Genomic DNA, 57,671 nt, shown 5'->3' on the forward strand with positions numbered 1-57,671 from the left:
GGCAGGTCGGGGTGGCCGCCGTCGTTCCGTGTCCGCCGCGGGGGTCAGTCCGTGGCGGACGTCGTCCGGCGGACGACGATGTCGCGGACCCGGCCCTTCAGCAGCTTGCCGCCCGCGTTGCGGGGGAGTTCGGGGGCGACCACCAGGCGGGTGGGCAGCTTGTACCGGGCGAGCTGACGGCTCGCGAAGTCGCGCACCTCCTCCAGCGACGGCTCGACGCCCGCCTCGCAGACCAGGACCGCGACGACGGTCTCTCCCCACTTGGGGTCGGGGACCCCCACGACGGCGACTTCGAGCGCTCCGGGGAAGGAGCTCAGCACCCGCTCGACCTCGGCGGGATAGATGTTCTCCCCGCCGCTGATGATCATGTCCTTGAGGCGGTCGACGATGAAGTAGTGGCCGTCCTCGTCCCGGTAGCCGATGTCGCCGCTGTGGAACCAGCCCGCGTCGTCGAACGCCTCCCGGGTGGCGTCCTGGTTGTTCCAGTAGCCGCTGACGACGTTGGGGCCGCGCACGCAGATCTCGCCGCGCACCTCGGGTTCCTCGATGACGCCGCCCCGCCCCGGGGCCATCAGGCACACCTCCGTGTACGGCATGGGGAGCCCGGCCGAACCGGTCTTCGTCAGCGTGAGCGCCGCCGGGAGATAGGTGGCGAACGGGGCGGTCTCGGTGAGGCCCCACGCCTGCTGGAGGAGGACCCCGTGGGTGTGCGCGTAGTCCTCGATGAGCCGCGGCGGGACGGCCGCGCCCGCCACGATGACCGCCCGCAGCGCGGAGAGCTCCGCCTCGGCGAACCCCGGCACCCGGGCGAGCGCCGCGAACATGGCCGGCACGGCGAAGATGCTGGTCACCCGGTGCTCCACCAGGTCGGTCAGACACTGCTCGGGGTCGAAGGAGCGGCGCACGACGACCGTGCCGCCCCGGGTGAGGGTGCGCAACGTGAGGGCGTTCAGCCCGCCGATGTGGAACAGCGGGGCGACGGCCAGGTTCACGTCGTCGGGGCGGGTGTCGACCATGGAGTCCACGTTGACCGCGTTCCACCACAGATTGCCGTGCGTGAGCATGACGCCCTTGGGGCGGCCGGTCGTTCCCGACGTGTACATCAGGGCGGCCAGGTCGTCGTCGCACACCGGCACGGCGGCCGCCCGTCCCGCGTCGGACGACAGCAGTTCGGACAGCAGCGTCCACACGGCGGGCGGGGCGGGGGCGGCCGGGCACGAGGGGTCCGTGTCGACGAGTACCGGCCGGCGGACCGGGATCTCGGCGAGGATCGACTCGGCCAGCGCGCGGTGGTTCTCCTCGACGATCAGCGTATGGGCGCCGGAGTCGGCGAGGATGTGCCGCACCTCGTCGGCCGCCAGGCGGTGGTTGACCGGCACGAACACCGCGCCGAGGTGGGTGGCCGCCAGCAGCGCCTCGAACAGGGTGGCGCTGTTCAGCCCCAGATACGCCACCCGGTCGCCGCGGCGCAGCCCCCGCGCAGCGAGGCCCGCGGCCAGTCGGCTGACGGTGGTGGCGAGGGTGCCCGCGGTGATGGTCCGGCCCTCGTAGACGAGGGCGGTGGCGGCTGCGTCGTACCGGGCTCTACGCTGCACGGCGGCGGCGGGGCTGATGTCGACCATGACCCGAACGGCTCCTTCGGTGGCTGTCGGCAGGTGGGCGTGAAAGGGGGCGTTGAAGAGGGCGGGGGGCGAGCGAGGAGGGGGTGGCTCCCGGGGGTGTGCGGGGTCGGTTCGGCCGTTGCCGGCTCAGAGGTCGCCGCCGCCTGCCGCGCTGCGGAATCCGCGTACGGCGATGCCGCCGTCGACGGGGACCACGGCGCCGGTGATGTTGCCGCTGTCGCGGCGGGAGGCCAGCAGGACGTACGTCCCGGTGAAGTCCTCCGGCTCCACGCTCGCCTCGTACAGCGGCACGTGGGGGCGGGCGCCGGCGGCCTCGGCGCGGGCGAACGAGTCCTCGATCCTGCGCTCCGAGAGCCCGAGGCTCTCCGGGCCGCGCAACTGGGTGCGCATGCCGCCGCAGGCGACGCCGTTGACCCGGACCTTGGGGGCGAGTTCGTAGGCGAACTCGCGCACCAGGCCGAGGCAGGCGTGCTTGCTCGCGGTGTAGACCGGGCCGCCGCCGTTGGTGTGGAAGGAGGAGTTGGAGAGCGTCATGATGATGCTGCCTCGGGTCTCGACCAGCTCTCGCCAGGCCGCCTCCACGGCGAGAAGATAGCCCTTGACGTTGACGGCGAAGATCTCGTCGAACGCCTCGGCCAGCTCCGCGCCCGAGAGCCGGGTGAGGCTGCGGTGGTAGTCCCAGATCCCGGCGTTGGGCACCAGGACGTCCAGTCTGCCGAACCGTTCGACGGTCCCCGCGACCGCTTCGTGCAGATCCTGCGTCGAGCGTACGTCACCGCGGACCGGCAGCACCCGGTCCCCGTGCTCGCCCGCGGCCTCGACCAGCGCCGCGAGCTGGGCGGCGTCCCGGTCCAGGACGGCGACCGACGCGCCCTCGGCGAGGTAGCGCAGCGTGATCGCCCGGCCCAGGCCGCTCGCGCCGCCCGTGATCAGGGCGACGTCACCGGCGAGCCAGCCCGCCGCCGGGGCGGCCGGGGTGTTCGGTACGGGCTCGGCCATGGCTCAGCGCTCCTGGAGGAAGTCGGTGACGAGACGCTCGAACTCGGCCTGCCGTTCCAGCTGCACCCAGTGGCCGCAGCCGCCGAAGACGTGCAGTTGGACGTCCCGGATCTGCTTGAGCATGAGCTGGGCGCCGTCCAGGGTGATGGTCCGGTCGTCGCGGCCCCACAGCAGCAGCGTCGGGGCCTTGATCCGGTGCACGTCGCGCCAGAGCGGGTCCATGCCGTGCCGCTTGGCGAACGCCGCGTTGTACCGGTGGTAGAACTCGATGTGGCCGGGGTCCAGGGAGGCCTCGTAACGGGCCTGGACGGTGTCCTCCCAGCGCTTGGGCTCGGCCGTCATGACGCGGACGAAGTCCCGCATCTTCTTCACCGTCGGGCCTTCGCCGTTGTAGTACCGGAACATCGCCTTCTGCCCCTCGGTGGGGGTGGGACCGAAGGGCAGCCAGCCGCCGCCGGGGGCCATCAGCACCAGCTTCTCGACGCGCTCGGGGGCGGCGAGGGCGATGGCGAGGGCGGCCGCGCCGCCGAGGCTGTTGCCCAGCAGGTGGAAGCGCTCGACGCCGAGTCCGTCCAGCGCCTGCAGCACGGCGTCGACGGTGATCTCGGTGATGGAACGGGCGTCGAGGTCCTCCTCGGTCGGGCGGTAGCTGCCGCCGAAGCCCGGCTGGTCGGGCAGGACGACCCGGAAGCGCGGGGCGAGCGCGGCGAGGTTGTGCCGGTAGTTGGCCAGGCCGTCGGCGCCGGGTCCGCCGCCGTGCAGCATCACGAGCACCGGGCCTTCGCCCGCCTCGCTGACCGAGACCGGTCCCAGCGAGGTGTGAACGGTGTGGGTGACGATCTCCGGCTGTGCGGCGGCGTCGTCGCGGGCAGAGGCCACGGGTAACTCCAGGTGGTGCGGGGGACGTCGGGGATGCGGGGCGGGCCGGCGGGCCCGCCGGGGCGGGCGCCGGGGGTCAGAGGAAGGTGCTGATGTTCTTGGCGAGCAGCACGTTCTGGTCGAGCAGGATGTGCCGGCGGGCCACCCGCAGGGAGCCGTCGGCGGCCCGGCGCAGCAGGTCGGTGCGCCCGCCCGCGTACAGGTCGACCTCGCGCTCCAGGCGGTTGCGGTAGACCAGGAAGGCGGACTCGGCGACGTAGGCGCCGTCCTCGTCGGCGGGACGCACGGCCACGTTGGTGATCAGGTGCCGGGTGCGCGACGGCGGGTCCTCGGACCAGGCCATGCCGGAGTCGAACCGCCGGATGCGCCAGGCGAGGCTGTCCTTCGTCTCGTCGAAGATCGCCACCTCGCCGGGGGAGCCGTCGGCGAGCGACTGCTGGCGGCGCAGCCGGTTGGTGCGTACGGGCGCCCAGTAGTGCAGGTCGTCCGCGAGCAGCTCCAGCCAGTCGGCGTACCGGTGCTGGTCGAGGAGTTGGGCTTCGAGGGTGTAGAAGCGCTGGACCTCGAAGTGGAGCAGCAGATCGTCCGGGGCCGGCCCGCCCGCGGGGGCGGCGGACTCCGTGGTGTGGATGCTCATGGATCCTCCTTGCGTGCCGCGCTGTGTCGGCCATTCCATTGCACGGCGGCGGGTGCGGGGAGCGGGTGTGCCGCTGGGCGGCACACGCCATGAGGAGGCCGGGGGAGAGGGGCGGAGGGGCGTGGGCGGGGCCGGTTCAGCCGCGCAGCAGGGCACGCGGCTCGGTGGCCGGGTCGGCGAGCCGTTCCGCGGATACGGGCACGGCGCGGTCGATCAGCCGCTGGGCGGCCTTGATGTCCTTGGGCCGGTCGATCGCGGCGGCGGCGACCAGCACCGGGCCGCGCAGCCCGAACACCGTGAAGGCGCCGGAGGCGACATCGCCCCGGACGACGGTCTCCTCGGCGTCGGCCATCGAACCGACGCCCTCCAGCCGGCTGCCGTACCGGTCGGACCAGAACCACGAGGCGCCCCGGGCGGGCGGGGCCGCGCCGAGCAGTCCGGCGGCGGCGGCCGGGCCGTCGTTCCGGGCGGCGTCCCAGTGCTCGTGCCGCACCGGGTCGTCGCCGCGGCGGGCGACGTCCCCGACCGCGTACACCCGCGGGTGCGAGGTGCGCTGCGTCGCGTCGACGACGACGCCGTTGTCGACGGCGAGCCCCGCCGCCTCGGCCAGCGCGGTCGCCGGGCGGATGCCGATGCCGACGACCACGGTGTCCGCGGTGACCGGCTCGGGGCGTCCGGTCACGGTGACGGTGACCTCGTCGGCGCCGGGCGCGCGGTCGACGCGCGCCACGCCGCCGGTGACGACGTCGACGCCCTCGGCGCGGTGCCGGGCGTGCAGCGCCCCGGCGATCTCCGGGCCGACGACGGAGGCCAGGGGCACCGGCACCGGGTCGATCAGGGTGACCGCGCAGCCCAGCGCGGTGGCGACCGCCGCGGTCTCGGCGCCGATGAGCCCGGCCCCGACGACGGCGATCCGGGCGCCGGGGACGAGCCGGGCCCGCAGCCGCTCCGCGTCGGCCCAGGTGCGCAGGGTGTGCACGGCCGGGTCGTCGGCGCCGGGCACCGGGAGGGTGCGGACGGTGCCGCCGGTGGCCAGCACGATGCGGTCGGCGGTCAGTTCGGCGCCGTCGGCCAGCTCCAGCACGCCCTCGTCGGGGCGCAGGGCGGCGACGGCGGCGCCGGACCGGAGGACGACGCGCCGCTTCTCGTACCACTCGGCGGGCCGCAGGGCGATGTGCTCCCGCGCGGTGGCGGCGCCGTTCAGGACGTCCTTGCTCAGCGGCGGGCGGTCGTAGGGCAGCCCCTCCTCGTCGCTCAGCAGGACGATCTCGCCGTCGAAGCCGCCGTCGCGCAGGGCGTCGCAGGTCGAGAGGGCGGAGATCCCGGCGCCGACGATGGCGATCCTGGTCATGACGTCGGCTCCTGCCCGGGGTGCAGCCAGATCTCGCCGTCGACGACCTCGACCCGGTGGGTCCGGGCGGCGAGGGTGGCGGGCATGCACTGCGGCTCGCCGGACCTGAGGCAGAAGCGGGCGCTGTGCAGGGGGCACTCGACCTCGCCGTTCTCGATCCAGCCGTCGGCGAGGGACGCCTGGCCGTGGGAACAGGTGTCGTCGAGGGCGTAGTACGCCCCGTCGTCGTGGAAGACGGAGATGGCGTCGTGGTGCCCGGTCTGCTCGGCGGGCACCCGGAGGGCCTCGCCCTCCTCGATGCCGCCGGCGGCGGCGACGCGCACGGAGGTGAGCGCGGTGTCGGTGGATTCGGCGGAGGTCATCGTTCGTCAGCTGCCTTCTCGTGCCAGGCCGGGGTGTTCATCAGGTCGCGCCAGCGGGTGTAGAAGCCGCGCGCGGCCCCGTCGGAGTACAGGTGTCCCGTGGTGCCGGGGTGGACGCCGTCCTCGGCGCCCATGCCGATGCCCATCTGGTAGTTGAGGGTCATGCCGCCGGCCATGAAGCCGTGCGCGGTGGCCTGGCACTCGCTCCAGTTCTCGCCGTCGTCCTGCTCGAAGATGCCGGTCGGCCCGAAGGTGCGCAGGTTGTACAGGCGCTGGGCGTCCTTGACCTCGTCGGGCATCGACTTGTCGACGAGGGTCCAGGCCCAGACCTCCATCTTGTCCGGCCCCTTCGGGTGCCAGACCCGGATGCTGCCGTTGACCGGCAGATACGAGAAGTTGGGGAAGACGTTGGCGTGCCCGGTCGTCATCGGACCCTCGACCCGGCCGTCGCCCAGCCGTTCGCGCAGCCGGTCGTAGTCGTAGTACTGGTGCACCACCCGGTCGTCGAAACGGCTCTTGGGGTGCGTCGGGAAGCCGGCGCCGTGCCCGTTCGGGTCGGTGTACTGGCGTCCCGGGGTCTGCGCGATCCCGGCCTTGGGGCCCTTGCCGCTGGGCGACATGACCATCAGCGCGGAGGCGTGCGAGATGTTCACGTGGTACCAGTCGGAGGAGAACTGCTCGGCGGCGAGCTTCCAGTTGCCCTCCAGCACCCACTTGTGGACGCCGCCGATGACCTCCGTGCCCTCCGGGTCGCGGTCCAGCATGGCGTCCATGTACCAGGTCATCCCGCCCAGCGCCTCGGTCAGCGCGGGGGCGTCCGGGTTCCAGGTCGCGAAGATCAGCCCCCGGTACGTGTCCAGTTGGGCCACCTCGGTCAGGCCCCAGCGGCTCTGGTCGAAGCCCTCCGGATAGCCCTCGCGGTTGGGGACGTTGATCAGTGCGCCGGAGGTGTCGTACGCCCAGCCGTGGTAGCTGCACGTGAACGCCTTCGTCGCGCCCGCGTCCGCCCGGCAGACCCGCATGCCGCGGTGGCGGCAGGCGTTGAGGAAGGCGCGGATCCGCCGCTCCTTGTCCATGGTCACGATGACCGGGTCCTCACCCATGTACGTGGTGAAGAAGTCGCCCGGCCTGCGGAACTGCGAGGTGTGGGCGAGGAAGAGCCAGCTCGGCGCGAAGACGCGGCGCAGTTCCTGCTGGTAGAGGGCGGTGTCGCCGAAGATGGTGCGGTCGACGAGACCGTTGTCGAGGTCGAAGTACCCGGAGACGTCGACCGCGGGGGCGGGGGTGCGGCGGAGGTCGCTCATGCCTTCGCTCCTTCCTGTCCGGCGGGGGCGGCGGGGCGCGCCGTGCGGTGGTGCCCCCACAGGCTGGTGCCGTCGACCCGGGTCGCGGTCCACGGGTCGTCGACGGTGATGGCGCCGTACCCGTACTCGACCTCGAAGCCGGACGGGGTGACGGCGTAGAAGGACAGCATCCGGTCGTTGCTGTGCCGCCCGATCGTCAGGGCCAGCGGCGCCGCGCCGGCCAGGCAGCGGTCGTAGGCGTACCCGACGGTGTCGAGCGTGTCGGTCTCCAGCATGAAGTGGAACAGCTCGCCCGGCTCCACGTCCTTGCGCGGCTTGCGCTCCGGCTCGACGACGAGCCCGGCGAACGCCAGCGAGTGGTGGCGGGGGTTGGTGTGCAGGAACGCGATCCGCTTGCGGCCGAGGTCGCAGAAGTCGGAGAGCCGGAAGCCGAGAAGCTCGGTGTAGAACCGCAGCGTCGCCGCGTAGTCCTCGACGGAGAACACCACGTGCCCCAGGCCCTGTTCGCCCGTGACGAAGCGGGCGCCGGTCGGCGAGACGAACGGGGTGGTCGCGGTGCGGGCGCCGTAGAAGATCTCCACGCGCACGCCGTTGGGGTCATCGAGGTGGAAGAGCCCCAGGACGTCCCGCTCGCGGAGCAGCTCCTCGTCCGCGTGACGGACCTCGACGCCGGCCTCGGCCAGCTCGGCGGCCGCCGCGGCGAGTTCGGCGGGCCCCGGAACCTCCCAGCCGACGTAGCCGAACTCCTCGGCGTCGGCCTCGTGCAGGGCGATCCGCCAGGCGCGGTCGTCGGCGCGCAGCCGCAGCCCGTCCTCGGTGGTCCGCGCCGACAGTCCGAGCACGTCCTCGGCGAAGGCGCGCCACTCGTCGAGGCGCCGGGTCCGGAGTCCGAAGTATCCCAGTCCGCTGAGTTGCATGACGGGCCGTCCCTTCAGGTCTGTTCAAGGAGTACGGGCGAGGGGAGAGGGGGCCGGACGGCTCGGCGGTCCGTTCGGGCATGCCACAGCAGACCTCCTCGGGACCGGTCGTGCCACGGGCTGTGCCGCCCTGTGGAACACCCGCCCCGCGTTCCGCCGCACGCCCCTGGCCTGCGCGATCGCGGGCACGGGGGTCGGCCCCGGTGTGCCGCGTCATGGAACGGCCGCTTGTCCCGGAGGGCCGCGGCCACGGACCGTGGCCGCCGTGCGCCGTCGCACACGCCCGTGACCCCCTCACGCCCGGAGGACCGATGCTCGCCGCCGTCGCCGTACGCCAGGACCCCGCCGACCCGCTGAGCGGGCTCGAACTGCGCGAGGTGCCCGCGCCGACGGCCCCGCCCGGCTGGACCGTGGTCAAGGTCGTCGCCGCGGCGCTGAACCACCACGACATCTGGACGCTGCGCGGCGTCGGCCACCCCGCCGACCGGCTGCCGATGGTGCTGGGCTGCGACGCCGCCGGGTACGACGAGGACGGCAACGAGGTCGTGATCCACCCGGTGATCGGCGATCCGCAGGCGGGCGGCGGCGACGAGACCCTCGACCCCGGACGGGCGCTGCTGTCCGAGCGGCACGACGGGGCGTTCGCCGAGCTGCTGTGCGTGCCGCGCCGCAACCTCGTCCCCAAGCCGGCGTCGCTGTCCTTCGCCGAGGCCGCGTGCCTGCCGGTCGCCTGGCTGACGGCGTACCGGATGCTGTTCACTCAGGCCCGGATCCGGCCGGGCGACCGCGTGCTGGTCCAGGGCGCGGGCGGCGGGGTGGCCTCGGCGGCCATCGCCCTGGCCCGCGCCGCCGGGGCCCGGGTGTACGCGACCAGCCGGTCGGCGGACAAGCGCGCGGCGGCCCTGGAGATGGGGGCGCACGTGGTCGTGGCGACGGGGGAACGGCTCCCGGAGAAGGCGGACGTGGTCGTGGAGACCGTTGGGGAGGCGACCTGGGCGCATTCGCTGCGGTCGCTGCGCCCGGGCGGCACGGTGGTGGTCGCCGGGGCGACCAGCGGGGCCAACCCGCCGGCCGACCTGAACCGGATCTTCTACCTCCAGCAGCGGGTGCTGGGCTCCACGGGAGGCACGCGGCAGGAGTTCGTCGCGCTGCTGCGGTTCATGGAGAGCGCCGGGATACGGCCCCGGATCGACCGGGAGATCCCGCTGTCCGGCATCCACGACGGTTTCCGGGCCATGATCGACGGCGAGGTCACCGGGAAGGTGATCGTCAGGCCGTGACGCCCGTGTCCCGGGCCCGGCGCCCGGGACACGTCGGCGGACCGTGACGCACGCGTCCGGGCCCGGCGCGGCCGCCCGGAGCCCGGGACCGCTGAGCGCGGTGCCCCGTACGGAACGACCGGGCCGTATGCCCGACTGTGACGTACAGGGCACCGCGATTTCGTTTTTGCCCGCGCTTGACTGTTCACACACGCCGAACTGTTCTCTACAGTGGACGCATGTCCACTGAAGTGGTCGCCCAGGAATGCGCGGAGGCGAACATGCTCGACCGTACCCCGACCACCGATGTCGCCGGCGCCGCCGACCCGACGGGTCCGGACACCTCTCGTGAGCAGCAGACCGCCGTGGACAAGGCACTCACCCTGCTGATGTCGCTGGCGGAGGAGGACCGCGAGGTCGGCGTCAGCGAGCTGGCCCGCCGGACCCGGCTGACCAAGTCGACCGCGTTCCGGCTGCTCGGCATCCTCCAGCGCAACGACGTGGTCGAGCGGGTGGGCAGCAGCTACCGGCTGGGACCCCAGCTCTTCGACATCGGCCGCCGGGTCTACGGCCCGACCCCGCTGATGCTCCAGGAGCGGCTGCTGCCCTTCCTCACCGAGCTGTACGTCCTCACCCACGAGACCGTGCATCTGGCCGTGCTGCACCGCACCGACGTCATGTACGTCAACAAGCTGCACGGCCACCGCCGCGCCCGTACGCCCACCCGGATCGGCTCGCGGCTGCCCGCTTCCTGCACCGCCGTCGGCAAGGCGCTGCTCGCCTTCGACCACGACGCGGCCGAGCAGGCGATCGCCGACGGGCTGCCCGCGCCGATGGAGAACTCGGTGACCGACCCCGAGGACTTCCGGGCCGAACTGGCCCGGATCCGCCGCGAGGGGATCGCCTACGACCGGGAGGAGATCCTGCCCGGCGTCTCCTGTGTGGCCGTCCCCGTCATGGGGGCCGGCGGACGCCCCGTCGCCGCCGTCTCCGTCTCCGGCGTGGCGGGACGCTTCGAACCCGCACGCGTCGCGCCCGAACTGCGCCGGGTCGCGTTCGAGGCCGCCCGGGAACTCGGAGCCGCGGCCCGCCCGCGGGCCCGCAGGCACGCCGGGACGACGAGCCGGGAGACGGCCGCCGCCTGAGCCCGGTCCGGGGCGGGCCGCGCCCGTCCGAGGCGGCGGCTCAGGAGGAGGGCGGGCCGTTCCTCACGGCCCCGTGCCCGGTGCCCCGGCCGCCGGTGCCCGGCTGGACGCGCGGCACACTGACCACGATGTGCACCACGCTCTCGCCCCCGAGCGCGGCGTACAGATGCGGACGGTCGCCGGGGAACCGGACGAAGTCGCCCGCGCCCAGCTCCACCGGCCCGTCCTCGGGGCCGACCCTGACCCGCCCGCTGATCACGTACAGATGCTCCAGCGTGCCCACGGGATGCGGCTGGGACCGGCCTTCGCCGCGGATGCGCAGAATGTAGTTCTCGATGACACCCGAGCCGTAGACATGGTCCAGGCTGCGGCTCTCGTACCCCTCGTGCCGCTGCCAGACGGCCTCGTCCCCGGGGCGCACCGTCATGACCTGCTCGCGCTCCGCGACCAGCCGCGTCACCGGCACGCCGAGCGCCAGCGCCACCGCGAACAGCGTCTCCACGGTGGGATTGCCGGTGCCCTGCTCGACCTTGGACAGATTCTGCTTCGACAGGCCGGCCTGACGGGCGAGCTCGGCCAGCGACAGCCCGCGCTGCTCCCTGAGGATGCGAAGGTTCCGCGCGACCACGTCGTTTCCTGTTGACACCGCACCACCATAGGGCACCTGAACTGCCTGTTCCGGGGCCGCCGGCAGGGCGGCCGCGCCCGGCCGGCGAAGGCCCGTCCCCTGGAAAGCGCCCTCAGACCTCGCCGCGGGCCATGGCCAGGAGCCGGTCGAAGACCGCCGGGTCGACGCGGACGCCGTCGTGGGCGTGGGCGTCGGTGATCCAGGGGCGAAGGCCGCGCACCAGACCGGCGGTGCGCAGGGACTGCTCCCGGTCGACGAACATGTCGTCGTGGTAGACGGCGGCGACGACCGGAACCGTGTTGGACGCGAGGCGGTCCAGGTCGTACAGCGGCGGCCAGTCGGTGCGCCGGGCCAGTTCGTCCGCGGCGCCCCGGAGCGGGACCAGGGCGGGGTCCTCCTCGAACTGCCACGGGTAGATCATCTCGCCGGTGAAGCGGAGCGGGCCCGGCGTCCCGGCGTCGAACTCCGGGAACTCCGCCCGCACCCGGTGCGCCGACCAGGCGGTGGCCCGGCCGCCCTGCGCGTAGATCGGCTCGTGCAGCACGGCGTACAGCGGGCGGGGCGCGAAGGAGAGGACGGCGTCCAGGCCGCGCAGGAACGGGTCGGAGAGCCTGGGCCCGCGCGGGCCGTCGACGAAGGCACTCTCCAGCAGGTAGTGCAGACTGTCGAAGCCGGACGTGGTGCCGAAGGTGATGCCCATGGTCTGGAAGCGGCGCACCGAGAGGCGTTCGCCGGACGGCATGCGCACATCGTGCTCCCGCAGATGGGCGGCGACGGCGTCGGCGAGGCGCTGGTCGCCGGGGTAGCGGCCGAAGTACCGCGCGTTGTGCGCCCGCACCCGGCGGTAGGCGGCGCGGTAGACGTCGTCGGCGTGGCCGGTGAGGGTGGGCAGGCCGCCGGTGACGAAGACCTGGTCGAGGCCCTCGGGGGCGTGGCTGAGGTAGGTCAGCGCGCAGAACCCGCCGAAGCTCTGGCCGAGCACGCTCCACGGGCGGTCGCCCTGGAGCGCCCGGCGCAGCAGTTCGGCGTCGCGCACGATGGAGTCGGCCCGGAAGTGCGTCAGATGGCCGGCGGCGTCCTCGTGCCCGTCGAGCGTGGTGCGGTCGGCGGGGGCGGACCGCCCGGTGCCGCGCTGGTCGAGGAGCACGACCCGGTACGCCTTCAGTGCCCGGCGCAGCCAGGCGGGGGCGGCGTCGGGGCGGGCCGCCCGGCCGCCCGGACCGCCCTGCAGCCACAGCAGGCGCGGCAGGTCCCGGTGCTCCTGCCCGGCGGCGACGACCTCCCGGGCGAACACGGAGATCCGCGGGCCGTCGGGGCGGGCGTGGTCGAGGGGGACGTCGAGGGTGTGGTCGGTGCAGACCAGGCCGCTGTGGCGGTACGTGGTTCCGGTGGTGGTCATGACTTCACTCCGTGGCAGTGCGGTGCGAGGGCGGTCGTCGTGGTGCGGCGCGGGCGCCCGAGCGGAAGGCGGTGCTCGGCGCCCGGTGCGACGGTACGCGGGTCGGGCGGGACCCCGGCGCGGATGGCCGGGGCCCCGCCCGCGGTGGGCCGGGACCCCGGTGGGCTCAGTAGCCCTCGACGCCCAGTTCCCGGCAGATCTCGACGAGTTCGGGGTGCACGTACACGCCGTCCTTCTCGACGCATTCGCCGTCCAGGTGGATCGACGGGCCGACTATCGAGCCGTCGGTGTGCGCCGCGGCCACCCACGGCTCGCCGCCGATCCAGGCCCCCTTGGTCCCGATGCCGAGCTCGACGCAGCCGAAGACCCGCTCGTCCTCGACGATCCGCCCGGTCGGCGCGGGCACGCCCGGGTTGAAGCCCAGCGACCAGTGGGCGACGCGGTACATGTTCGGGTCGTTCCAGGAGGCCATCCAGTTGCGGAAGACGTCCGCGTCCCGGCCGCCCTCGATGTCGGTGACGACGCCCTTCTCCACGGTCAGGCGGACCGGGGAGCGCAGCAGGCCCAGCTGGTCCGGCGGCCACAGGGCCCCGTCGAAGACGAGTACGCCGTCCTGGGTCTCCTCCAGCGGATTCCAGGAGATCTGCCCGGAGAGCATCACGGTCTCGCCGGGCTTCTCGGCGGGCTTGCCCCGGAGGTTGATGGGCCGGTCCCCGTTGCGGCCGACCAGGTCGGTTCCGTTCGGGGAGGTGATGCGCACCTCGTCGGCGGCCTCCAGCAGGCGCACCAGCGCCTTGCCGAGCTTCATCACGCCCTGGAAGTCCGGGCGGCCCACGGTGGCGACCAGCATGTGGACGTCCATCGCGGTGAGGTTGGTGTAGCGGCAGCCGTTCGCCATGGCGGCGCGGAAGGCGTCGGAGTGCATCAGGTACGAGACGGCGAACTCGATCCACACGTCCGCGTGGGCGATGGCGCCGGCGACCGGGCGGGGCGGCTCCATGGAGGAGCTGGGCAGGGTCTCGGACCAGACGATCACCGGGTGGGCGCCCGCGGCGGCGACGGCCTGGGCGGTGGCCTCGACGACCCGGCGGTCGCTGCTGGTGTCACCGGTCAGCACGACGTGCTCGCCCGGCTTGACCAGCATGACCTCCTCGACCAGCTTGCGTGCGGCCAGCGCGAGTTCGAACCCGAGGTACTCGGGGCGGGGTTCGAGGCGGCTGAACATCTCCATGGGATCTCCTTGTGCGAGGGTGCGGTGGGGCTGGGGAGCGGCGGGCGGCGGCGGGGGCCGGGCGATGTACGGCACGGCGGTCACCCGGCTTCGGGGTACGGCATGGCGGTCAACGGCTTCGACGCGGGGCACGGCGGTCACCGGCTTCGACGCGGGGCACGGCGGTCACCCGGCCTTGACGATCTGCGCGGTGTCGCCCAGCGAGCTGCCCGCGATGAGTCCGGCGCCGACCAGGTTCAGCTCCTCGTCCGCCCGCTCGCCGCGCCACCTGCGGTACAGGACGCGGACCAGCAGGGCGCCGACGACGAACCAGCAGGCGGTCGGGGTCGCCACCAGCAGACCGGTGGCGAGCATCACGCCCATCTGCCGCTTGGTCCCGCCCAGCAGCTGGACCAGCGCGCCGGGGATCGCCCACAGCAGCAGATGACCGAGGACGCCGGGGGCGTTCAGGCCCTCCTTGACGGTGTCGGCGTAGATCCGGGCGACCGGCGGGATCAGGCCCTGGCGGAAGTACGACTGCCACAGCACGGCGACGACCACCAGCGCGCAACCGAAGCCGATCAGCGCGGCCCGGAACTGCTCGCGCCGTCCGGCCCGCTCGTACGGGTCCCACGGGCGGTGGTCCTTGCGCAGCAGCCACCCCGCCTTGAGGTCGTACCCCATGTCCGCGAAGGCCGGGCCGGTCGCGGAGACGTAGCCGACCAGCATCGCGAGCGGCACCGAGGGCATGCCCATGAGCAGACCGGCGATCAGGAAGATCAGGGTGACGGCGAAGGAGGGGAACCAGCCGGACTGCATCGCCGCGAGGCCCACGATCAGTTCGTGGACGATCGCCGCGAACGCCGCGAACAGCACCCATCCCACGATGCCGAGCGGACTCATGTCGCTCAGCAGCCCGCCGAGCACGGCCATCACGACGGCCCCGGCGGCGAAGAGCAGATAGCCGCGCACCAGCGTGCGGCGCAGGGTGGCCTCGTCGACGGTGAAACGAGCGGCGGGGGAGTCCGCGGACGCGGCGGCCGGCGCCGGTGCGGGCGCGGCGTCGCCGGCGGCGGAGCGGCCCGGGCGGTGACGCAGCAGCAGATGGATCGCCTGGCCCAGCGCCACCACTCCGGCGCCGACCATGACGCCGTGCGGGATGAAGTCGGCCTTCAGATCGATGTCGAGGATGCCGGGCGCGTACTGGGCGACGCCCAGGCCGACGCCGAACATCAGCAGCGCCCACACATTGCCCAGGAAGGCGACCCCGGCCGCGGACAGGGGCAGGCTGAAGAGGGCGCCGCACAGGCCGACGACCGTGCCGGCGCCCAGCACCAGGGCCCGCCTGCCGCCCTTGTCGCCCGCCTTGATGGTCTCGGCGGCGGCCGCACCGGGAGGCCAGGCCGCCTCGGCGGGCAGCAGCCGGGAGCCGAAGGAGCGGTACAGCACCCATGCGTCGATCAGCAGACCGGCGAACGACCCGGCCAGCATCGGCCACACCAGGTCGCGGCGGCCGAAGACATACGGAACGGCGATCGAGGTCAGCAGCACGTTGGCGGAGGCGAACGTGGCGGCGGAGATGGCGCTCTGGGCCAGGTTCTGCCGGTGCACGGAACGCATCCGGCCCAGCCCGGCGAGGGGAATGCGGCCGATGAGCATCGCGATGAGCGCGCCGACCACGGCGGTGTTGGCGGAGATGCCGAGCTTCGCGACGAGATCCGCGCCGATCACCGCGCCCACCACGGACAGGGCGGCGAGCAGCACGAACGTCAGGGGTTCGCGCACCTTGGGGTGAACGCGGTCGGTGTCCTGCGCGCCGACGCGCGGCGGAGTTCCCCCGGCTGCGGAATCGGTGGCGGAGGGGGAGTGAGGTGACACGTGACACCCCTTTCGGCAAGGGAGAGTTCGGGGAGGGGAACGGGGAGGGGAAGGGGAGGGCGAGGGAGAGCGGAGGAGAAGCGGGAGCGCGGGCGAGCGGTGTGAGTGTGGGGTGTGCGTTTGTGTGGGGAGTGGTGCGAGGACGGCGGTGAGGGCCCGGATGGGGTGGACCGGGCCGCGTGGCGTCCTGGTACGGCCCAGCGGGGATCACGGGTGGGATCGCGGGCGCGGGTGGGGCGTCGGGGGCGGGTCAGCCGCCGAAGGCGGCGCCGGCCTCGTCGGCCGCCTCCCTGACCAGGGCGGTGAGCTGGTCGACGGCGCGGGACACACGGTGCGCCGGGCCGATGACCGTCAGCGAGGCCGCGACGGCGCCCGCCTGGAAGACCGGGGCGGCGACGGCCGTGACGGCCTCGTCGTACTCCCCGTGGCTGACGCTGACGCCGTCCCGCCGGACCTCGGCGTAGCGGCGCAGCAGGGCGTCGAAGTCGGTGATGGTGTGCTCGTTGAAGCGTTGCAACGGGCTGGCGCCGAACAGCCGGCGCAGCTCGGGTTCCGGGTAGTGGGCGAAGACCGCGTGGCCGGAGGCTCCCGCGTGGCCGGGCATCAGGGCGCCGACGATGGCGGTGTAGCGGACCGGTCCGGTGCCGTCCACGGCGGCGGCGCAGCGGTAGCCGCTGCCGTGCGGGACGTTGAGGACGACGCTCTCGCCGGTCTCGCGCAGCAGCCGCGCGAGCACGGGCCGTACCAGGGAGGGCAGGACGCCGCTGTGCTCGCCGACCCGGGCCAGCCGCGAGACCGAGGGGCCCAGCCGGTAGCGGCGGGTCGTCGCGTCGCACATCAGGAAGCCGCGCGCGGTGAGCGTGGTGAGCAGCCGCTGCGAGACGGCCTTGTCCCAGCCGTGCTCGCGGGCCAGCTCGCTCACGCCCCACTCGGGCCGCCGCTCGGTGAAGGAGAGCAGTACCGTCAACGCCCGGTCGACGCTCTGCAGCACCCCTTTCGGGGACTCCGTCTCACTCATGGAATCCGCTCTCCTCGTCTGTCCTGTCGACGTGATTCCCGCGTCCCTGCCGACGTTCTCCGCCCGCCGGCCGACGCGTCTCCCGGTCGGCGCACGTTCACCGGTCGGTGCGCTCAGCGCAACGCCGTTGCGCTGAGTGGCGAGAACTATGGTCAGCGAGCCCCGGCGAGTCAATACCTCAAGGGAGCCGATTCGGAGAGAAAATCCCCGGCGCGTCCGTGCGGGGAGCAGAGCGCTCGCCGTCGGCGGCAGCACGGTGGCGGGGCGTGACACGGACCTGGCGCACGCTCGCGCCCGCCCGCGGTCAGCGGCCGCAGGCATGGCCCGGACACGGGCCGGGGCGCTCGGGGCCGGCGCGCTCAGAAGCGGAGGAGCGGCGCTGCGGGGTGCGCGGGAGCGGCGGTGCGGGGGTGTTCGGCTCCGGGCGCGTCCGCGCTCAGTCGACCAGGGTTCCCTGGTGGAAGTACATCCGCCAGCCCGCGTCCGTCAGACGCCAGAGGGAGCTGCGCCGGGCTTTCCGGCCCTGGTAGTCGGCGAAGTACGTCAGGTGCACCAGACCGGGGGCGAGGACGGTCCCCGACATCTCGTCGACCCTGACCGGGGACTCCGCGGACACGGTGCCGTCGCTCGTCACCGAGAGGATCGACTCCCGGTCCCATCGCCGCCCGGAGGCCCCGATCTCGGTGAACTCCGGGTCCAGAAGCTCCAGTACGCGGGCGGGGACGGCGCGCACCGCGGGGTCGAGAAGCCGCAACTCCCCGTCGATGGCCGCCTGTACGGCGTGCTCGCGCTCATCCGTCATGAGCGCACCCTACGGCCTGTGGGCCCCGGCCGCCCAGGCCCGATCGCACCTTCCCGGCCGTCCGGTCCGGATCGCCCGGGTCCGGCCGGCGCCGGTCACCGGCGCCGGGCCGACGGGTGGGGTGCGCCCGGCGGCGTCGCCCGCGCGTGGACCCGTTCCGACGTGGCCGTACCCTGCAACAAGGAACAGCGAACGATCACCGTCACCGGACGCAGGAGGCCAGTTGCACACCCCGGACGTTCCCCCGGCCGGCTACTTCGAGCGGACCGGCGAACGGAGCTACCGACCCACCCCGCACGCCGGCGGCGCCTGGCAGGCGGACGAGCAGCACTTCAGTCCGCTCGGCGGTCTTGTCGTCCACGCCATCGACGGCTTCCTGGCCGACCGCGGACGTACGGGCACGGAGCTGCACCTGAGCCGCATCAGCTACGACATCCTCGGCCGCATCGCCGTCGACGACTTCGAGATCCACGTCGAGACGATCCGCCCCGGCCGCACCATCGAACTGGTCGAGGCCACCGTGGTCATCGCCGGTCGCGCCACGGTACGGGCCCGTGCCTGGCTGCTCGCTACGGGCGACACCGCCTCGGTGGCGGGCGGCGACACCGAGACGCTGCCCCATCCCGACGAGGCCGATCCGTGGCCGATGTCCTCGGTCTGGCCCGGCGGGTTCATCGCCTCGCTCGACGCGCGCACCGTCGGCCCGCCGCAGCCCGGCCGGTCCACGGCCTGGGTATCCACCCGTACCCCGCTGGTGGCCGGGGAGACGGCGAGCCCGCTGGCGTCCTATGTGGGGCTCGTCGACACCGCCAACGGCATCGCGGTGCGTCAGCCGCCCGGCAAGTGGATGTTCCCCAACGTCGATCTGACGATCCATCTGCACCGCCTGCCGACGGGCCGTTGGGCCGGGCTGGACACCTCCGTCACCTTCGGCGCCGACGGGGTCGGCCTCACCAGCACGGTCCTGCACGACGTCCACGGCCCCGTCGGGCGGGCCCAGCAGATACTGACCGTGAGGCCGCTGGAGGCCTCCTGACGGACGGCGGCGCGGACCCGCCAGCCCCGCCCGGCCCCCGGAGGGCCGGAACCGGTGTTCTACGGGAGCGGGCCCTCCGGCGGAGAGCCGCCGTGGGGACGGGCCCCCGCCGCGAGCAGTGCGGCGACCGTCTCGGGGTGCGGGCCGCCCAGCGCCCAGTCGAGCGGGGACCGGCCCGTCCCCCGGTCCTCGCGCAGTCCGGGGTCGGCGCCGTACGCGAGGAGTTCGCGCACGGTCTCGACGTGGCCCCAGCACGCGGCCGCGCACAACGGGGTGCCCTCCGTGAGGTGACCGCTCTCCTCGTCGGGCGGCGCCCCCGCCGCGAGCAGAAGGCGAACAATGCCGGCGGCGCCCTCGACGGACGCCGCGTACAAGGGAGTCGTCCCGTCGGCGTCGGCCATGTCGGGGCGGGCCCCCGCGCGCAGCAGGACACGGACCTCGTCCGCGTCGCCGAACGCCGCCGCCACGACGAGCCGCCCCGAGAGCTTCTTCTGCTTCCTGCGGTTCACGGCCGAAAGGCTAGCGGGTGCGGGGAGGGGCGTCGGTCGCTCCGGCCGGGCAGGACCACCGGGGCGGCGGAGACACGGCCCGAACCGGCCGGACGTGCGCGGACGCGACGCGCCGCCGCTGCGCGAGAAACCTGTGGGTTCCCCCGGAGGCAACAGACAAAGGCGAGGAGAACCCGCTCTCCTCGCCACTCTCAACGTATAGCGCACCGGGGGGCTTGCCGCAAGGCCCGGGTCACGGCGCAGAATCGTCGGCCGATGCCGCAACCCGCGGAAATGGAGGCACGACGTGCCTGTGTCGTTGTCGGCGCCGACTCGGAGGTATCGCAGTGGCTGAGCAGTACGTGTTGGATCTCCAGGAGGTCGACGAGAAGCAGGTCTCGGTCGTCGGCGGCAAGGGCGCCCACCTGGGCGGGCTGTCGCGGATCGAAGGCATCCGCGTGCCGGGCGGCTTCTGCGTGACGACGGACGCCTTCCGGCGGATCATGGCGGAAGCGCCGTCGATCGACGCTCGGCTCGATCAGCTGGCGCGCGCGAACCCGGACGACCGGGAGGCGATCCGCACGCTCAGCGCGCGGATTCGCCGGACCATCGAAGAGACCGCCGTCCCGGGCGAGCTCGCGACGGCGATCACCCGCGCGCTCGCCCGGTTCGGCGAGCGGGCCGCCTACGCCGTCCGGTCCAGCGCGACGGCGGAGGACCTGCCCACGGCCTCCTTCGCCGGCCAGCAGGACACGTACCTGAACGTCATGGGGCCGGCGGCGGTCCTCCAGCACATCCGCCGGTGCTGGGCCTCGCTGTTCACCGAGCGGGCCGTGACCTACCGCCGGCGGAACGGCATCGACCACCGTGCGGTCCACATGGCCGTGGTCGTGCAGCAGATGGTCCTTCCCCACGCGGCCGGCATCCTGTTCACGGCCGACCCCGTCACGGGCGACCGGAAGGCCGCCACCGTGGAAGCCGGCTTCGGCCTCGGCGAGGCCCTGGTCTCCGGCCTGGTGAACCCGGACGTCTTCACGGTGCGCAACGGCGAAGTCGTCGCCAGGGCGATCGCCGCCAAAAAGCGTGCCGTGCACGCCCTGCCGGCCGGCGGCACGCAGGACGCGGCGGTCGACGCGCGGCGGCGCGAACAGCCGGCGCTGACGGATGCGCAGGTGGTGCGGCTGGTGCGGCTGGGGCGGCGGATCGAAGCGCGCTTCGGCCACCCGCAGGACATCGAATGGTGCCTGGACGACGACGGCTTCCAGATCGTTCAGAGCCGGCCGATCACGACGCTGTTCCCCGTCCCCGAGACCGGCGACCAGGAGAACCACGTCTACGTCTCCGTCGGCCATGGGCAGATGATGACCGACCCCATGAAGCCCCTGGGGCTCTCCATGTGGCGGCTGACGGCCATGGTGCCGATGCACGAGGCCGGCGGGAGGCTGTTCGTCGACGTCACCCGGCGCCTGGCCTCGCCCGCGAGCCGCGCAGCCCTCCTGGACGTCATGGGGAGAGGCGATCCGCTGACCAGGGACGCGCTGGAGACCGTCCTCGGCCGTGACCACTTCGTCCCGCCGCTCCCGGACGCGGCTCCCGGCGGGCCGCCTGCCGGCGGCGCGTCCGTCCCGATCGAGACCGATCCGGCGATCGTCACCGAACTGATCGAGCGCAGCCGGGCGTCCGTCGCCGCCCTGGAGCGCGACATCCGGACGAAGACCGGACCGGCCCTGTTCGACTTCCTGCTGGAGGCCTTCGAGGAGCACAGGCGCGTCCTCGGCGATCCGCTGAGCCTGCGGGCGATCACGGCGGGGATGGAGGCCACGTGGTGGCTCAACGACAAGCTGGGGGAGTGGCTGGGCGAGAAGAACGCGGCCGACACGCTCACGCTGTCCGCCCCCGACAACATCACGTCGGAGATGGGACTGGCGCTGCTCGACGTCGCGGACGTGATCCGCGCGCGGCCGGAGGTGGTGGCGTTCCTGCAGGGCGAGGGCGTCGAGGACGAGGGCTTCCTGGACGGGCTGGCGGAGCTCGCGGGCGGGGCAGAGGCGCGCGACGCGATCGAGGCCTACCTCGACCGGTACGGGATGCGCTGCGTCGGCGAGATCGACATCACGAGGCCACGTTGGCGCGAGCGCCCCGCCACGCTCGTGCCCGCGATCCTCGACAACGTCAGGAACTTCGAGCCGGGCGCGGCCGCGCGGCGCTTCGAGCAGGGGCGGCAGAAGGCGCGGAAGAAGGAACAGGACGTGCTGTCGCGCTTGCGGGCCCTGCCGGACGGGGAGCGGAAGGCCGCGGAGGCCAAGCGGATGATCGACCGGGTCCGCACCTTCATCGGATACCGGGAGTACCCGAAGTACGGCATCGTCAGCCGCTACTTCGTCTACAAGCAGGCCCTGCTGGCGGAGGCCGGGCGCCTCGTGCGGGCCGGCGTGCTTCGCGAGAAGGAGGACGTCTTCTACCTCACGTTCCAGGAGTTTCACGACGTCGTGCGCTCGCACCGGGTGGACGACCGGCTCATCCAGCGGCGCAAGGACGCGTTCCGGTCGTACCACGCGCTCATGCCGCCCCGGGTGCTCACATCGGACGGCGAGGCCGTCAGCGGGGAGTACCGGCGCGACGACGTGCCGGCCGGCGCCCTGGTCGGCCTGCCGGTCTCCGCCGGGACCGTCGAGGGAAGGGCCCGCGTCGTCCTCGACATGGCGGAGGCCGATCTCGAAGCGGGCGACATCCTGGTCACGACCTTCACGGACCCCAGCTGGTCGCCGCTGTTCGTCGGAATCGCGGGCCTGGTGACGGAGGTGGGCGGCCTGATGACCCATGGCGCGGTGATCGCCCGGGAGTACGGCTTGCCGGCCGTCGTGGGCGTGGCGCACGCCACCCGGCTGATCCGGGACGGGCAGCGGATCCGTGTGCACGGAACCGACGGGCACGTCGAGATCCTGTCCTGACGCACCGCACCGGGAGGTCTCGTCCGTGGCTTCCGGGCGGTGTCGACGGCCAGGACGAGGACGGCCGCCCGACGGCGGACCGCGATTCCGTCGTGCCGCGCGGCCGTACGCGGTCCACCGCCGCCGGAGGGCTCGTCAGGCGCGGGCCTCCAGGGTGAGGCGGGCCAGTTCGTCGAAGCCGATGCCGTCGAAGCCGGCGATGCCGGAGGAGAGGCGGTTCCTCAGCGGGGCGGTCCAGTGCGCGCCCAGCGCGTCCGGCCGGCCCGCGAGCAGCCCGGTGATCGAACCGGCGGTGGCCCCGTTGGAGTCCGTGTCCCAACCACCGGACACCGTACGGCAGATGGCACCCGCGAAGTCGCCGTCCGAGTGGGTGAGGGCGGCCGCGAGCAGGGCCGCGTTCGGCAGCACGTGCACCCAGTGGTGGTCGGGGCCGTAGCGGGCGTGCAGCGCGTCGACGACCCGCTCGAAACCGGCCGGCGTGCCGGACGGCTCGGCTCGCGCGGTGTCGACGCCGAAGCGGATCGCCCGCGCGTAGCCGGAGTCGGGCGGGACCTGGGCCAGGGCGGCGGCCAGTGCCTCGTGGACCGTGGTCGGGGCGGGGCCGGCCGCGTGCGCGACGGCCGCCGCGACGAACGCCTCGCCGTGGACGCCGTTCCCCGTGTGGGTCAGCTCCCCGTCGCGTCGGGCGAGTCCGGCGGCCCGCGCGGGGTCGCCGGGGTTCGTCCAGCCGAAGACGTCGGCCCTGATCTGGGCGCCGATCCACTCGCGGAACGGGTTGCGGTACGTGGCCGTACGCGGGGGTTCCAGGCCGGCCAGGAGGTTGCGGTAGGCGACGCGCTCCGCGGTGAAGGTGCGGCCCGCCGGCAGCAGCTCCAGCCACAGCCTCGCCACGTCGTCCGTGGTGAAGCCGCGGCCGTGGCGCCGGAGCAGGGTCAGGTTGAGCAGGGGATAGTCGAGGTCGTCGTCCTCCGGCATGCCGTCGATGTTCTCGGCCAGGGAGGTGGGGCCGGACCTGCGGTTCCAGGGGTACTCCGCCGCGATCTCCGGGGCGAGGCCCCGCCCGGTGAACCAGGTGCGCAGGGGCCAGTTCCCGGTGGAGCGGGCGATGGCGCGGATGCCGGCCAGCGGAATCTTCTCCACGGGCTTGCCCAGCAGGCAGCCGACCGCCCTGCCGAGCCAGGCCGCGTGCAGGCGGTCGAGCTCCCGGCGCGGGTCCGGTGACGTACGCGGGGGCGGCTTCGGGCGCGAGGCCGGTGAGGTGCGCGGGGGCGGGGACGCGGGGGCCGGGCGGGAGGGCGCGGGTTCCGGCACGGCGGCGGGCAGGGGAAGCCGGGCGAGTTCGTCCAGCAATTCCTCGGCGAGCGAGCGCAGTTGGGGCCGTGCGGGTTGCGTGGACGCCCCCGAGCGGTCGGGCGCCGGATGGCCGCCCGCCGCGGTCCAACGGCGTTCGATCCCGGACGTGTCACGGCCGTCCAGCGCGGACTGGCGCAGCTCGTGCCCGATCAGGTCCTCGGGCTGTACCCAGGTCAGACGCAGCATCAGGAACCCGCGACCATCGAGAAGGCGGCCTCGTGCGCCCGCCGCCGGTCCAGGTCGAGGGCGTGCACCTCGCGGGCGACCCGGGCCAGTGACGCCGCCGGTGCGCGCAGGTCCAGCCGGCTGGCCCGGGCGACCTCGTCGCTCCACTCCCGGGGCACCGCGTCCTCGCCGTGCAGGGCGCCGACGATCGCGCCGCTCATCGTGGCGATCGAGTCGCAGTCGCGGCCGTAGTTCACCGAACCGAGCACCGTGTGCCGGAAGTCGCCGCCGCCCACCAGCACCATGCCCAACGCGACCGGCAGTTCCTCGACCGAGTGCAGGCGGGAGGGGCGGCGGGCCCCCAGCGACGGTCTGCGGTAGTCCGGGCCGACCGTGTCGAAGGGGGCCACCGCCTCCCGCAGCGGGGCCAGGGCCTCCTCGAAGTCGTCGTACCGGGCCGCGACGTCGCACACCGCCTCGATCGCCGCCCGGGTGCCGTCCTTCGCCAGTGCGAGGACGTCCTCGACGACCGACGCCGGGGTCGCGCCCGGTCCGAACGCGGCGGCCACCGCCGCGGCCAGCACCCCCGCCGCCTCGCGGCCGTAGGACGACTGGTGGGCGCCCGCCACGTCCAGGGCCTCCCGGTACGCCCCCGGCGGGTCGCCCGCGTTGACCACGCCGACGGGGGCCATGTACATCGCCGCGCCGCAGTTCACGATGTTGCCGACCCCGGCCTCGCGCGGGTCGACGTGTCCGTAGTGGAGGCGTGCGACGATCCACTTCTCCGCGAGGAAGATCCGCTGGAGCGGCAGCGCCTCCGCCTCCAGCTCGGGGATCCAGCGGGTCTCGGTGATCAGGTCGGGTACCAGGTGGTCGGCGACCGCGTAGGCGTCGAGGTGGTCGCGGACCTTCTCGTAGACGCGGACCAGGGCATGGGTCATCAAGGTGTCGTCGGTGACATGGCCGTCGCCCTTGTGGTACGGCGCGATGGGGCGCGCGGTCCTCCACGCGTCCCCGTGGAACGGCCCCACGATGCCGCGCACCCGGCCGCCGTGCCGTTCGACGATGGCCTGCGGGGTCCAGCCCTCCACCGGGCCGCCGAGGGCGTCGCCCACGGCGGCTCCGACGAGGACGCCGGCGGTGCGGTCCTCCAGGGTCGTGACAGTGCGCTCGGTCTCGGTCCGGGTGGTCATGCCGGGTCCTTTCCTCGGTGGGGGAGGAGGCGGTGGGCACCGCTCCGGCGGCGCGGCCCGGGCGGGTCCGCGCTCCCGGCATCCTCCTGCCCGGTTCCGCGGCCGCGCACCGGCTCGGCGCCCACAGCCGCCGGCTGCGGCTGTCGGTCGTCGGCGGCCGGCCGTCGGGGATACGGTCGCCGCCGTCGGGCGGTCGGGCGCGGACGTCGACGCCGCTGTCACGGCTCCGCACGGAACAATCACTCGGGCGGGTGATCGGCCCCGGTGGGGAGCGCCGGTTGCTTCTACGCTTTCGGGCATGCCCTGGAACTGGATGCAGATCACACTCCACCCGTCCGCCCCGGACCGGGCCGGCTACGGCGAAGCGGCCATCGGAACGGGCGGGATGACGTACGGCGAGGCCCGGGAGCAGGTGCACGCCTCCCTGCTGACCCTGGCGGAGGAGCCGGGGCCCGCCGCGGTCACCTACGCCAGGGCGGCCGCCGCATGGCGTCGCGGCGTGCCCGACGACGTGCTGACGGCGGGGCTCCTGGTCTCCCGGGTGTACGAGTACGGGCGGCTGCCGGGCGAGACGGCGGAGCGGGCCGCGCACGCGCTCATGGAGGAGTTCAGCATGAACACGACCGGGGAGCCGCACCGGGTGGTTCTCTCGGCCGACTCTCCGGGCGGCCGGACGCGGCCCTGAACGGCGGCCGCCGGCCGGGTGCGGCGGCGGTGGAGGCCCGTGTCCGGGCCCGGCCCGTACCGGCCGTTCGGCCCGCGTCCGGACACGGGACCTGACCTATGCCCGTGTCCGGCCCGCCGCCGCACAGGGGTCACCCGTAGGAGAGGTTGGCGCAGGGGTTGTCGTCGGCGGACCGGGCGTCCTCCACCACCCGCGCCGGAACGTCGGCCGGCGGGGACGAGGCGGGCGTCTCCGGCGTGTCCGCGTAGGTGCTGCCGAGCAGGACGTTGACGCCCGGCGCCGACACCGGGGTGAGCTCGGCGCCGGGGATCGCCCGGGCCACCTTCGCGGCCTGCTCCTTCTGGCCGGGGCCGTACTCGACCACGGTCTTCACCTGGTTGCGCACGGTGGCCGTGGTGGCGTCGGTGACGGTGAAGCCGTGCTCCTTCAGCACCTTGGCCGCACGGGCGGCGAGGCCGTCCTTGACGGTGCCGTTGTACACCGCCACCGAGACACCCGTGCCGGACACGGGGGCGTCGGCGCTCGGAGACGGGGAGACCGCCCCGCCCTTGTTCCCTCCCGCGTCCTGTCCGTCGAGGGTGCGGTCGGCCCTCAGCGCCGCCCACAGCGCGTCGGCGTCGGGCTGCACGATCGCCACCCGCGCCCCCTGGTACTTCCAGGGCACGGTCACGAACTTGGTGTTGTGGAGGTCGATGTCCTTCATCGACATCGCGAAGGCGACGAGTTTGTCGGCGCTGCCGAGCCCGGGGTCGACGGTCATCGACTTGGTGGCCGCGTCCGCGAGCGGCAGCAGCTTGGCAGGGGTCAGCCCGTCGCTCTTGATCTGCTTCAACAAGCTTGCGACAAAGGCTTGTTGGCGTTTTATCCGGCCTATGTCGGAGCCGTCCCCGATGCCGTGCCGGATGCGTACGTAGTCGAGCGCGCTCTGGCCGGAGACCTTCTGCGGGCCCTTGGCGAAGATCCGCTTGCCGCGGGTGAGCCGGTTGGGGTTGAGATCGCGCTGGTAGACGTCCTGGGGGAGGCAGACCTGGACGCCGCCCACCGCCTCGGTCATCGTCGCGAAGCCCTTGAAGTCGACGACGACGGTGTGGTCGACGCGCAGCCCGGTGAGCTTCTCGACGGTGTTCTGGGTGCAGGCGGGGTTGCCCTCGGGCCGCTCGCCCACCGAATAGGCCGCGTTGAACATGACGTTGGTCTGCGGCTGCGACCAACTGCCGTCCGGCAGTTTGCAGGGCGGGATGTCCAGCAGGGTGTCGCGGGGGATCGACACGGCCACGGCGTGCTTCTGGTCCGCGTAGGTGTGGAGCAGGAACGCCGTGTCGGAGCGGCCGACGTCGTCCTTGTCCCCGCCGCCGAGCTCGCTGTTGCCGCCGACCCTTCCGTCCGAGCCGATCACCAGGACGTTCGACCCCTTGGTCGAGGCGGGCGGACGGTTGTCGGACAGCCCGTCCGCGCTGAAGGTGTTGATGTTGCCATTGAGCCGCAGATAGAGCCAGCCGGCCCCGGCCGTCCCCAGGACGAGCAGTGAGACGCCGACGGCGAGGACCGTCCGGCCCCGGCTCCGCTTGCGCCGTCGGCCACGTCGGTCCGCCGCGCGCGCACGGCCTCGGGATGCCTTGCGGCTGTCTGACATGCGTCCACCCCATCGGTTCCGGTCACAGGAAGGGGGCGACTGACCCCGCCTCAATGGTTGTACAGTTGCGCAATGTAGCAAGCGTGTCCGGTGGATGGCGCCTTGCATGGGCCATCGATAAGAGAGAGGGGTGGGCGGAGTGTTCCGTAACGCCTTGGAGCCCTGGCATCTGCTGATCCTGGTGCTTGTGATCATCGTGGTGTTCGGGTCGAAGAAGCTCCCCGACAGCGCGCGGGCGCTGGGCAAGTCGCTGCGCATCCTGAAGAGCGAGACCAGGGCCATGAAGGACGAGGGCGGCTCCTCGTCCGCCCCGGAGGGGGCCTCGGGCGCCCCGGCCTCGCCGTCCGCGTCCACGACGCCCGGCCCGGGCGAGGCCGAGCGGCCCGCGGTCCGCACCATCCGGTCGGCGCCGGGCGACGCCTCCTCGGCCCGTCCGGTGACGGAGAACGGCACCGAGCGGCGCTGACGTGCCGGGCGCCGGGCCGATGGCGCCCGCCCCTTGCCGTGCCCGCGGTGAGGCGTGCACCCGCCGGTGGGGCGTGCGGCCCGGGCCCGGGCGGGGCGGGCCGCACGACCCCGGGGGCACTTTAAAGGTTGCGTAATTTCTGAACTATGGTGAGGCGAACACGCACCCGGCGGAGCCCCGCGGTTCCGGTGGGCACCTCATCGGCGCGCCTCGAAGGAGAGCAGAAGTGTTGGGCGTCAGTCTTGCCAAGGGTCAGAACGTCGTCCTGAACCAGGACGGCACGCCGCTCGCCGATGTCACCGTCGGCCTGGGCTGGGACGCGCAGCCGGCCGACGGCGCGGACTTCGATCTCGACGCGTCCGCGATCATCTGCGGGCCGGACCAGAAGGTCGTCTCCGACCGGCATTTCGTCTTCTACAACAACCTCGCCAGCCCGGACGGGGCCGTGCGGCACACCGGTGACAACGTGACCGGCGAGGGCGAGGGCGACGACGAGCAGATCCTGATCGACCTCGACCGGCTCGACGAGAGCACCGGACAGATCGTCTTCACCGTCTCCATCCACGACGCGCAGAACCGCGGCCAGAACTTCGGGCAGGTCGAGGACGCCTACATCCGCGTGGTCGACAACCTCACCGGCCGTGAGATGTGCCGTTACGAACTCTCCTACGACGCCGCCGGCGAGACGGCGATGGTCTTCGGGGCCCTCTACCGCAGGGGCGGCGAGTGGAAGTTCCGGGCGATCGGACAGGGGTACGCGTCGGGCCTGGCCGGCATCGCCGTCGACTACGGGGTGGACATCGCCTGAGCCCCTTCCGGGTCCCTGACCGGAAGAGACGGGCCGGAGCAGGGACGCGGGCCGGGGCCGGACCGGGGCGGGGAGCCCGGGGACGGGAAGGCCGGGACGGAGGGGCAGGCGCGGAACGCGGTCCGGAAACGGTCGGCCCGGCAGCCCCCCCGCCGGGCCGGGCCGGTCGGTCAGGCGCGCTTGTCGGGGAGGCCGGGGCCGCTGAAGTCCGGTCGGCCGAAGTCGGGCCGGCCGAAGCCGGGGCCGGCGAAATCGGGACCGGTGAAGTCGGGGCTGCTGAAATCGGGGCCGCCCGTGCCCGAGTCGGCTGTAACCGGGCCGCCTGAATCCGGGCCGTCCCCGCCCGTGCCCGGGCCGTCGAAGTCGGGGCTGCTGAAATCGGGGCTGCTGAAGTCCGGACTGCTGAAGTCGGGCCTGCCGGTGCTGGGGCCGCCCGCGCCCGGCCCGTCGAAGTCGGGGCTGCTGAAATGGGGGCCGGCGAAGTCCGGCCTGCTGAAGTCGGGGCTCCCGAAATCCGGACTGCTGTAGCGGGAACGACGGGCGGCGCCCGCCCCGTGGCCGGTCCCGGACGTGGATGCCGGCCCGGGCTTCGCGGGCTCATCCTGGAGCCGGGCGACGAGGAATGGCCGGATACCGCTGTCGCCCAGCACCGCCAGCCATGCCTCCCTGGCCCGGTCGAGCTCGGCGGAGGACTCCGCGTGACCCTGCGGACCGCCCGCCGGGGACTCCTTGTGCTCCGCGGCCGTCCGGTAGAGGGCGACGACCCCGATGACGGCGGCGAACGCCGCGATGCCGAGGCTGATCCAGCCCGCGCCGATCAGGGTGTCCGCCAGGGCGGACCCGCTGTCGGTGAGCCGTAGCACATACCCCAGGAGCAGGAACGTGGCCGCGGCGACGGCCGCCAGGACCGGGGTGAGGACCGCCAGCACCGGCACCAGACCCGCGCCGTCGCGTTCCTGATGGCCCGGCCCGGACAGGGGCGCCGTGCGGCCGGCCCGCTCGTCGCCGTCGCGCAGCCGCTGCCGCAGCTCCGTGTACGACCGGTACTCGGCCTCGGCGGACGCGACGACACGAGGAGCGGCCGCCAGCCCCTTGAGGCGCAACTGCCCCGCGCCGACGCGCGACCGGGCCAGCAGCCGCTGTATCTCCGCCGACGCGATGACCGCGTCGAGAACGGTCGCGTAGTCCGCTCTGTCCTCGTCCCGCAGTTGGAACGACCGGTCCATCCCCGCCCCCCGTTGTGTGTGATCCGACGCCCCGGCCCGGCGCCGGGGCGATACGCGTGGTCTACAGATGGGCGGCGACGACCGGCAGCAGGTCCTGGAAGGTGCGTCCCTCGGCGGCGGCGCCGATGGCGGCCATCTGCCAACCGGCTCCCGAACGCGTCACCTTGGCCATGATCTGCGCGGTGTGCCGTCCGCCGCCGGACAGCGTGTAGCGCGCCAGTTCCTGCCCCGTGGTCTCGTCGACCAGGCGGCAGAAGGCGTTGTCGACCTCCTCGAAGGTCTGGCCGGTGAACGAGTTGACGGTGAACACGATCTGGTCGACGTGCGCCGGAACGCGCTGCAGATCGACGAGGATCGACTCGTCGTCGCCGCCCTCGCCCGCGCCTCCGACCAGATTGTCCCCGGTGTGCCGCACCGACCCGTCGTCGCTGGTCAGATGCTGGAAGAAGACCACGTCCTGGGGCTGTGCCCCGGCGAACAGGATCGCCGAGGCGTCCAGATCGATCTCGCGCGCGGTCAGCCGGGCGAGGAACCCCTTCCGGGGCGCGGCCTTCCAGCCCAGTCCCATGCGTACGACGGTGAGTTCACCGCCGCCGGACTTGGCGAGGCTGATGCGCTGGCCCTTGGACAGATCGACGGTCATGGATCCGTTCTCCTCTCGGCGCGCCGGTCAGGAGCCGGGCGGGTTCAGCTGGAATCTACAGCACTGTAGATTCAGCGAGGGGAGGCTGTCCGAAACGCATGGGTCGCTCGATGGGCGGGGTGAGCTGGTGCGATGCCCTGTCGCGCGGGTGCGGGGGAGTGGGTGTGCGCATGTGTGTGCGAGAGGGGGCGCCCATGCCGGGGGTGAGTGGGGCGGGTTCCGCCTTCGTGAGGTGCGGGGGTGCGGGGGTGCGGGAGGGGTGACCGCGGGAGGGCGGTCGAGGCCGCTGCGGGCCGGTGCGGGGCGCTGCGGGAGAAGGGGCGGGTGAGCCCCCGGCTCGCGTGCGTGAGGGGCGAAACCGTTGGCGCGTACGGGAGTTGGCGCATTCCAGCGGCCGATGCGACGGGGCTTGGGAGCGCTTCCGGGCGTGAACCTAACAGGCGTTGCGGCACCTTGTCTAGACCAGACGATGTCACCGTGCGTGCGTCATTCGGCATGCTCGGTCATCGACGAGTGACCTGAGTCACAAGATCCTTGACAGCCGTCGGGCGGTGCCGAAAGCTCGTTCATCATTGGTCTGGACCACGAGGAATGGGCGGGGTTCATGCTTGAGCCGTCACATGCTTCCGTCGCGGGCACACTGCTCTCGCACGGTGAACTCCGGTTCAGAGCAAGGGAGCCGCGGTCCAGACGCATGACGAGAACGGCCCTCCCGCTGGGGGTGGCGGACCGTGCCGCGACCGGCTCGTCCCGGCCCGTGGGGGCGGGATCGGCAGTCGACGGCCGGGCGCTCTGATGACGGCCCGCCAGTTTCCGGACGTACGCCTGGCGTTGTGTGAGCTGTGGCAGGCGTTCGGTGGGATGGCGCTGCTGTCCCGCTACGGGGCCGACGCGCCGTGGCCGCATACGCCCTGGGCCCGGGAGGCGGGCGGGGCGCTGACACCGCGTCTGAGGGCGGTCGTCGAACTGGCCGCGCCGCGACGGCGTATCCCCTCGTTTCTGAGCGGGGGCGTCGCCTCGCGCGGCGCGGGCGTCGCCGCCGAGCTGGACGCCATGAAGCGCACGCCCCCCGGCCGCGTCCGCGACGAACTCGCCCGGGAGTACCCCGCGGCGTTCAGCGACCCGCTGATCGCGGCCCTGATCCGAGAACCCGAGACGCAACTCGGCTATCTCGCCGTGGAGTTAGCCAACTTCTGGCAGGTCGCGATGGAGCCCCGCGGTACCGGGCTGACGCGCACCCTGGAGGAGGAGATCCTCTTCCGGTCGCGCACGCTGGCGATGAGCGGCGGCGCCGCGCTGCTGCACGATCTGGGACTTCCGTCCGAGCGCACGGACGGTGCGGATCATCTGACCGTGGTACCCGTGCTGTTGGCGGACGGCGCCCACTGGTGGTCGGAGGTCGACGGCCGGACCGCGGTCTCGTACGCCGCGCGCGGCGCGGGCATCCTGCGCGCCGAATCGAGACGGGGCGGCGCCGCGGTCGAGCCGCAGCGCGCGGACCGGCTGGCGATCCTGCTGGGCCGGGGGCGCGCCTCGGTCGTCCGTGAACTGGCCGTGCCCATCACCACATCCGCCCTGGCCGATCAGCTGGGACTCGCCGCGAGCACGGTCTCCCAGCACCTCTCGGCCCTGGTGTCCGCCGGGGTGGTGCGCCGCCACCGGGCCGGCACCCGGGTCCTCTACGAACTCAACCGCGAGGGTGTGGCGCTCACCGAGTGCCTCATGAACCAGTGATCCCTCGCGGGGCGCGCGGCGCGGCGCGGAGGCGTGCCGACGACGTGTGACCCGGTTCTCGGCCCGGGGGCGCCGTCGGCGGCTCCCCGAGCCGCGTCCGGGCGGGCTCTGCGCGAGTGGGCCCGCGTGGCGTCCGTGTGGACTCCATGGGAGTCCCGTGCGGACCGGCGCTTGGCAGGCTCATGCCATGACCAGGGCGTTTCGTCGGGCGGCGTCGACCGGACGGAGCGGCGGCCCCGCCGCCAACCGGCGTACAACCAAGGCGATTCGGCGTACGCCGAAAGGGTTGTTCCGCCTCTCGCGGTCGACAAAAGTCGAGGTGGGAAACGCTCGACCGGAGGACCGCAACGCCGTGTGCAAGACAGCTGGAACCGCCAACTTCCTGAGACCGGAGCCGTCACCGGTGGACCTGGCCCCGCGCTGACCCGACGACGCCCGGTACCCGACGCCTGACACCGGGCTGTCCGGCCAGGATCGCCGCGGCGCCGTCCGCGACGGGCCCGAGAACGGGACTGTCCCGTCCCGCCCGCCGCCCACGGTGCGATGCCCCGCCGTCCCGGCCCCCGCACTCTTCCCGCGTCTCCCGCACTCTTCACCACTCCCCACCCCTTCTCAGGAACCGGACCGACACGACCGGCGACGCCCGGCCCGTGGACCGGACCGGGTCGTCCGGCCCGGCCGCACCGGCCGCTCCGTTTCGGCCGCGCCGCGCCGCGGCGCCCGCACCGGAACCGCCGCGGAAGCGGTCGGTCCCTCAGCCACCGAGAACCTCGACCCTGGAGTGATCGCATGCCGACCCCTGCTCCGTACCTGCATCGCGCCGCATCGGACCGTCCGTACTTCAGCTCCGACGGCGAGTCGTATCTGGCGCAGACGCCCCTGAGGGACATACGGAAGAAGCACGACCTCCGGGTGCTGTCCGAGGAGGACTTCGCCGCCTGGCAGACCTACGGCTACGTCGTGGTGAAGCAGGCGATCCCCGCCGACGCGGCGAAGCGCCTGCTCGACTTCACCTGGGACTTCCAGGGGCTCGACCCGGCCCGGCCCGACACCTGGTACGAGGACCGCCCGTTCCGCACCGACCTGGACCGGGAGCTCCACGTCTACGGCTTCGTCGAGGCGTACCACCACCAGCTCCTCTGGGACAGCCGCCAGGCGCGGCGCGTCTACGACGCGTTCGTCGACGTGTGGGACTGCGAGGAACTGTGGGTGACGCTGGACCGGCTCAACCTCAACCCGCCCAACATCAAGAACCGTGACCGCGCGCTCATCGCCCCCACGGACAAGGGCTTCGACATCGACCTCCACTGGGACGTCGACACCTCGCTCGGCGTGCTCCCGCAGCGGGTGCAGGGCATCATCGCGCTCAACGACACGCGGCCGGAACTCGGCGGATTCCAGTGCTCGCCCGAGCTGTTCCGGCGGTTCGAGGAGTGGAAGGTCGGGCAGCCCGCGGACCGGGACCCGATCAGGCCGGACGTCGACCGGGCCGAATTCCCGGTCGTCCGCCCGGAGCTGGAGGCCGGCGACCTGCTGATCTGGAACGGCCTGCTGGCGCACGGCGTGGCCCGCAACACCTCCGAGAACGGGGTGCGGGCCGTCCAGTACCTCTCCATGATGCCCGCCCTGGAATCGCACGAGGAGCTGCGCCGCTCCCGGATCGACTCATGGCGCCACCTCGGCACGCCGGACTGGAACAAGACCCTGGTCGGCGACCTGGTCAGGCACGAGTCGCTCAGGTACGGAACCGCCGAGCTGAACGGCCTCGGCGAGCGGCTGCTGGGGCTCGCGTCCTGGAACGAGCGGGAAGCCGTCCGGTCGACCGGGGAGCCGGTGTGCGCAGAATCTGCCTGACCCTCCCCACGAACAGGGCCTGCCCGGCGACGATCTCGGCCGTCGGCGAGGAAGCCGACTACGCCGCCGCCCACTTCGGCGTCGAAGTGCACCTGCTGATCCTCGACTCCTCCGACGACGAGGTGTTCGCCGGGCACGCCCGGGTCGTCGAGGAGTCCCGACGCGCACCCGGCGTGACGGTGCATCACCTGTCCGAGGTGCGCCAGCGGGACTTCCTGGAGCGGGTGATCCGGCGCTCCGGCGTCATCAAGCCCGACCTCGTCCTCGACCTGATGCTGCCGTCCGGCATCTCCTACGGCGCCTGCACCAACCGGGCGTTCCTCATCGCCGCCGCGCTCGGCTGCCGGTCCGTGCACCGCAGGGACTCCGACAGCGACTACCAGCTCCTGGACGGCCGGCCGGTCTACCCCGTCCACCACGAACTCGCCTCGCTCGGAAAGACCGCGGCCGACGCCGAGGGCGGTGTGTCGGAGACGGTGCTGGACCCGGAGGACGCCGGCAAGCCGGTGGCGATGGTGGGCGGTTCCTTCGTCGGCGAACTGTCCGTGGACATCGGGGAGATCGCCCGGCTCGACCGCGACGTCTACCACGACGTCGTCAGCCTGTGGGCCCCCCTCGACTGGCCGGAGGAGCGCAAGCGGGATTTGGTCGAGGAGTCGTTCAAGGGGGCGGGCGCCGACCCGTTCGTCCGCGACCACTCGACGCTCACCCATGTCGACCCCATGCGCGTCGACATGTGCAACATCGCCTTCCTGGACGAGGTGTACGAGCGCGTGCCGCTGCCGCCCGCCACCGACACCATCGGCAGCGACTACTTCCTGATGCACCTGGTCCACGACGGCACGCTGCCCGGCGTGCTGCACAACCGCAACATCGTGAACTTCTACACCCCCGAGCGCAGGACCGACGCCGGGTTCATGGCCTACCAGCTGCGGTTCACGAAGTTCTTCCTGTCGATGCTCTACCTCAACTTCGTCTACGACCGGATGGCCGAGGCCGGCGCCTCGCTGCTCGACGAACGCCACCGGGTCCGGCCCGCCGCGGTCGTCGACCTGGTCAGGCGGAGCACCCGCCTGGACCGGGAGGAGAACGTACGGCGACTGGCCGTCATCGACCGCTCGTACCGCCGACTCGGCGGCCGGTACGAGGAGTTCGCCGCGTCCCTGGCCGCGCGCGGCGAACGGCTGCTGGAAGAGGCCCAGGAGGACATGGAGGACTTCGCCGTGCTGACCGAGGCGTGGGAGCCGCTGATCCGGGCGAGCAGGACCACCGGCCTCCTCCCCGGCCCGTCCCGGCCGGCCCACCCGGACCCGTCGGCGTCATGCGCCTGAACGCACGCATGCGCGCCGCGCTGGCCGCCGCCACCGAGGATCGGATCATCTTCGACCTCGCGGGAATCGAAGCGCAGTACGAAGCGCTCCTGCGGGAACTCCCGGGCGTCCACGTCCGGTTCGCCATGAAGGCATGCCCCGTGGACGCGGTGCTCGCCCGGCTGGCCGGCCGGGGCTCCGGCTTCGACGCGGCGAGCCCCCGCGAGATCGAACAGGCCCTGCGCACCGGGGCCCCCGCCGACCGGATCCACTACGGCAACACCATCAAGTCCGACCGCGACATCGCCGCCGCCTACCGTCTGGGCGTCCGGGACTTCGCGACCGACAGCCTGGAGGACGTGGCGGCGACGGCGGCCCATGCCGCTGGGTCGCGGGTGTTCTGCCGGCTGGCCACCGCCGGGGACGGGGCCCTGTGGGGCCTCAGCCGGAAGTTCGGCTGCTCCGGGGCCGACGCGGTGCGCGTCCTGGAGGCGGCCCGGACGGCCGGGCTGACCCCCTCCGGGCTGTCCGTGCACGTCGGCTCGCAGCAGATGACGTCCGAGGCGTGGCAGGACGCCTTCGAGCGCCTCGCGGACGTCATCGTGGTCCTGAACCGCCGGGGCATCCCGCTGGACCGCGTCAACCTCGGCGGCGGACTGCCCGCCCTCGGCTATCTCGACAGCCGGGGAAGGCCGTTGGTGCCTCCGGTGGACAAGGTCTTCGCCGTGATCCGCGACGGGATGCAGCACCTCGGGGCGGTGTCCGGCTCGCCGCTGGAGTTCCTCGTCGAGCCGGGACGCCATCTGGTCGCGGACCACGGGGCGATCCGGGCGCGGGTGGCCCGGCTCTCGGCCAGGGAGCAGATCGACGGCGTACGCGAGCACTGGCTCTATCTGAGCTGCGGGAAGTTCAACGGCCTCTACGAGATGGACCAGTTGCAGTACCCGCTGCTGTTTCCCACGCACGACGGCGGGGACGACGTCCCGGCCGTCGTCGCGGGACCCACCTGCGACAGCGACGACGCCTACGCCCACGCGCACAACCGCGTCCTCGTGCCCCGGGCCGTCGCGTCGGGCGACCCGGTCTGGATCCTCTCCTGCGGCGCCTACGCCACCGGATACATGACCCAGGGGTTCAACGGCTTCGCCCCGCTTCCCGCCGCCTGGACGGACGACGCATAGGCGGGCCCGCGGCGCCCGGCCGACTCACGGGCCCACGGTCTCCATGGCCCCCTGGCGCAGACGGACACACGGACACACGGACACACGGATTCACGGAGAAGAGACGGACGGCGAAGAGACCGATGGATCACCACGTGCGCATACGGCACATCTCCGAGCGCGACTGGGACGGCATCACCGCACTGGAAGCCGGCGTGTACGGCCCCCACGGGCTGTCCGAGGGGCGGGACGTGCTGAGGTCCAGGGCCCAGGCCTCGCCCGGCACCTGCTTCGTACTGGACTACGGGCGGCGGACGGCCGGCTATCTGCTGGCCCTGCCGTACCCGGAGTTCGAGTTCCCGGACCTGGACCGGCCGGAGGACGTCGTCTTCCATTCGCGCAACCTGCACCTGCACGACATCGTCGTCGCCGAGGAGTTCCGCGGCAGAGGACTGGCGCGCGCCCTGCTGCGCCGGTTCATGACGACCGCCGGTTCGAAGGGATACCGAGGGATCTCCCTGATCGCGGTCACCGGCAGCGACACGTTCTGGTCGGCGCAGGGATACCGCGCCCACCACGAGCTCCTGCCCCCGCCGGGCTATGGACCGGGCGCGGTGTACATGTCCAGGCCGGTGCCGGGCGACCGCACCGTGAGCACGAGAACCGCCGATGAGCCACCGCTCGGGGCATCTCCGGAAGACGAAGTGGGCTGATCTCACATGTTTGGCGTTCGTGACCCATTCCACCGGGCGCAACTCGCGATCGCGGCGTTGTTCTGCTTTCTCGGGTTCCAGTACGCGACCTGGGCGTCGCGGCTCCCGGCCATCAAGACACGGCTCGACCTCTCCGAGGCCGAACTGGGCCTGCTGCTGATGGCCTGCGGCGCGGGCGCGGCGGTGTCGTTCCCCCTGGTGACAGCGCTGATGAGACGGCTGGGATCCCGGCGTCTCGCGTTCCTGTCGGCGGTCTGCCTGAGCCTGCTGCTGCTCGCACTGGCCGCGGCGCCGAACTACCCGGTAGCGCTCGCGGTCATCGCCTGCGACGGCGTCGCCGTCGGCTGCCTGAACGTCGCCATGAACGCGCAGGGCGCGGCGCTGGAGGCCGCGTACCAGCGGACCGCCATGTCCCGACTGCACGCGACGTTCAGCGCCGGTTCCCTGTTCGCGGCGCTGCTCGCCTCCGGGGTGAACACGGTGACGACGGAGGTCGCGGCGCACTTCGGGGTGGCCGCCGTGCTCCTGCTGCTGCTGGTGGGACTCACCCGCTCCGGGCTGCTGACGCACGACTCGGAGACGGCGACGGGCGACTCGGGGACCGCGACGGAAGACCCGAGCGACGACGGGAAGCGGGAACCGGGGAAGAAGAGCCGCCGCGGGCTGACCATGCCGTCCCGGGTGACGCTGTGGATGGGCTGCGCGATGGTGTTCGGCACGGTCACCGAGGGCGCCATGAACGACTGGTCCGCGCTCTATCTGAAGGATGTCGTCGACGCCTCGGCGCAGTTGGCCCCCATGGGCATCGCCGTCGTCTCGGTCATGATGGTGCTGGCCCGCCTCTTCGCCGACGGCTGGCGCAGCCGCTGGGGCGACGGTCCCATCGTCAAGACCGGCAGCGCGGTGGCCGGGGTGGGACTGGCGCTGGCCCTGCTGGCGGGCGGGGTGGTGCCGACGCTGATCGGGTTCGCCTGCGTCGGCCTGGGCGTGGCGGCCGTCACCCCGTGTGTGTACGTGGCGGCGGCGGGCCAGGGCACCCAGGCGCTGTCCCTCGTCGCGGCCATGGGGACGACGGGGCTGCTGGCCGGACCGGCGGTGATCGGCTTCATCGCGAACGCCGGCAGCCTGGTGTGGGGGATGGGCGCGGTCGCCGTCTCGGCGCTGCTGGTGTCGCTGTGCGCGACCCGGATCAGCTGGCCGAGGACCGCCGAGCCCGAGGCCGAGCCGGAACCCGAGCCCAGCGCGACCTGACCCGGCGGGAACCGTGCCGGGCCGGTGGGCGGGGCGACCGGAGGCGACGCGCCGCGGTCGCCCCGCCCACCGGCCGTTCCCGGCACTGGCGTGCCGGAGGCGACACGGGCACGGGGGCTCCGGCGCCGGGGCGGCCTCAACCGGCGGGCGGCCGGGACCGGACGCCCCCGGTCGCCTCGGGACCGGCACGGTCGAGCACACTCAGATAGTGGCTGAGGCGGCCGGCCGCGTCGAGCATGGCGAGGCCCCGCGCGGTGAGCTTCCGCTGCCACTCGTCCACCACGGCGGACAGGGCGTCGGCGCCCCCGGCCGTCCGGATCCGGCGGACCACGTCGGCGATGTGCTCCAGCGGATGCCCCCCGCGCCGGAGCAGATGGGCCAGTTCGGCGTCGCGGACGTCGGCCGCGCGGAAGACGCGGTAGCCGGTGCGCGGATCGCGCGCGGGGCAGAGGATGCCGGCGGCCTCCCAGTTGCGCAGGGTCGCCGGGGTGATTTCGAGCCGGCGGGCGAGTTCACCGATGGTCCGGGCGGCGTGAGTGGCGTGAGCGGCGGGACCGGCAGCGGGGTCGGCAGCGGGGTCGGCGGGGCCGATGGGCCGGCCGGGCGCGTCCCCGGTCTCCGGCGTCCGACGCGTCACCGCGCCCCGCACCGCGTCGAGGGTCTCCCGGTCGCGGAGCGACTGGCTGTGGCCTTGATCGATGACCGCCAGGGCGGCGTCGGGCGCGCCGCGGTGGACCGCGCGCATGATCCGGCCGCCGGCCGCGTGGCCGTGGCCCGCGACCAGCGCGAGATACGCCCGGAGCGCCGCCGCGTGCACCTCGGTGAAGATCCGGTAACCGCTCGGTGTGCGCTCCGCGGGCGGGAGGAAGCCGTCCCGCTCGTAGTTGCGGACCGCCTGGGCCGAGATGCCGTGCTCACGCGCGAGGTCGGACGGTCGCATGCCTCTCACCGGTTGGAGACTTCTCCGGGCGGTCGAGCGGCGGTTCGGCGGACCTGCGCCAGAAGTCTCAACCGGGCTTTCAAGGATACGCTGGAGGCTCATGACCCAGGACATACGAGACTTCGTGACCCCGTCGTGCGAACTGCTGGCGCTCGGCGAACCGACCCACCGCGAACCGGCCTTCGGGCGGATCCGCAACGAACTGTTCGTCCAGCTGGCCGACCTCGGCTTCCGGTCGATCGCGCTGGAGACCGACCGGGTGGCCGCGCTCCTCGTGAACGACTTCGTCCAGGACGGCGCCGACGACCTCGACCAGGTGATGGACGAGGGCTTCTCCCACGGCTTCGGCCGGTTCGACGCCAACCGGGAACTGGTCGTCCGGATGCGCGCACACAACCGGAACCGGCCGCCGGAGGAACGCCTGGCCTTCCACGGCTTCGACATCCAGACCGAGAACGACAGCGCCCCCAGCCCCCGCCGCTACCTCGAACACGCCCGCGACTACCTGGGAATCGCCCTCGACCTCACGGACCTCGCCGGTGACGACGAAGGGTGGAGCCGCCCGGAGGCGGTCATGGACCCGGCCATGTCGGTCGGCGCCACGGCCGGCGCCGCGCGTCTGCGGACGATCGCGGACGACCTGCTCCTCGCGCTCCACACCCGCGCGCCCGAGCTGATCGCGGCGACCTCGCGCGCCCGCTGGCTCGACGCCAGGACGCACCTCACCGCGGGCATCGGCCTGCTGCGCTACCACCGGCAGTCGGCGGAACCCGCAGAGCCGGGCACGCGCCGCACCCGCCAACTCGCCACACGGGACGCGCTGATGGCGCAGAACCTCCTCGACATCCGGGAGACCGAGAGCCCGAGGGGGCCGACGCTGGTCTTCGCCCACAACCTCCACCTCCAGCGGGACCGCAGCACCCTGCGGCTGGGAGGGGAGAGGCTCGACTGGTCCGGTGCCGGTTCCATCGTGGGGTCCCTGCTGGGCGAACGCTACGGCTTCGTCGCCGGTAGCCTGGGACGCAGCGAGATCCTCGGACTGGCGGAGCCGGAACCGGACACCCATGAGGGCCTCCTGCAACGCCGTGCCGCACCCTGGGGCCTCACCGCGGCCACCGAGGCCGGCCCCGCCCGCACCCGCACCGACACCACCCCCGAGCAGGGCTACTACCCGCTCGACCGCTCCACCCTCGACGGCGCCGACGCGATCCTGCACATCGCCACCGGCACGACCCCCTAGGGGGCTGACGAATACCTGCGGCGTCGCGGGGCCGAACGACGAGAGGGCGTCCGGGCGTTGGCCGGCGAGCGGGGGTGCTCGGTGATTGCCGACTCCGAGCCGGTTTGCTATCCAGCCTGACGCGGGCTCGCATCGGGCGGGGAGGCAGGGGCGCCCGCCCCGCATCCCCGCCCTCGCACGCGAGCCCCTCTCACGCCGAGCAGATGGGGACCGCCCATGAGCATCACCGCCACACCCGATCCGACCCCGACCGCCGCGAAGGCGCGGTGGGGCGCACGCGTGCGCTGGAGCGTCGTCCTGCTGACCTCGCTGGGGATCGTCGGGTACGTCGTGGCCGGCTACGCCGAAGCCCGCCTGCCGATCAGGCCGGGAGGCCAGGGCCTGTCCGCGTCCTATGCGCAGCGGCCGATCGCGATCCAGGTCGCCTTCTACACCCACATCGTGACGGCCTCGCTGGCCCTGCTGGCCGGGCCGTTCCAGTTCTCCACCGCGCTGCGAAGGAGAATCCCGGCCGTCCACCGCTGGAGCGGCCGGGTCTACGTCCTCGGCGTGGCCGTCGGATCGGTGGCCGGCCTCGTCATGTCCTTCGCGAGCTCGATCGCCTTCGACGGCTTCTTCGGGTTCGGCGCGCTCGCCGTGATATGGGCCTGGGTCACCTGGCGCGGCTACCGTGCCATCCGCGAGCGCGACCTGCCGAACCACCGCGCCTGGATGATCCGCAGCTTCGCCCTCACCTACGCCGCGGTCACGCTCCGCGCGTGGCTCGGCGTCCTCATCCTCGTCCAGGTGCTCACCGCCGACGGGGCCGTCGACGGCACGCGCGTCTTCGACAACGCCTACGCTCCCCTGCCCTTCCTGAGCTGGCTGCCCAACCTGGTCGTCGCCGAGCTGATGATCCGCCGGCGCGGACTGCCCGCCTGCCGCCTCACCCCGGCCGCCGCCCCGGACCCGGCGGCCGGGCTGCGACAGGAGGGCAGCGGTCCGCGGTGAGTCCGGCGACCGACCGGGCCGGGCGGGAACCCGTCTCTCAGCCGGAGGGCGTCCGCCCCGCCGGGTGAGCGTCCGAGGCCCGGGCCGTCAGGGTGCGGCGGCAGAGCTTGCCGGTGGGACCGAGCGGCATCACCGGCACCCGCAGCAGACGTTCGGGCAGCTTGCGCTTCTCCAGACCCCGCCCGAGCAGAAAGGAGTTGAGCTCGGCCAGGGCGGGCGCCGCCGCCCCCGGCACCGGGCGCACGCAGGCACAGAGCCGTTCGCCCAGGTCCGGGTCGGGGACCGGGACACAGGCCACCTCCGCGACGGCCGGGTGATGGGCGAGTTCGCGCTCGACCTCGGCGGTGCTGATGTTGAGACCGCCCCGGATCACCACGCTCCTGATGCGGCCCTGGACGTACAGAAGGCCGTCGGGGCCGATCCGGCCGAGGTCGCCCGTGCGCACCCACCCGTCGGGGGTGCGGTAGCGGGCGTCGAGTTCGGGCGCGGCCAGGTAACAGAGCGGGGTCATGGGCCCCCTGGCCTGGATCTCACCCACGGCGCCCGGCGGCGCCGGGCGGTCGTCGGGACCGGTGATCCGGATGCCGGCGACCGCCGGGTCCGGCCTGCCCACACACCCCTCGACGCCGCCGGGCGTCCAGACCGTATGGCAGTTGACGCCGTCCGAGGAGCCGTACACGGTCAGCACCGGCCGCCCGAAGCGCTCCGCGCAGACCCGCGCGGTGCTGTCCGGCAGCGCGGCGCCGCTGGACACCAGGGCCCTCAGCCACGGGAACTCCCCTTGCCCAGCAGGGTGGTTCTCGGCGATCCGGCGCAGCATCGTCGGCACCCCGAAGACATGAGTGGGGCGGTGAACGGCGAGCGCCCGCAACGCCTCCGGCACCGAGAACGACGGCGGGACGACGAGCGTGCCGCCGAGCCCCACGAGCGTGACCACGCCGCAGGACCCGAAGGAGGAACCGAGCGGGACGAGGACCAGATGGCGGCGTCCGGCCGCGTCCGGGTCGAGCGCCCTGAGATAGGCGGCCCGGCCGCCGGCCATCGCCTGGTGCGAGTAGACCACCATCTTGGGCGCGGTCTCGGTGCCGGAGGAGACCATGACCCGGGCGGGCGCGGCCGGATCCACCGGGACGGGCCGCCAGGGGCGACGGGCCCGCGCGTCCAGCCGGCGGGTGCCCGGCATCCCCCTGGACGTACCGAACACCACGTCGAGAAAGGGGAGTTCCGCGCACACGGCGAGATCTGCGGGATCGCCGAGGACGGCGGCCCGCGCCCGCGAACGCCCCAGCAGGGCCAGGGTGTCCCGGCTGCCCCCGCCCGGCGGATAGGGCAGGGCGACCGCACCGATGGCGTAGACGGCGAGCTCGGCGGCGACCGCGTCCCGGCCGCCGGGCAGCCGCAGCGCCACCACGTCCCCGACGCCGAGGCCCGCCTCGGTGAACAGGGCCGCGATACGGCGTACTTCGGCGTCCAGACCCGCGTAGTCCAGGCCGCCGCCGGCCGCTTCGCCGCTCTCCACAAGCGCCTGCCGTCCCGGGTGGCGGCGCACCCGCTCATGGAACAGGGCGTAGAGGTCGCGGTCCGGGCACAGCCCCTGCCCGGTCCAGGCCCGGCGCTGGGCGAGGGGCACGCGGTCGGGAACGGCCACCCCCGCCCGCGAGATCCACACACCGTCCCCGCGGGCGTCGGGCCCGCCCGGGAATCCGGTCCGCGCCGCACGGTCCGGGCCCGGGGCGGTCACCGGCCCACGGGGGAGCACGGCGGTCACGGGGGCGGCCTTCCCCGCCGGGCCCGTCACGCGAACGTCCAGGGGGCGCGCACCGTCGCGCACCCGCCCGGCGGGGCCGGGGCGACGGCGTGCCGGAAGGCGGGGTCGGCGGGGAGGGCGGCCAGGTCGGTGCGGACCTCGGTGGCGTCGAGCCCGGCCGAACGCAGCCGGTCCCGCCACTCCCGGCCGGTGCGGCGGCCGAAGCGGGCGGCGACCGCCTCCGGGCCGGCGTGGGGCACCCCGGCGATCCGGGCCAGCGCGGACACGTCGGCGCGGGCCCGCTCACCCAGATACAGCCGGCCGTCGGCCGTGCGCAACGGCAGTTCGAGCGGCGACCACCCCGGGCGGCGGACGGCGGGACGCGGCACCAGGGCGGCGGCGGAGAGCAGCGAGGTCTCGGCCCGGACACCGCACCCGGTACGGGCCCGCCGCAGCAGCCCGGCCACGACCGCCTGGGCGCAGACGAGCCCGCCGAGGACGTCGGTGAGCGTCATGAGCGAGGGCGCGGGCGGCTCGCCGGCCGGACGCAGGGCCGCGGCCAGCCCACCGCGGACCTGGGCGAGATAGTCGGTGCCGATCGGGGCGCGCCCGGCCGGATAGGCGTCCCCGAAACCGGAGGCGCTCGCGTGCACCAGGTCCGGCCGCACCCGCCACAGCCCCTCGGCGTCGAGGCCGAGGCGCGCGTCGCGTCCGGGCGCCCAGTTGTGCACGAACGCGTCGGCGCCCGCGACGAGTTCGCGCACCGCGGCACGGCCGGCGGGGGTGCGCGGATCGGCCTCGACGACCGGCTTGCCCGCGTTGAGCGCCGCGTAACGGGCGGAACAGCCGCCCGCCAGCGGCGCCAGCCCCCGCATCGGGTCGCCGCCCGGGGGCTCCACCCGTACGACCTCCGCGCCCAGCAGCCGCAGGACGTGCCCGGCGAGCGGCCCCTGGACCCGCCGGGTGCACTCGACGACCCGCAGACCCGCGAGCGGCAGCGCGCCCGGGAACAGGGGACCGCCGCCCGGATCGGGAACGCGCGGACCACCCGGGCCGGGAACGTGCCCCCCGCCCGGCCCCGGGGTGAGCCGCACCGGTTCCGGCAGCCCGGCCGGCGCCGGATCGTCGGACAGCTCGACCAGGCTGACCCCGCCGGCCGCCGCGGCCGTGCGCAGGGCGGCGAGCGGAGTCGCACGGGCGGCGTCCCGCAACGCGTCCGGCAGCGGGCAGACGGCGGTCGCGAACCGCTGCTGGAACGGCGCCCAGCCGCGCCCCGCCACCCGCGCGGCGACCCCGAGCCGCGCCCAGAAGACCCGCCACGCCTCGGGGTCGAGGGTCTCCACCTCGAAGGCCGCGCCCTCCGCCGACACCAGCGTCGCACCGCCGGCGACCGCGCCGGACGGTCGCGGGCGGGCGGACTCGTCCGGCGGCGCGGTGGCCTCGGCGAGGTACTGGCAGACCGCGAGCAGCGCGCCCTGCGCGGCGGAGGTCCGCACCTCGCGCAGCTCCAGCCCCCGGTGCCGGGCCAGCAGCACGGCGGTCGCGCCCTGCGCGGCCAGCACCCCGGCCGCGGTGGCCGCGTACTCCACGGCGAGCGGAAGCGGTCCGCCGCCCGCCCTGCCGTGGACGTGCATGATCCCGCAGGCGGCCTGGACGGCGCCCTCCCCGTCGAGGGCTTCGGCCACGGGCCCGGCCCAGTCGGTCGTGCGGCGCACCGCGGACCGCCCGGTGTCCCCGGCGGTGCGGCGCAGCAGCCGCGCCGCCACCTCCTCGGCGACGACGGGCGGGGCGGCGGGAACGGAGGCGGGCACGGGGAGGCTGACGGCGGTGCTCATCGGGTGGCGCCCCCGGGCTTCCGGCCCTGGACCGAGTACAGGACGCTGGAGGCCGCGCGGAAGCCCGGATCGGTCATGAGCGCGCGCACCCGGTCGAGTTGACGTGCCGTCAGTCCCTGGGCCAGGAGCCGCTCGCGCAGATGGCCGGTGTGGTGCAGCTGGAGCTGGAGGCTGGCCGAACCGGCGTGCCGCACCTCGATGTGCGGATGCACGTCGACCGCCACCAGCCCGGCGTCCCGCAGCGCCCCGGGGACCCGCCGCCCCCAGTGCGGGTCGCCGCCGGCGGCGCGCAGAGCTGCCGACTTGGCGGCGAGGAACGCCGTGTAGACCCGCTCGGCCTCCGAATCGGGGGCCAGCAGCGGGGGTTCGTACGAGGTGTCGAACTCGTCGATCTGGAGCACCCCGCCGGGTCGCAGCGCGCGGACCAGCCGGGCGAGCACCTCGTGCCGTTCCGGCAGGTGCTGGAGGACCAGACGGGCCACCACGAGGTCGTAGCGGTTCTCGGGGAGCGGGTCCCGCACGATGTCGTGGGCGCGCACCTCCAGATGCGGGGCGGGGGCGATGTGGCGGGGGTCGAGATCGGTGGCGAGCACCGAGCCGCCGGGGCCGACGCGCCCGGCGAGCCAGCGGGCGACGCTGCCGCCGCCGGCGCCGACCTCCAGGCAGTGCCAGCCCGGGCCGACACCCGTGGAGGCGAGCCGGGGCAGGGTCACGGGATCGTAGGCGGCGGCGAGGCAGCGGTGCTGTTCGGTGCTGTGCGGGGTGGCGTTGTCGAAGGCGTACCCGGGGGCGGACCCGGCGCGGTCCGGGGCGGTCCGGGCGTCCCCGGGGGCCGGTGGGACGTGTTCCCGTTCGGTCGGGGCGGGTCCCGGAGCGGGGCGGGCGGCCGTCGGCTGCGGCACGGTGATTCCTCCGATGGGTCGAGGGGCTGAGGGGCGAAGGGGAGGGGCGACGGACTGAGGGCGTCGGACCCGGCCCCGCGGTGGCGGCGGGACCTGCCGACGCCGGGGCATGAGGGCGCCGGGGCGTGCGGGGCCCGCGACGCCGTGCGCGTGACGGGTGGTCAGGTCCAGCGGCCGGTGCCGCAGGTGCCGGAGTCCCCGGTGAGCCGTTGCAGCAGGACGGCGCGCCGCACCTTCCCGGTCCCGGTGCGCGGCACCTCGTCCCAGGTGAGCACGGTGGGCTCGGCGAGCGGCGGGAGCCCGGCCGCGGCGGTCTTCCAGCGCACCGGATCGAGGTACCCGTCCGGAGTGACGACGACGGGCAGCGGGTCCCCGCCGTCCGGGCGGCCGAGGACGACGCACTCCAGCGCCTCGGGAAGCCGTTCCTCCAGCTCGTCCTCGGTCTCCAGGCAGCTGAACCGGCCGGGGCTGTCGACCTCGCGGTCGAGCAGCCGGACGCTGCCGTCGCGGCGCAGCAGCCCGACGTCGCCGGTGTTCCACCAGCCCTGGTGGTGCTTGCCGGCCCAGCGGCTCTCCTCCCCGACGTAGCCGAGGGCGAGGGCGGCGGTCCGGGCCTGGAGGAGCCCGGTCCGGCCGCGCGGCAGCGGCAGCTGGGTGCGCGGGTCGACGACGCGCAGCCGGGTCTTGACGGGGATGGGGCGGCCGAGATCGCGGGCGGTGGCGCGGCGGCCGTCGCCCGGGGACCGGCGGGTGTGGAACCGGAAGGTGAGCGGGCCGGTCTCGGTCTGGCCCCAGCCCTGCATCCACACCGGGTTCCGGCGCGCGCTGGCCCGCAGATAGGCGCGGATCGTCGGCGGGTGCACGGCGTCATAGGTGCTGATGTAGAGCCGGACCCGCCGGAAGGCGTTGTCGAGGCGGTCGGTGAGCCGCTGGAGGCGCACATAGGTGCTGGGCAGGGCCTCGACGATGGTGGGCGGATGGGTGCGCAGCAACGGGTCGGCGTTGTCCGGGTCGGGCCCGGAGAGCAGGACCACGGCCCGGGGGGCCCGCGCGAAGGCGACGCCCGTCCAGCAGAAGGTGCGCCCGTGCGCGTACGAACCGGCGTGGAGCAGGGTGTCGTCCCGGCGCACCCCGATGCCCGGATAGGGGACGGCCTCGAAACGGGCGAGCTTGCGGATGATCGTGCGCGTGGAATGCACGACGAGCTTCGGCACCCCGGTGGTGCCGGAGGTGTGGTTGATGACCAGGGGTTCGTCGTCATGGCGGCGATGGTGCACCCGGGGCCCCGGAACGACTTCGTCCAGCGGCACGGCGCCCGGCGCGGCCCCTCCCGTGGGCAGCGCGTCCGGGCCGGCCCCGTCCACGGTGACGGTGGTACCGGCCAGGGCGGCGAGATCGGCCCCGCCGGCCCGGCAGCGCTCCAGCAGGGCGGCGGAGGTGACGAGCACGGCGGGTTCGAGCCGGGCGAGCAGGGCGGCCAGGACCGGCGGGTCGAGCTGCCCGGAGAGCTGGGCGGGCACCGCCCCGGCGCGTACCGCCGCGCAGGCGAGCAGGTCGTAGTCCCAGTGGTTCTCCTTGACGACGGCCACGCGTTCGCCGGGGCGCGCCCCGGCGGCGGCCAGTCGCGCGGCGGTGGTGGCGACCAGCTCCGCGAGGCCGGGGACGATCCAGCGGGTGCCGCCGCCGGGGGCGAGGTCGAAGGGCCGGTCGAGGTGGACGACGGTGGTGTGGCCGCGGTCCGCGGCCTCGTCGAAGAGCACTCCCATGTCGTGCGGTTTCACCGGGCCGCCTCCAACCGCCGGGCGGGGCGCGGCAATCGGGCGCCGAGACGGCTGAGGACGCGGGCCGCGGCGAGGGAGCCGGAACGCACCGCCCCTTCGGAGGCCGGCCGCAGCATGACCCAGTCGCCCGCGTACTCGACGGGGCCCGCGGGCCGGTGCAGGAAGCGGTCGCGCAGGTGCAGGGCGCGCGGGGTGGCCTCGGGCAGGGCGTGCGGGAAGGCGTGCACGAAGCTGTGGAGAGTGGCCCGGCCCAGCCCTGGCACATAGCGCTCGGCGGCGGCGATCAGCCGGGACTTCGTCTCCTCCTCCGGGCACTCGCCCGGACCGGGCGCGGTCCCCGGGGCGGCCATGAGGGTGAGCAGGCCCCGGCCGTGCGGGGCGCGCCCGGGGTGTTTGACGTGGTCGGCGATGACGGCGGACAGGACGTCCTCCTCGACGGCGGGGGTGAGCAGGAGGTAGAGGGGCCGGCCGCCCGCCGTGGGCGCGAGGGGCCGGTCCAGCAGGCAGCTGACCTTGAGGGCCGAGCTGAAGGTGCAGGCCCCGAGGAACCCGGCCTCCTCCGGCGGCGCCCCGGGCCGCAGCGCGGCGGCGACCGGGGCCGGTACGGCGAGGACGGCGGCCCGCGCGGTCACCTCGCCGTCGTCCAGGCGCAGCCGGGCCCCGTCCCCGGCCGCGACGACCTCGCGGACGGCACGGCCGGTCTCGACGTCCACGGTGGCGGCGAGCCGCCGGGCCAGCAGATCCATGCCGTCCCGGTAGGTCCGCCAGCCGGAGGGCGGGCCGACCTCGGCGAGGAGGCTCAGCATCGGGGCGGCGGCGGAGCGGGCGGTGTCCCAGCCGAAGCAGCAGCCGGCGAGCGGCTGGAGCAGATAGTCGTGCAGGTCGGGGTGGTAGCGCCCGGCCAGGGCGCGCACGGTGGCGGCCCCGGCGGGAGTGTGCCGCGGCCGGTCGCCGTCGTAGCGGCGGCGGTCGCGGGCGATCCGGGCCAGCAGCCGGGCGAGGTCGAGCCGGGCGGCCGGGCCGAGCCCGGCGCCGCCGCCGAGGAGCGCCCCGGGCCCGCCCACCCCGGGCCTGGGACGGCCGTCGCGCCACACGGCGACGCCGCCGCCGATCCGGGGCGCCTCGTCGCGGCGCACGCCGAGCCGGCCGAGGAGCTCCCAGGTGGCGCGGTAGCCCTGCGAGGGGATCTGCTCGGCGCCCTGGTCGACGGTCCAGCCCGCGTGCCGGAAGCTGCGCATCCGGCCGCCGACCTCGCGGTGGCTCTCGTAGACGCGCACGTCCAGTCCGGCGCGGCGCAGTTCATGGGCGGCGGTGAGCCCGGCGGGACCCGCGCCGACGACGGCCACGTCGAGGTCGGGGGAGGCGGACGGGCTCATGCGGCACCCGCCCCGACGAGGAGGTTCGTCACCACGAGGAGCACGACGCCCAGCCGGTGCACCCGGAAGCCGATCCGCCGCGCGGCCATGATGTTCCCGGCGCGGAAGCCGGTGAGGTACTGCCGCAGCCGCAGGCAGCCGGCCGGGAGCATGATCAGCGCGAACCACCAGGGGGCGAGCCCGGTCGCCGACGCGATGACGCCGAGCAGATACTCGGCGGCGGACAGGGCGCCGATGAAGAGGGCGTTGCCGCGCGGGGAGACCAGGACCGCGACCGTGGGCCGCCCGACGGCGCGGTCGCCCTCGATGTCGTTGGTGTTGGAGTACACCCCGAACATGAGCGGCCCGAAGCCGAACAGCACGCCCTGAACGAACAGGAAGCCGCTGAACTCCCCGGTGAGCAGCCCGTACTGGGCGATGACGAGCACGAGCCCCAGCGCGGCGAGGAACGCCTCCTGGAACCCGTGGTAACTGATCTTGAGCCCGTAGGAGTACTGGAGGGAGACGACGTAGAGCAGGCCCAGCAGGATCAGCGCCCAGAGCGGGCGGTGCGGGGCGAGGGCGGCGGTGAGCGCCCAGACGGCCGCCCCGGCCGCCGCGCAGACCCAGGCGAAGCGGAGTGCCTCGCGCTCGCTGAGGGTGCCGGCGACGAGGGGCTTGCGGAGCTTGTTGCGGAGCGGGTTGTCGGGGCCGTAGTTGGCGAGGTCGCTGCCGTCCCGGAAGCCGGTCACGTCGTCCAGCGCCACCATCGCCATGATGACCAGCACCTGCCCGAGCAGGAAGAGGACGAGGGCGGTGACGGTCCGCCGGTCGAGCGCGGAGAGCGGCAGCAGGACGGCGGCCAGGACCACCGGGGTGCTCAGGTAGTAGTCGAAGACGTCGAGCTTGCCCAGCCTGCGGTAGCTGCTCAGCTTGCTCTCCGGCCGGGGCGCGGCGGATGCCGCCGGGGCGCCGGCCGTGGCGCTCTGTGTCATGGTTCTCGGTCTTTCGTGTCGTCCGTCGGGGACCGTGCGACGACGGAGGGGCGGTGTGGGGTGGGGTGGGTACGGGCCCGGGGGCGCGGCCGCCGGCCCGTACCGGACGGGCGGGGCGCGGCCGGGCCCGTCGGGCTCAGCGCCCGGCCGCGAAGGCGCACACGCCGTCCGCGACGCGTTCCACCTCGGCGTCGCTCAGCAGGTGGTGCACCGGCAGCGAGAGCGCGCGGGCGGCGGCGGCCCCGGCCCGGGGCCACGCCTCGCCCGGCGTCGCGTACGGGGCGAAGGCGGGCTGCTCGGGCAGCGGCAGCGGGTAGTAGACATGGGTGTCGACGCCGGCGCGGTCGAGGTGGGCGCGGAGCGCGTCCCGTTCCTCGGCGAGCAGGGTGTAGACGTAGTAGCAGCGGCCGTCGCGGCCCGCCGGGGGCGGAACGATTCCCCGCCCGGCCAGCGGCGCGAAGCGCTCGGTGTAGTAGGCGGCGATCCGGGCGCGCCGTTCGAGACGGTCGGGGAGCCCGGCGAAGCGGTGCAGCTGGAAGGCGGCCTGGATCTCGTCGAACCGGCTGTTGCGGCCCACGAGGTGGTGCACGAAGCGCTGCCGTCCGTCCTGGCCGTGGTTGCGAAGCATCCGCACCCGGTCGGCCAGCCGCGGATCGCGGGTGACGACGGCGCCGCCTTCGCCCGGCATCCCGCAGGACTTCACCTGGACGAAGGAGAAGACCCCGGCGTCGCCCCACAGTCCCGCCGGGGTGGAGCCGAGGACGGCGCCCTGGGCGACGGCCGAGTCCTCCACCAGCCGCAGTCCGTGGTGCCGGGCGAGGTCGGCGAAGCGGGGCATGTCGGCCATCACGGAGAACATGTGGGCCGGCATCAGCGCGGCGGTCCGGGGCCCGATGCGGCGTTCCGCGTCGTCCGGGTCGACGACCATGGTGTGCGGGTCGACGTCCGCGAAGACCGGGGTGGCGCCGACGTTGACGACGGACGCGGCCAGCGGGGCGCAGCCGTAGGCCGGGACCACCACCTCGTCCCCGGGCCCCACCTCCATGGCGGTGAGGACGAGCTCCAGCGCGGAGGTGCCGCTGCCGCAGAGCACCACGTCGGACGCGCCGAGCGAGTCGCGCAGCACCCGCTCGAACTCGGCGGTGCGGGAGCCGAGGATGAAGCGCTGGGAGGGGTCGAGGGCCACCTCGCGGACGAGCGCGATGAGTTCGTCCCGGTCGGCCTCGAAGAGCCGCCGGGGGAAGAAGGGGACGCGGCCGTCGGTACGCGGGGCGGCGCCCTTGCCGTCGGGACGGGGGGCGGGGGAGGGCGCCGCGGTGGCGGCGGGCGCCGCGGGGAAGGGCGGGGCGCCCGGGGTGTTCGGGGCCTGTGAGACGCCGGAGATTCGCGAGACGCCGGAGACGAGTGAGGAACCCGAGCCGCCCGCGGCCTGCGAGGCGGCCGCGACGCGCGGGATTCCCGGCGCGTGCGCACCCCGCCCCGCGTAGAACCCGGCGACCGCCTCGCAGACCCGGTCGACCTCCTCGAAGCCCAGGTCCGGGTGGAGCGGCAGCGCCACGGCCCGTTCGGCGGCGGCCTCCGCGTGCGGGAAGGCCCGGTCCCGGCAGGCCAGTCCGGCGAAGGCCGGCTGACGCGGCAGGGGCACCGGGTAGTAGACCTCGGTCCCGATCCCGTGGCGGTCGAGGTGGGCGACGAGGGCGTCCCGCCGTTCGGCCTCGATCAGATAGACGTAGAAGACGTCGCGGTCGCCGCGGTCGGGCCGGGCGGTGGACCGGGGCAGCCGCAGCACGCCCGGGACGTCGCGCAGCCGCTCGGTGTAGCGGGCCGCCAGGGCGGCGCGGCGGGCGATGTCCTCCTCCAGCGTGGTCGCCTTGGCCAGCAGGACGGCGGCCTGCACATCGTCCATCTTGCTGTTCGCCCCGGGCCGGCTGCTGCGGGTGGCGATCGCCGGGAAGTCGTCGAGGGTGCGACCGGCGCGGCCGTGATGGCGTAACGCGTCGACGGCGTGGGCGAGTTCGGGGTCGTCGGTGAGAACGGCCCCGGCGTCGCCGAGGGCGCCGAGGGTCTTGCTGGGGAAGAAGGAGAGCACCCCGCCCGCCCCGAACAGCCCGGCGTGCCGGCCGCCCCGGCGCATCCCGATCGCCTCGGCGCTGTCCTCCACGACCGTCAGCCGGTGCGCCCGCGCCACCTCGCAGATCGCCGCCATGTCCGCCATCCCGTGGAAGAGATGGACGGGCATCACGAAGCGGGAGGCGGGCGTGACCGCCTCGGCCAGGGCCCCGGGATCCATGGCGTAGGTCTCGGGATCGATGTCGACGAAGCGGGGCACACCGCCGGCCAGCGCCACCGAGGAGGCGGTCGCGAAGAACGAGTAGGCCGGCACCAGCACCTCGTCGCCGGGGCGCAGCCCGCAGGCGCGCAGCAGCAGCACCAGCGCGTCCGTGCCGCTGTTCACCGCGATCGCGTACCGCGCCCCGGTGCGGGCGGCGAGCGCCTCCTCCCATTCCGCGACCTGGGCCCCGTGGGAGAACTTCCCGCTGTCGAACACGCGCTGGAGATTCCGTTCGACCAATGGCCACAGCCGTGCGAATCCCTTCGCCTGGGAGAAGAACGGGACGGGTGGCGAGGGCGCCCCGGGATCCGGATCGCCTCCCGAATTCCCTTTCCTCGCAAGGCTGTTGATCTCTGCTTCGGCCCCCACCCTGACACCCTTCCCGGTCTGCGGTGCGCGTGGGATCAGGGTGGCCGAAGAGAAACCCGGCCCGGTAGCGGAAACCTTCCGCTTCACCCTTTGCGGTGTTCATTTCCGGCTCGGCTTGACGTCGGCGTCGCGGTGCCGAAAGGGTCCGTGGGGAAGCGGGCCGGGAGACCGGAGCGTTCCGCCCGGCGTCGGCGGCCCCTCGCTCCCGGGTACCCGCACGGAGCGCTCCCCCGTACCCGTGCGGAGTGCTCCTCCGTGCCGTGCCCGTGCGGCGCGACGCGCCCGTTCCCCGCCCGTCCACCACGCATGACGCGGATCCCGGCGCGCGCCGTTCCGCGTCGTCGCGACCGCCGTCCCTCCTCCGTGAAGGAGCCACCTTGTTACAACCCCTGGTCATAGGGCTCGGCCGCTCGGGAGCCGGACTGCATCTCCGGGCGCTGCGGAACCTGGCGCGGTCCCGGCAGGTCCGGCTGGCCCCGGTGATCGGCTGCGACCCGCGGCCCGACCTCGCGCGCGACCTCTCGGGCGTGGTCCTCACCACCTCCCCCCGGCAGGCCCTGGGCCGGGTGAGCGACCCGAGGACGACCGTCGCCCATGTCTGCACCCCGCCGCACGGCCGGCTGCCGCTGCTGCGGGAACTGGCGGAGCACGGGGTGACCCGTCTGCTGATCGAGAAGCCGCTCGCCACCACCCGGGACGAACTGACCGCCCTGCTGAGGCTGCGCGAGCGGGCCGGACTCGGCATCATGGCCGTCACCCACTGGCTGGACGCCGAACTCACCTACCGGATGCGGCGGTTGGTGACGGAACAGCCCTACGGGCCGCTGCGGCGGCTCACCGTCGACCAGGACAAGCCGCGGTTCACGCGCTCCCTCGCCTCGGACTCCCACCGCACCGCCCTGGAGGTGGAGGTCCCGCACGCCCTCGCCCTCGCCGTGCACCTCTGCGGCCCGGCCCGGGTCGTGCGCGCCTCCTGCGCCGAACTGCGGACCGACCGGGAGAGACGCCCGCGGCTGGGCGGGGCGTTCGTGGAACTGGAACACACCGACGGGGTCCGCACGACCCTGCGCTCGGACCTCACCTCGCCCGTCCGCCGCCGCAGCGTGGAACTGGAGTTCCGGGACGCCACCGTCGTCGCGCACTACCCGGTGGGCGAGGACGACGACCACGCCCGGCTCCAACTCCCCGGCCGGCCGGCCCAGATCTTCCGGGACGACGCCCTGCTCGCCTTCTTCCAGGCCGCCTACCGGGACTTCGCCGGCGGCTCACCGCACGGCCGCTTCACCACCACGGCGGAGGCGGCCCGCCTGGTCTGCGAGGCGAAGGCCCTGCTGTGACCGACCACTCCGCCACCCCGCCCGTCCCTGCCCCCGGTCCCGCGGACCCCTCGGCGTCCGCGTCTCCCTCGGCGTCCGCGTCTTCCGCGGCCGTGCCGCCCGGGCCGTCGGCGCCCCCGGTGCTGGCCGGTCTCACCGACGAGGCCGCCGCGAGCGCGGACGGCCAGCTCGCCGCCGTACGGGCGCTCGGCTGGACCGCGCTCGAACTCCGCTCCGTCGAGGGCGTCCCCCTGGCCGACCTGCCCCGCGACGAGGTCCGCGCCCTGGCCCGCCGCCTCGCCGCCGAGGACGTCCGGGTGGTCTGCCTCGCCTCCCGCATCGGCAACTGGGCCCGCCCCGTCACCGCCGACTTCGCCCAGGACCTCGACGAACTGCGCGTCCTGGAAGAGTACGCGTCCCTCCTGGACTGCCGCCGCGTCCGCGTGATGTCGTACCCCAACGACGGCCTGCCCGAGGCGGAATGGGGGCGCAGGGCCGTCGACCGGCTGCACCGCCTCACGGACCGTGCCGAGGCCGCCGGACTCACCCTGCTCCACGAGAACTGCGCCGGCTGGGCGGGCGCCGACGCCGGACGCGCCCTGCGCCTCCTGACGGAGGTGGGCAGCCCCGCCCTGCGCCTGCTCTTCGACATCGGCAACGGCGTCCCGTACGGCTACCGAGCCCCGGAACTGCTGCGCCCGCTCCTGCCGTTCGTGGACCACGTGCACGTCAAGGACGCGGTGCGCGACGCGGCGGGCGGAACCGCCTACACGCTGCCCGGCGACGGCGAGGCCGAGGTCCGCACCTGCCTGCGCCTGCTGGCGGAGGCCGGATACGGCGGCGCGTACTCCATCGAACCCCATCTCTCCGTGCGCCCGCACGAGGGCCTGGCACGGCCGGGCGAGGGGGCGGCGGAGCTCTTCGTCCGGGCCGGCCGCCGCCTGGCCGGACTGCTCGCCGCCCCGGCGGACGACAAACCGCGCGGAGGCACCCCATGACCGCGCCCCTGCTGCGCGCGAGCGACCACGCACTCCTGCTGCGCCTGCTGGAACTGCCCACGGCCGGCCCGCTGGAGGGCGGCGCCGACGGCGGCCGGGGCCTGCGCACCGCCCAGGAGCTCTACGCCGGGGCCGCCTCGGCGTGCGGGCTGCGGGTAGTGCGGCACGCCCCCGCCGAGCCGTACTGGCTGGAGCGCCCCGGCGTCCCCGCCACGGTGCGGGAGGCGGCCCGTGCCGACCCCGGCTTCCTCGCCGCCCAGCCCAGCCTGCTGCTGCGCCGCGGGCCCCGGCTGCCGCCCGCCCGGACCGTCATGTTCAACGTGCACCTCGACACCGTGGCCGGCGCCGAACCGGTCCGCTTCGACGGCCGTCGCGTCCACGGCCGGGGAGCCGTGGACGCCAAGGGCCCCGCCGTGGCCCTGCTGGCCGGGATCCGGGCCGCGGCCGCCCGGCACCCGGGGATCGGCCGGGACGTCGCCGTCCTGGTGCAGGCCGTGGCGGGCGAGGAGGGCGGCGCGATGGGCGTCTACGGCACCCGCCCGCTGATCGCGGCCGGCCACCACGGACGGCTCAACGTCTTCTGCGAGCCCACCGGGCTGCGCGCCCTGCCCCGCGCGACCGCCGCCATGACGGCCCGGATCACGGTCGAGGGCGACGACGCCGTCGACGACCGGCCCGAGGCCGGGCACAACGCCACCGTCCTGCTCGGCCACCTCGCCCAGCACCTGGCCCACCGTCTCGACGGCGCCGTCCCCGGCACCGGAGTCTGTGTCGCCGGGCTGCACACCGGGGACCGCCACAACCGCGTCTACGGCCGGGGCGCCCTGCTCCTCAACCTCTCCTACGGCGCCGGACCCGACGGCGCGCGGCTCCACGACGCCGTCACCGACGCCCTGGACACCGGCCTGGCCGCGTTCGCCCGGCGCTTCGGCGCCACCCGCGCGTTCGCGCGCACCGCCGGGGACGCGGCCCGGATCGTCCGGCTGAGCTGGGACAAGCGCGACCTGCCGGCCCTGCGCGGCGGCGAGCCGTGGGGCGAGGCGCTGCTGAGCGCGGCCGGAGCCCTCCCCGCACCCGCCGACGACCCCGGCTTCACCTGCGACGCGATCTGGGCGAGCGGGCTGCCCGGGGCCCACACCGCGGTCCTCGGGCCCGGCTCGCTGGAGGCCAACCACGCGCACGCGCAAGGGGAGTTCATCGACCTCGACGACCTGGAGCGCTTCGCCCGGATCGTCGCCCGCCTCCTGGTCGCGTTCGCCACGAACGCCGCCGACGGAGCCGCCGGGAACCCTGCCGGGAACGCCGCCGAGGAGCCCGCCGCGACCCCCGCAGGGGGCACCGCGGGGAGCGCCGCCGCGGACTTCGCCGGGAGCCGCGCCGGAGTCCCCGCCGAAGGCGACGCTCCCGAGCCCGTGGCGGGGCGCGCGGGCGGGCCGGCCCCACCGTCCGGGGACCTGCCCCCACCATCCGTCCCCGTCCAGGGGAGCTTCCCACCGAAAGGCGGTACCACCGCGTGACCACCACCGTCCGACCGGCCGCGGCGCCCCCGGTCGTCGTCGCCCACGAACGGCTGCTCGACGCCCTCACCGGGCTCTTCGCCGGCCACGGCATGCCCGCCGTCCGCGCCAGGACCGCCGCGGAGGCGCTCTGCCACGGCGAGTTGAGCGGCTTCCCCTCGCACGGGCTGTTCAACCTCGCCCGGCTCTACCTGCCCTTGCTGGAGTCCGGACGGTGCGACCCGCGCGCCGAGCCGGTCACCCTGACCGATCTCGGCGCCTGCGCCGTCGTCGACCACCGGCGCGCCCTCGGACTGTGGGCGGCCGCCGAGGCGATGGACGACGCCGTGGCACGGGCCCGGCGGCACGGCATCGGGCTCGTCGCCGTGCGCGGCGGCACCCACTTCGGGTGCGCCGGCTTCCACGCGGGCCGCGCCGCCGCGGCCGGGATGGTGGGCCTCGTGGCCAGCAACTGCGGCGGCCAGCGGCTCGTTCCGGCCCCGCGCGGGGCGCTGCCGCTGCTGGGCACCAACCCCCTCGCGGTGGCCGCGCCCGCCCTCCCCGGCCGCCCCTTCGTCCTCGACATGAGCACCACGGCGGTGCCCACCGGACGACTCCGCCTGGCCGCGCGGCACGCGGAGCCGGTGCCGCCCGGATGGCTGGAGGACGAGCACGGCACGCCCGTCACCGACCCCGGCGCCTACGACCGGGGCGAGGCCCGGCTGCGCTGGCTCGGCGGCGACCCGGAGACCGGGGCGTACAAGGGATTCGGCCTCGCCCTGGCCGTCGAGGTGCTCGCCGCCGGGCTCTCCGGAAGCGCCACCGGCCCCACCCCGCAGGCCCTGACGGACGGCGACGACGCCCGGGGGACGGACGACGGCATCGGCTTCCTGCTGCTCGCCGTCGATCCCGGACGGCTCCGCCCCGGGGACGGCTTCGCGGACACGATGCGGGAACTCTTCGGCACCGTCAACGCCAGCCCGCCGGTCCCCGGAACGGACGAGGCGGTGCGCTACCCGGGCTGGCGGGAGGCCGAACGGGCGCTCCACCGGCGGCGCGACGGCGTGCCGCTGCCCGCCTGGCTGCACGAAGAGCTGACCGGACTGGGCCTGTTCGGCGCCCAGGAGCCCCCGCCCGGCCCGGGGGAGTCCTCGCCCGGCGCGTCCCACGGCCCCGGCGCCTCGTACGGTCCCGGCGCGTCGCCGGCCCGCGAGCGGGGAGCCGAGGACGCGGGGGGCGAGCGCCCGTGACCGCTCCCCGCGCGGCCCTCGGGGTGATCGGCCTCGGCGCCATCTC

The 57,671-nt window shown here is 74.2% G+C and carries 48 protein-coding genes (1 of these 48 cut by a window edge); 20 read left to right on the plus strand and 28 right to left on the minus strand.

Going from position 1 to position 57,671, the window contains the following annotated elements; translation table 11 throughout:
- Positions 1-44: 44 nt before the first annotated feature.
- From WA762_RS06005 to WA762_RS06040, 8 genes are all read right to left on the minus strand, one after another.
- The gene (locus tag WA762_RS06005) at positions 45-1,622 is read right to left on the minus strand and encodes an acyl-CoA synthetase (RefSeq protein WP_335933553.1); all 1,578 of its coding nucleotides are present in this window, start codon (positions 1,620-1,622) and stop codon (positions 45-47) included.
- Between the two features lie 126 nt (positions 1,623-1,748).
- Positions 1,749-2,621, minus strand: coding sequence for a 3-(cis-5,6-dihydroxycyclohexa-1,3-dien-1-yl)propanoate dehydrogenase (gene hcaB / locus WA762_RS06010; RefSeq protein ID WP_335933554.1), 873 nt, complete (start codon positions 2,619-2,621; stop codon positions 1,749-1,751).
- Between the two features lie 3 nt (positions 2,622-2,624).
- Positions 2,625-3,500: an alpha/beta fold hydrolase gene (locus WA762_RS06015; protein WP_335933555.1), complete on the minus strand. Its 876-nt coding sequence runs from the start codon at positions 3,498-3,500 to the stop codon at positions 2,625-2,627.
- A 76-nt stretch (positions 3,501-3,576) separates the two neighbouring features.
- A complete protein-coding gene (locus WA762_RS06020; RefSeq protein ID WP_335933556.1) occupies positions 3,577-4,137 on the minus strand; it encodes a 3-phenylpropionate/cinnamic acid dioxygenase subunit beta in 561 nt (186 codons plus the stop codon).
- A gap of 136 nt (positions 4,138-4,273) precedes the next feature.
- Positions 4,274-5,488, minus strand: a complete 1,215-nt coding sequence (locus tag WA762_RS06025; protein ID WP_335933558.1) for an NAD(P)/FAD-dependent oxidoreductase — start codon at positions 5,486-5,488, stop codon at positions 4,274-4,276.
- Positions 5,485-5,850 carry a bifunctional 3-phenylpropionate/cinnamic acid dioxygenase ferredoxin subunit gene (locus WA762_RS06030; RefSeq protein WP_335933560.1) on the minus strand — a complete coding sequence of 122 codons (366 nt, stop codon included), beginning with the start codon at positions 5,848-5,850 and terminating at the stop codon, positions 5,485-5,487. The genes WA762_RS06025 and WA762_RS06030 overlap by 4 nt, the downstream gene beginning before the upstream one ends.
- Positions 5,847-7,154 (minus strand): aromatic ring-hydroxylating dioxygenase subunit alpha, encoded by a 1,308-nt coding sequence (locus WA762_RS06035; RefSeq protein WP_335933561.1) that lies wholly within the window; start codon positions 7,152-7,154, stop codon positions 5,847-5,849. The genes WA762_RS06030 and WA762_RS06035 overlap by 4 nt, the downstream gene beginning before the upstream one ends.
- Positions 7,151-8,071, minus strand: coding sequence for a VOC family protein (locus WA762_RS06040; RefSeq protein ID WP_335933562.1), 921 nt, complete (start codon positions 8,069-8,071; stop codon positions 7,151-7,153). Before WA762_RS06040 ends, WA762_RS06035 begins: the two co-directional genes overlap by 4 nt.
- 311 nt (positions 8,072-8,382) lie before the next feature.
- Here WA762_RS06040 and WA762_RS06045 point away from each other — a divergent pair, with 311 nt between their 5' ends.
- Both WA762_RS06045 and WA762_RS06050 read left to right on the plus strand, forming a co-directional pair.
- The gene (locus tag WA762_RS06045) at positions 8,383-9,351 is read left to right on the plus strand and encodes a zinc-binding dehydrogenase (RefSeq protein WP_335933563.1); all 969 of its coding nucleotides are present in this window, start codon (positions 8,383-8,385) and stop codon (positions 9,349-9,351) included.
- Between the two features lie 218 nt (positions 9,352-9,569).
- The gene (locus tag WA762_RS06050) at positions 9,570-10,475 is read left to right on the plus strand and encodes an IclR family transcriptional regulator (protein WP_335933564.1); all 906 of its coding nucleotides are present in this window, start codon (positions 9,570-9,572) and stop codon (positions 10,473-10,475) included.
- A gap of 40 nt (positions 10,476-10,515) precedes the next feature.
- On the opposite strand, the gene WA762_RS06055 is transcribed toward WA762_RS06050, so the two are convergent.
- From WA762_RS06055 to WA762_RS06080, 6 genes are all read right to left on the minus strand, one after another.
- A complete protein-coding gene (locus WA762_RS06055) occupies positions 10,516-11,121 on the minus strand; it encodes a helix-turn-helix domain-containing protein (protein ID WP_335933565.1) in 606 nt (201 codons plus the stop codon).
- A 94-nt stretch (positions 11,122-11,215) separates the two neighbouring features.
- Positions 11,216-12,502 (minus strand): alpha/beta fold hydrolase, encoded by a 1,287-nt coding sequence (locus tag WA762_RS06060; protein WP_335933566.1) that lies wholly within the window; start codon positions 12,500-12,502, stop codon positions 11,216-11,218.
- A 166-nt stretch (positions 12,503-12,668) separates the two neighbouring features.
- Complete coding sequence (locus WA762_RS06065) at positions 12,669-13,733, minus strand: 2,5-dihydroxypyridine 5,6-dioxygenase NicX family protein (RefSeq protein ID WP_335933567.1); 1,065 nt, start codon at positions 13,731-13,733, stop codon at positions 12,669-12,671.
- Between the two features lie 165 nt (positions 13,734-13,898).
- On the minus strand, positions 13,899-15,590 hold the full coding sequence (locus WA762_RS06070; protein WP_443080521.1) for an OPT/YSL family transporter: 1,692 nt from the start codon (positions 15,588-15,590) through the stop codon (positions 13,899-13,901).
- A gap of 250 nt (positions 15,591-15,840) precedes the next feature.
- The gene (locus tag WA762_RS06075; protein WP_335933568.1) at positions 15,841-16,608 is read right to left on the minus strand and encodes an IclR family transcriptional regulator; all 768 of its coding nucleotides are present in this window, start codon (positions 16,606-16,608) and stop codon (positions 15,841-15,843) included.
- 436 nt (positions 16,609-17,044) lie between these two features.
- Complete coding sequence (locus WA762_RS06080) at positions 17,045-17,410, minus strand: nuclear transport factor 2 family protein (RefSeq protein WP_335933569.1); 366 nt, start codon at positions 17,408-17,410, stop codon at positions 17,045-17,047.
- 223 nt (positions 17,411-17,633) lie between these two features.
- On the opposite strand from WA762_RS06080, the gene WA762_RS06085 reads away from it, so the two are divergent.
- Entirely contained in the window at positions 17,634-18,446 is an 813-nt protein-coding gene (locus WA762_RS06085) for a thioesterase family protein (RefSeq protein ID WP_335933570.1), read from the plus strand.
- A gap of 59 nt (positions 18,447-18,505) precedes the next feature.
- On the opposite strand, the gene WA762_RS06090 is transcribed toward WA762_RS06085, so the two are convergent.
- Entirely contained in the window at positions 18,506-18,955 is a 450-nt protein-coding gene (locus WA762_RS06090; RefSeq protein ID WP_335933571.1) for an ankyrin repeat domain-containing protein, read from the minus strand.
- 326 nt (positions 18,956-19,281) lie between these two features.
- Between WA762_RS06090 and rph the strand changes: the two genes are divergently transcribed.
- A complete protein-coding gene (gene rph / locus WA762_RS06095) occupies positions 19,282-21,885 on the plus strand; it encodes a rifamycin-inactivating phosphotransferase (RefSeq protein ID WP_335933572.1) in 2,604 nt (867 codons plus the stop codon).
- 135 nt (positions 21,886-22,020) lie between these two features.
- Here rph and WA762_RS06100 read toward each other — a convergent pair whose 3' ends face one another.
- On the minus strand, positions 22,021-23,424 hold the full coding sequence (locus WA762_RS06100; RefSeq protein ID WP_335933573.1) for an ADP-ribosylglycohydrolase family protein: 1,404 nt from the start codon (positions 23,422-23,424) through the stop codon (positions 22,021-22,023).
- Positions 23,424-24,596, minus strand: a complete 1,173-nt coding sequence (locus WA762_RS06105) for an ADP-ribosylglycohydrolase family protein (RefSeq protein WP_335933574.1) — start codon at positions 24,594-24,596, stop codon at positions 23,424-23,426. The genes WA762_RS06100 and WA762_RS06105 overlap by 1 nt, the downstream gene beginning before the upstream one ends.
- A gap of 298 nt (positions 24,597-24,894) precedes the next feature.
- Here WA762_RS06105 and WA762_RS06110 point away from each other — a divergent pair, with 298 nt between their 5' ends.
- Positions 24,895-25,281: a hypothetical protein gene (locus WA762_RS06110; protein WP_335933575.1), complete on the plus strand. Its 387-nt coding sequence runs from the start codon at positions 24,895-24,897 to the stop codon at positions 25,279-25,281.
- 130 nt (positions 25,282-25,411) lie between these two features.
- Here WA762_RS06110 and WA762_RS06115 read toward each other — a convergent pair whose 3' ends face one another.
- A complete protein-coding gene (locus WA762_RS06115; RefSeq protein WP_335933576.1) occupies positions 25,412-26,914 on the minus strand; it encodes an LCP family protein in 1,503 nt (500 codons plus the stop codon).
- A 139-nt stretch (positions 26,915-27,053) separates the two neighbouring features.
- Here WA762_RS06115 and tatA point away from each other — a divergent pair, with 139 nt between their 5' ends.
- Entirely contained in the window at positions 27,054-27,380 is a 327-nt protein-coding gene (tatA, locus tag WA762_RS06120) for a Sec-independent protein translocase subunit TatA (RefSeq protein ID WP_335933578.1), read from the plus strand.
- 229 nt (positions 27,381-27,609) lie between these two features.
- Positions 27,610-28,188, plus strand: coding sequence for a TerD family protein (locus tag WA762_RS06125; RefSeq protein WP_335933579.1), 579 nt, complete (start codon positions 27,610-27,612; stop codon positions 28,186-28,188).
- A 170-nt stretch (positions 28,189-28,358) separates the two neighbouring features.
- Here the strand turns inward: WA762_RS06125 and WA762_RS06130 are convergent, their stop codons facing one another.
- Together WA762_RS06130 and WA762_RS06135 are read right to left on the minus strand one after the other, a co-directional pair.
- Positions 28,359-29,414, minus strand: a complete 1,056-nt coding sequence (locus WA762_RS06130) for a hypothetical protein (protein ID WP_335933580.1) — start codon at positions 29,412-29,414, stop codon at positions 28,359-28,361.
- A gap of 61 nt (positions 29,415-29,475) precedes the next feature.
- Positions 29,476-30,057, minus strand: coding sequence for a TerD family protein (locus WA762_RS06135; RefSeq protein WP_335933581.1), 582 nt, complete (start codon positions 30,055-30,057; stop codon positions 29,476-29,478).
- Between the two features lie 795 nt (positions 30,058-30,852).
- Between WA762_RS06135 and WA762_RS06140 the strand changes: the two genes are divergently transcribed.
- The 6 genes from WA762_RS06140 to WA762_RS06165 all read left to right on the plus strand — a co-directional run bounded on the left by WA762_RS06140 (position 30,853) and on the right by WA762_RS06165 (position 38,079).
- On the plus strand, positions 30,853-31,791 hold the full coding sequence (locus WA762_RS06140) for an ArsR/SmtB family transcription factor (RefSeq protein ID WP_335933582.1): 939 nt from the start codon (positions 30,853-30,855) through the stop codon (positions 31,789-31,791).
- 789 nt (positions 31,792-32,580) lie between these two features.
- Complete coding sequence (locus WA762_RS06145; protein WP_335933583.1) at positions 32,581-33,645, plus strand: phytanoyl-CoA dioxygenase family protein; 1,065 nt, start codon at positions 32,581-32,583, stop codon at positions 33,643-33,645.
- Complete coding sequence (locus WA762_RS06150) at positions 33,627-34,976, plus strand: DUF6271 family protein (RefSeq protein ID WP_335933584.1); 1,350 nt, start codon at positions 33,627-33,629, stop codon at positions 34,974-34,976. Before WA762_RS06145 ends, WA762_RS06150 begins: the two co-directional genes overlap by 19 nt.
- Positions 34,967-36,136, plus strand: coding sequence for a type III PLP-dependent enzyme (locus WA762_RS06155; RefSeq protein ID WP_335933585.1), 1,170 nt, complete (start codon positions 34,967-34,969; stop codon positions 36,134-36,136). The genes WA762_RS06150 and WA762_RS06155 overlap by 10 nt, the downstream gene beginning before the upstream one ends.
- A gap of 134 nt (positions 36,137-36,270) precedes the next feature.
- On the plus strand, positions 36,271-36,828 hold the full coding sequence (locus WA762_RS06160) for a GNAT family N-acetyltransferase (RefSeq protein ID WP_335933586.1): 558 nt from the start codon (positions 36,271-36,273) through the stop codon (positions 36,826-36,828).
- A 6-nt stretch (positions 36,829-36,834) separates the two neighbouring features.
- Entirely contained in the window at positions 36,835-38,079 is a 1,245-nt protein-coding gene (locus tag WA762_RS06165) for an MFS transporter (RefSeq protein ID WP_335933588.1), read from the plus strand.
- 136 nt (positions 38,080-38,215) lie between these two features.
- On the opposite strand, the gene WA762_RS06170 is transcribed toward WA762_RS06165, so the two are convergent.
- Positions 38,216-39,019: a TioE family transcriptional regulator gene (locus WA762_RS06170; protein WP_335933590.1), complete on the minus strand. Its 804-nt coding sequence runs from the start codon at positions 39,017-39,019 to the stop codon at positions 38,216-38,218.
- Positions 39,020-39,119: 100 nt separating this feature from the next.
- On the opposite strand from WA762_RS06170, the gene WA762_RS06175 reads away from it, so the two are divergent.
- Together WA762_RS06175 and WA762_RS06180 are read left to right on the plus strand one after the other, a co-directional pair.
- Entirely contained in the window at positions 39,120-40,259 is a 1,140-nt protein-coding gene (locus tag WA762_RS06175) for an erythromycin esterase family protein (protein WP_335933592.1), read from the plus strand.
- Between the two features lie 216 nt (positions 40,260-40,475).
- Positions 40,476-41,249 carry a DUF2306 domain-containing protein gene (locus tag WA762_RS06180; RefSeq protein WP_335933593.1) on the plus strand — a complete coding sequence of 258 codons (774 nt, stop codon included), beginning with the start codon at positions 40,476-40,478 and terminating at the stop codon, positions 41,247-41,249.
- A gap of 37 nt (positions 41,250-41,286) precedes the next feature.
- Here the strand turns inward: WA762_RS06180 and WA762_RS06185 are convergent, their stop codons facing one another.
- The 7 genes from WA762_RS06185 to WA762_RS06215 form a co-directional block, all read right to left on the minus strand.
- A complete protein-coding gene (locus tag WA762_RS06185; RefSeq protein WP_335933594.1) occupies positions 41,287-43,017 on the minus strand; it encodes a class I adenylate-forming enzyme family protein in 1,731 nt (576 codons plus the stop codon).
- 26 nt (positions 43,018-43,043) lie between these two features.
- On the minus strand, positions 43,044-44,831 hold the full coding sequence (locus WA762_RS06190; protein ID WP_335933595.1) for a CoA transferase: 1,788 nt from the start codon (positions 44,829-44,831) through the stop codon (positions 43,044-43,046).
- Complete coding sequence (locus tag WA762_RS06195) at positions 44,828-45,733, minus strand: class I SAM-dependent methyltransferase (protein WP_335933596.1); 906 nt, start codon at positions 45,731-45,733, stop codon at positions 44,828-44,830. Before WA762_RS06195 ends, WA762_RS06190 begins: the two co-directional genes overlap by 4 nt.
- A gap of 161 nt (positions 45,734-45,894) precedes the next feature.
- Complete coding sequence (locus tag WA762_RS06200; RefSeq protein WP_443080527.1) at positions 45,895-47,499, minus strand: class I adenylate-forming enzyme family protein; 1,605 nt, start codon at positions 47,497-47,499, stop codon at positions 45,895-45,897.
- Between the two features lie 11 nt (positions 47,500-47,510).
- Positions 47,511-48,890 (minus strand): flavin monoamine oxidase family protein, encoded by a 1,380-nt coding sequence (locus WA762_RS06205; protein ID WP_335933599.1) that lies wholly within the window; start codon positions 48,888-48,890, stop codon positions 47,511-47,513.
- The gene (locus tag WA762_RS06210) at positions 48,887-49,864 is read right to left on the minus strand and encodes a UbiA family prenyltransferase (protein WP_335933600.1); all 978 of its coding nucleotides are present in this window, start codon (positions 49,862-49,864) and stop codon (positions 48,887-48,889) included. The genes WA762_RS06205 and WA762_RS06210 overlap by 4 nt, the downstream gene beginning before the upstream one ends.
- Before the next feature lie 136 nt (positions 49,865-50,000).
- Positions 50,001-52,412, minus strand: a complete 2,412-nt coding sequence (locus tag WA762_RS06215) for a DegT/DnrJ/EryC1/StrS family aminotransferase (protein ID WP_335933601.1) — start codon at positions 52,410-52,412, stop codon at positions 50,001-50,003.
- A 530-nt stretch (positions 52,413-52,942) separates the two neighbouring features.
- Between WA762_RS06215 and WA762_RS06220 the strand changes: the two genes are divergently transcribed.
- The 5 genes in view from WA762_RS06220 to WA762_RS06240 are tightly spaced (each overlapping or abutting the next) and all read left to right on the plus strand, a layout consistent with a single transcriptional unit that may run on beyond the window.
- A complete protein-coding gene (locus WA762_RS06220) occupies positions 52,943-53,902 on the plus strand; it encodes a Gfo/Idh/MocA family protein (protein ID WP_335933602.1) in 960 nt (319 codons plus the stop codon).
- Positions 53,899-54,879, plus strand: coding sequence for a sugar phosphate isomerase/epimerase family protein (locus WA762_RS06225; RefSeq protein WP_335933603.1), 981 nt, complete (start codon positions 53,899-53,901; stop codon positions 54,877-54,879). Before WA762_RS06220 ends, WA762_RS06225 begins: the two co-directional genes overlap by 4 nt.
- Positions 54,876-56,396, plus strand: a complete 1,521-nt coding sequence (locus WA762_RS06230; protein WP_335933604.1) for a M20/M25/M40 family metallo-hydrolase — start codon at positions 54,876-54,878, stop codon at positions 56,394-56,396. Before WA762_RS06225 ends, WA762_RS06230 begins: the two co-directional genes overlap by 4 nt.
- Positions 56,393-57,625 carry an Ldh family oxidoreductase gene (locus WA762_RS06235; protein WP_335933605.1) on the plus strand — a complete coding sequence of 411 codons (1,233 nt, stop codon included), beginning with the start codon at positions 56,393-56,395 and terminating at the stop codon, positions 57,623-57,625. Before WA762_RS06230 ends, WA762_RS06235 begins: the two co-directional genes overlap by 4 nt.
- Positions 57,622-57,671: the 5' end (the start) of a Gfo/Idh/MocA family protein gene (locus WA762_RS06240; RefSeq protein WP_335933607.1), read on the plus strand. The gene runs 1,024 nt beyond the window's last position; 50 of the gene's 1,074 nt are visible here — the first part of the coding sequence; its start codon is at positions 57,622-57,624; the stop codon falls past the right edge of the window. Before WA762_RS06235 ends, WA762_RS06240 begins: the two co-directional genes overlap by 4 nt.

The sequence above is a fragment of the Streptomyces tyrfis genome (genome assembly GCF_037034285.1).
GTDB lineage: Bacteria > Actinomycetota > Actinomycetes > Streptomycetales > Streptomycetaceae > Streptomyces.

Bases quoted from the DNA above. Each gene is read 5' to 3' on its own strand.
- WA762_RS06205 (WP_335933599.1), bottom strand. From the start codon at position 48,890: ATGAGCCCGTCCGCCTCCCCCGACCTCGACGTGGCCGTCGTCGGCGCG.
- WA762_RS06110 (WP_335933575.1), top strand. From the start codon at position 24,895: ATGCCCTGGAACTGGATGCAGATCACACTCCACCCGTCCGCCCCGGAC.
- WA762_RS06145 (WP_335933583.1), top strand. From the start codon at position 32,581: ATGCCGACCCCTGCTCCGTACCTGCATCGCGCCGCATCGGACCGTCCG.
- WA762_RS06140 (WP_335933582.1), top strand. From the start codon at position 30,853: ATGACGGCCCGCCAGTTTCCGGACGTACGCCTGGCGTTGTGTGAGCTG.
- WA762_RS06040 (WP_335933562.1), bottom strand. From the start codon at position 8,071: ATGCAACTCAGCGGACTGGGATACTTCGGACTCCGGACCCGGCGCCTC.
- WA762_RS06080 (WP_335933569.1), bottom strand. From the start codon at position 17,410: ATGACGGATGAGCGCGAGCACGCCGTACAGGCGGCCATCGACGGGGAG.
- WA762_RS06165 (WP_335933588.1), top strand. From the start codon at position 36,835: ATGTTTGGCGTTCGTGACCCATTCCACCGGGCGCAACTCGCGATCGCG.
- WA762_RS06130 (WP_335933580.1), bottom strand. From the start codon at position 29,414: ATGGACCGGTCGTTCCAACTGCGGGACGAGGACAGAGCGGACTACGCG.
- WA762_RS06105 (WP_335933574.1), bottom strand. From the start codon at position 24,596: ATGACCACCCGGACCGAGACCGAGCGCACTGTCACGACCCTGGAGGAC.
- WA762_RS06025 (WP_335933558.1), bottom strand. From the start codon at position 5,488: ATGACCAGGATCGCCATCGTCGGCGCCGGGATCTCCGCCCTCTCGACC.
- WA762_RS06155 (WP_335933585.1), top strand. From the start codon at position 34,967: ATGCGCCTGAACGCACGCATGCGCGCCGCGCTGGCCGCCGCCACCGAG.
- WA762_RS06210 (WP_335933600.1), bottom strand. From the start codon at position 49,864: ATGACACAGAGCGCCACGGCCGGCGCCCCGGCGGCATCCGCCGCGCCC.
- WA762_RS06060 (WP_335933566.1), bottom strand. From the start codon at position 12,502: ATGACCACCACCGGAACCACGTACCGCCACAGCGGCCTGGTCTGCACC.
- WA762_RS06035 (WP_335933561.1), bottom strand. From the start codon at position 7,154: ATGAGCGACCTCCGCCGCACCCCCGCCCCCGCGGTCGACGTCTCCGGG.
- WA762_RS06200 (WP_443080527.1), bottom strand. From the start codon at position 47,499: ATGGGAGTGCTCTTCGACGAGGCCGCGGACCGCGGCCACACCACCGTC.
- WA762_RS06030 (WP_335933560.1), bottom strand. From the start codon at position 5,850: ATGACCTCCGCCGAATCCACCGACACCGCGCTCACCTCCGTGCGCGTC.
- WA762_RS06170 (WP_335933590.1), bottom strand. From the start codon at position 39,019: ATGCGACCGTCCGACCTCGCGCGTGAGCACGGCATCTCGGCCCAGGCG.
- WA762_RS06045 (WP_335933563.1), top strand. From the start codon at position 8,383: ATGCTCGCCGCCGTCGCCGTACGCCAGGACCCCGCCGACCCGCTGAGC.
- WA762_RS06175 (WP_335933592.1), top strand. From the start codon at position 39,120: ATGACCCAGGACATACGAGACTTCGTGACCCCGTCGTGCGAACTGCTG.
- WA762_RS06135 (WP_335933581.1), bottom strand. From the start codon at position 30,057: ATGACCGTCGATCTGTCCAAGGGCCAGCGCATCAGCCTCGCCAAGTCC.
- hcaB (WP_335933554.1), bottom strand. From the start codon at position 2,621: ATGGCCGAGCCCGTACCGAACACCCCGGCCGCCCCGGCGGCGGGCTGG.
- WA762_RS06180 (WP_335933593.1), top strand. From the start codon at position 40,476: ATGAGCATCACCGCCACACCCGATCCGACCCCGACCGCCGCGAAGGCG.
- WA762_RS06115 (WP_335933576.1), bottom strand. From the start codon at position 26,914: ATGTCAGACAGCCGCAAGGCATCCCGAGGCCGTGCGCGCGCGGCGGAC.
- WA762_RS06020 (WP_335933556.1), bottom strand. From the start codon at position 4,137: ATGAGCATCCACACCACGGAGTCCGCCGCCCCCGCGGGCGGGCCGGCC.
- WA762_RS06230 (WP_335933604.1), top strand. From the start codon at position 54,876: ATGACCGCGCCCCTGCTGCGCGCGAGCGACCACGCACTCCTGCTGCGC.
- WA762_RS06075 (WP_335933568.1), bottom strand. From the start codon at position 16,608: ATGAGTGAGACGGAGTCCCCGAAAGGGGTGCTGCAGAGCGTCGACCGG.
- WA762_RS06065 (WP_335933567.1), bottom strand. From the start codon at position 13,733: ATGGAGATGTTCAGCCGCCTCGAACCCCGCCCCGAGTACCTCGGGTTC.
- WA762_RS06190 (WP_335933595.1), bottom strand. From the start codon at position 44,831: ATGAGCACCGCCGTCAGCCTCCCCGTGCCCGCCTCCGTTCCCGCCGCC.
- WA762_RS06100 (WP_335933573.1), bottom strand. From the start codon at position 23,424: ATGCTGCGTCTGACCTGGGTACAGCCCGAGGACCTGATCGGGCACGAG.
- WA762_RS06005 (WP_335933553.1), bottom strand. From the start codon at position 1,622: ATGGTCGACATCAGCCCCGCCGCCGCCGTGCAGCGTAGAGCCCGGTAC.
- WA762_RS06050 (WP_335933564.1), top strand. From the start codon at position 9,570: ATGTCCACTGAAGTGGTCGCCCAGGAATGCGCGGAGGCGAACATGCTC.